The organism is Sporomusa malonica, assembly GCF_900176355.1.
Lineage (GTDB): Bacteria > Bacillota > Negativicutes > Sporomusales > Sporomusaceae > Sporomusa > Sporomusa malonica.
Genome location: NZ_FWXI01000002.1, coordinates 1 through 57,671, shown reverse-complemented (window position 1 = coordinate 57,671; position 57,671 = coordinate 1). Strand labels below are relative to the sequence as shown.

The following is a 57,671-nucleotide window of genomic DNA, read 5'->3' as shown; positions in this document are numbered from 1 at the left end:
ATATAAGTACAGCAGAGCATTCCTGCTCTGCTGCCTTCTTGTTGTTCAATTAGCCAAGCTGCAATTAACCTTGGGTATTGCTGCCATAACGCTTGTTGAATCTTTCTACACGGCCACCGGCTGCTATCTGGCGCTGTTGACCAGTATAGAACGGATGGCAGTTAGAGCACACATCTACACGCAGTTCTTTTTTAACTGAACCTGTCATAAATGTATTGCCACAGCCGCAGACAACTTTGGCTTCACTGAATTTAGGATGAATTTTTTCTTTCATGTCTTGCACCTCACTTTATAAAAACCACTTTATGCGTAGTAATTATAGCATATTACGCCAAGGCTACGCAAGCTATCTTACGGCAACTTTGCTAATATCGCAATAAATACTTGGGTAAGCTCGGGGTCAAACTGAATTCCCGCATTTTTCCTGATTTCAGCCATTGCTTCGTCTTTAGTCATCGGTGCTCTGTACGGACGCTGGTTGGTCATGGCGTCATAGGCGTCAGCCAATGCCAAGATACGACATTCGAGAGGAATCTCTTCGGCTTTAAGGCCAAGCGGATAGCCGCCGCCATTCCACCATTCATGATGTTTTAGCACCCAGTCAGCAATAAATACTAAATCAGGTGCCGCCCGGGCAATACGATACCCAATTTCCGAGTGGCTGTGCATGATAACCATTTCTTCGTCATTCAGCCGCCCGGGCTTAAATAAAATCCCATCCGGAATGCCGACCTTCCCGATATCATGAAATTGAGCAAACAGCTGCAGTTCACTCAGCTTGTTTGCTGATAGACCAATCTCTACCCCTAACAAACGGACTAAATCCTGCAGTCTGTCCGCATGTCCGTCAGTAATAAAGTCCCTTACCTCCAGGGCCTTTTTTAATGTCTGTACAATAGCGCTCCTTGTACTGCGATTATGAAACAGTTTATCACGGTACATGTAGTTGTCAGCTTCTTTTAATAACTCACCCGCATCATTAGACTGCAGCGTACCTGCCGAATAACCGATCGACATACTAAGGGTCAGCCCTGGATTCTTATGGTTAGCTTGGGCAACAGCTTCTTTAATTGCCCGGCATAACTCTTCCCCAGCCTCAAGCGGCTGATTCTTGAGCAGCACGGCAAATTCATCGCCCCCAAACCGGGCAATAATTGCATCCTGGGGACACACCTGTTTTAACACTTCAGCCGCCTGACGCAAGAGCTCATCGCCACTGGTATGGCCTAAGGTATCATTAATCAGTTTGAGACCGTCGACATCGGCAACAATAACCTGCATACTTTCTGATGTGTCTCTGGTCTTTGCCATATATTCTTCAAAAAAAGAACGGTTATAAAGCCCAGTCAAGGTATCATGCTGTCCAACATACCTGAGCCTGGTATTTGCTTCATCTAAGGATCCCAACATATTATTGATATTAGTAGCCAATTCTGTAAGCTCGTCCCGTCCAGCTACCGGCAGGCGAATGGATAAATCTTTGCTTTTGGCGATTTTTTCAACAATGCCGCTCAATTTAGCTAACCTGCTGAGCACATTCCGTTCTAACAGTACGAGCATGGCAACGCCAAAAACCAGACCGGCAATAAGAAGCATAACAACAAAGTAGTTTAGAATCTGCTGCCCCTGATGTGAGATATCCCGGTGTACCAATACTCGCAGCATTAAGGCAGGCTGTCCATAGACGTCAGACAACACCGTATATCCTGCCATGTAGTTTTCATCGACCGGGTTTACATATACCTCATCACGATAAGACAAATACGACTGAGCTGAAATAAAATCTGGCGTCAACTCGCTCCCATCCCAGCTGGCAAAATCTAGTGGCAGTTGAACCCGTTCAGATATTATCTCTTTTTCCACATAGGTCACATAGCGGCCAACCAACAGCACCCCCCGAGCCGAAGCCGTTCCCTTGCTATTGGAAATAGCACCGGCGGCAATTAGCAACTGCCCTTCTGGCAGATTCAGCACACCTTTATTAATACCTAAAACCGGCGTACGATTGGCAATTGGTTTAACAGCGGCAAGTTTAGCTGCCATCTCTTCTGTTAACTGAATCTCCTCGCGCCTGTCCCAGTCAAACGCACGGGCATATATAATGCGCCCTGCGAGGTCGGTATACATGATAAAATTAATTCGTTGAGATATAAACGTCAAGTCCACCAGATTGGCATCAATATATTCCTGACTTCTGCTTTCAATGAAGTCGTAACTTTCATCCCATTGCGCCCAGTCTTTTACAAAATTATCCAAGGAATCAATTTCGTTTTCTACCGCTTTGACAGCACGCTTTACATTTCGTTCAGTATCACTTTTCTCCAACTGATAATATCCGTTTACCAGAATTTTATCGGCGGTGAAAAATATACTAAATAGCAGTAAACATAAAGTTAATCCAATAATAATAATACTTTTTTCTCGGATTGGCACCTTTTTACCGCCTCTTTACTTATGCTATGCTAATATTTTTATGTTAAATACATTCTCTAAAATGTCTATTAATCCTGCACACAGTTTATAAAGAAAACACGGCTTGCGCCGAGCCTTAGCGAAAGCGGAAACCGATGTTGCCCTTATCCAGACGGAAAGTTATACTTTCTTACAGGACAAAAAAATAGTGACCGGATTCAAAGTCCGCCCACCATTCCATATCCTAAATATACTGCTGCGCCCCAGATGAACACCGCCGAAATCTTGCCCATAAGCCCCAGCACCCTCCCCGAGGCGTCTAGACTGCCGATAGTCCTTCCGGCAAATGCCAATGCGAAAAACCATAGCCATGAAACCACTATACATGCAGTTGTAAACACTACCTTGCTGCTGCCGGTATAGTTTAATGAGCTTGTACCAATAACCCCAATTGTATCGAGAATGGCATGCGGATTAAGCAGCGATACCGAGGCGGCAAACATAATCTGCTTGGCAGGAGGCATACCGCTCCCGCCCACCGCTTGAGTGCTATCCAGTTTACTCTGCCAGGATACCCAGCCCATATAGGCTAAGAAGACAAACCCCACTCCCAATAATGTCATCTTCATCCAGGCGAAACTTAAAATCACCAATGACACCCCCAGGACAGCCGCCATAATAAGCAGCGTATCGCACAGCCCAGCGGTCACAACAGCTGGCATGACCTGCCATAGGCTGCTTTGAAGAGCGCCCTGGGTAAAGACAAATAAATTTTGCACACCGAGTGGTAAAATAAGCCCAAAGGCTAAAATAATACCATGGATAAATGGTTCCATTTCCTCTACCTCCCAAGACTACTTAGAAATGCACATCTGGGCATATCTATTCAGTCTTCATATACCTCTGGCTTCCGGTGTTTGAGTATGGGTAACTCGTCTCGCACCTTTTCCAGTGTTCTAAAATCAACTTTTCCTGTTATCACGGTTTCCTCTTCACTGGCAACAGCCAGCACTCTGGCCCAAGGATCAACAATCATCGAATGCCCATATGCCTTATACTCAGCAGCCGCATTCAGCGCCGGCGCCGCAGCAATGATATATACCTGATTATCCACTGCCCGCGCCCGCATTAAGAGTTCCCAGTGCGCCGGACCGGTAACCGGGCCAAAGGCAGCTGGGTAAATAATTACTTGTGCTCCTTTTAGCGCCATAGCCCGAGCCAGCTCAGGAAAGCGAACATCATAACAGATAGCTACGCCCATAGTCCCCAGCGAGGTGTTTACTACTGTCATGCTGCTGCCGGCTGCCAGAGTCTTGGATTCTTGAAATACAGTTCCGCCCTTAATTGCAACATCAAACAAGTGTACCTTACGATGACGGCCAATCAGATCACCGTTTTCATTAAAGACAAAGCTTGTGTTAAAAACATTGCCTGCCTCATCCTTTTCTGGAATCGAGCCGCCCACCACAATTACCTTATTTTGGGCTGCACACTCAGCTAACATGGTAATTGTTGGCCCATCTGCAACACTTTCGGCATAATCCGGAAACAACTCAGACTGATAGGGACAGTTAAACATTTCAGGCAGTACTACCAACCGACTCCCCTTAATCGCCGCATCACCAATCATGGTACGTGCTTTTTCGATGTTAGCCAACTTATCTGGTATAACACCCATTTGACAAATACCTACTGTAAATACTGACACAAATACCCCTCCAAGAAAATTTGTTATATTATACGAAATACTGTTATTTATTTGCGGACACTCTGCGGAAACTGAAGGAATTATTAATATAACTTGTCGAATATTATTTAAAACATCTGGGGAGGCTCCTTCATTTATGCAAAAAATTGCCGCAGTTAGTCTACAGCCCGGAATGGTCATAGCCCGTAATGTCTTCAGCACCGAAGGCGTGCTGCTCTTAGGTACTGGCACAGTATTGGACGATGCGTATATTCAACGGTTACGGCTGTTTGGCCTGACAAGTATATATATAAAAAATCCATTTACCGATCAGATGGCTGATAGTGACATCATTGATACTATCCCTGAAGTCGTTCGTGAAGAGACACGCGTACAAGCTGTACAAATTGTACATACAGCATTCCAGAACCTATCTGATACAGGTCAAGTAGATTCTCAGCAGTTTAAAGAAACCGCTCTATTCCTTATTGATGAGGTCATTAAAAACAAGGGCGCAATGATCCATCTAACTGATATTCGCTCCCGCGACGGATATACCTTCGGTCACTCGGTCAATGTCTGCGTATTATCCACACTCACAGGTGTACAGCTCGGCTATAATACCCTTCAGCTCCGGGAATTAGCCCTAGGCGCCCTACTGCATGATACAGGAAAGATGCTTATTCCTAAAGAAATTTTAGTCAAACCAGGCCCCCTCACTACTGCTGAGAGAAATCACATGGAGCAGCATCCTGACCTTGGCTTTGATATTCTTCGCCGCCAAGGCGAAATCCCGCTCATTTCCTCTCACGTCGCCTATCAGCACCATGAAAAATTTGATGGCAGCGGTTACACTCGAAATTTAGGCGGTTCAGAAATTCATGAATATGCAAGAATTGTGGCCATTGCCGATGTTTATGACGCCATTACCTCAGACAGACCCTACAAGGACGGTACACTGCCACACGAGGCATATGAAATCATGATGTCGCTGGCAAATACGCATTTTGATCCAGTCATTTTAAGAACCTTTCTGAATCAAATAGCCGTCTATCCATTGGACAGCATCGTTAGAATTAATACCGGTGAAATTGCGTTGGTGATAAAAGTAATCCCGGGGTTACAAACTCGACCAACTCTAAAAATTATTGTTGATGCCGCCGGCCATAGACTGAACAACGGTCCAGAAATTGACTTAACCAAAAACTTGACAGCCTTTATTGATAAGATATTCACCCCTACCGAAATCTTAGATCTAGATGCTAATTTAGCTTGATAAACAAGCCTGAGGCATCATCCCAGCGGCGATTGGTTTTTATTAGCTGGTTAAACCACTTGGTTGTGCTGTCAAAATCCCGGAGATCCAGGCTGGCAGGCAGACTATTGACTTCGACCAGATCTAAAATGCCGTCTGTCACAAAGTAAAACGTGTCACCAGTTTTTACATGAAGCACAAGCTCGGTAATGTCAAGCTCCGGGATAATTCCTAAAAGAGACCCGCCTGTCTTCACCAACCCATTGTTTGCTTCAGAAGCTGTGAAAAATCCAGTGATGCCAGTTGGTACCAGTGTTAGTGTCGTGCTGGTAAAGTCGAATTCGAAACATATCATGGCGGCAAATGTCTCTTCGGTAAAATAACGCATCACCGTCTGGTTAATCCAACGCACTTTGTCGATTAGCGGACTGTCCATTAGATAGGTTTCCTGCATAAGCACATTCAAAGCAGCCGTCTGCAGGGCGGTACCCAAGCCGTGACCAGCTACATCAATCATATATCCGGCTAAAACCTGTCCTCCTTTGATGAATGTATAGTGAAAAAAGTCTCCACTTACCATGTGGTGAGGCTCAAATATTGTCCGAACACTCACTTGGCCGGTATCAAGGTCAGCCGGTAACAGACTGCGCTGAACCTGACCGGCTGTTTTCACGTCCTTTCTCAATGCCTCTTGCAGGCGGACTTGTTCAGTAATATCCCTAAAAGTAGCCACCACTGCCATTTTATTGCCATAGCTAATTCGAGTCGCTGAAAACTCAACAGTAACGCTCTGCCCATCTTTACGCAGGAAACGACGCTGAGCACGGTTTTCACCGGTTGCGAGGGCCTGCTCCAAATCGGTCATTATATCGGCTGAAATAGCCAAATCCTGAATATGAAGCCAAACTACTTCGGCTTCATGAAAGCCCATAATCTTCCTAAATCGCTCATTGGCCTCCTGAATCCGCCAGCTTTCGGCATCTAAAACAATAATCCCGTCAACAGACTGCCGTAAAAGCGCTCGGTAACGTTCATTCCGGGCGTTGAGCACTTCAGCCTGGCGGATGGTCTCTTGCGATTGTTGTGCTACCAGCTTGGCCAGTTGGAGATTTCGCCTATATAGCCAGCCAGCGGCCATCCCGCATAGTATGAGCAAAAATACCAGCATTGAAACTATTTGTCCCATTTATTACCTCCACACTGACTGACAACTATTATCTTATTATATAATATTTTCCTGCGTGAGCAAAGATAGGATGCTGGCTTACTAAAATAAAAGCGAGATTGCTTCACATACGTTCGCAATGACAGTGGATAGGACGCCTCCTTCCAAGTGTCAATACGGGCGTTAGTGTGGCAATCTCGCTTTTTTTACCGATGCGAAATAGTTAATTTATTTTTACTCAACACTTGGCCCTTATGGTCGACAAAGGTAATATCTACCCCGCCCCAAATGTCGAAGATTGCTTTATCAAGTACAATATAGTCGGACGGCTTAGTCATGGCCAGAGTTACAGGGGCACCTGGGCGCGGGCTCATTGTATGGACGGCAACTGTCATTTTGTTGCCGTTTATGGTTACTTTTTCAATGCCAATCCCGTATCCACCAGATGGAGCTGTGCCAAGATAAGCAAATAGCACTACCTTGTTAGCATAATTGATATCTTTTACTTTCCTCAGGACATCCTCGGGAATACGCTTATCCTGTGCAAGCTGACTATTATAGTCAACGACAGTAGCAAACGCCATATCCTTGAGATAAGTGCTCTTATTCCAGCTCCATCCGTCATACTTGTCTGTAGCAAACAGGGTTTTGCCGTCAGTTTGAATCGGTGGTACTGGTACGGGTTTGACCTGACCAAATACCCTGTAGGTTGTCCAAATGGCATCACCGCCACCAAAAGGTTTAACCAAAATCATGGTATAGTCTTTCCCGTTATGGGTTACTTTTACATGAATCTCACCATGACGAGCCAGTTCGCTTTTAGCTAGGCGCTTAACAATGGTAAAGGTATCTTTATCAGTGAACCCATAGTTTTTTCCTTCCATACGGGCAACCTGCATAGGGTCAAGGCGCCAGCGTTCATAACCTGCATCAACATTCTGCTGCCACTTAATAACTTTTACGTAATCGAGATTTACCACCCCAGGACCAACGTCAATTTTATTCTGAGTGAAAGCAGCATGCCCAGCAGATACCGGTATTTTAATGATCGTTTCAATAACCCCGCCTTGAATAGCAGTATCCTTAAGCATTACTACCGGTTTGTCGTCAGGTATCGCTTGTTTTACAGCGCCTTGAATTAATTTACCTTCAGCATCGCTTACCAAGCTCCTGCTTACTTCCGTCTGTGTCAAAACAGCGGCTGCCCGCTCGACTACAGCCTGCTGATTAAGCGCTTGGGGTTTAGGCTGAACTGTTTGAACCTCGGTTTCACTTACAGGCAAGCGTGTCCAATCCAGCCACTTAGCTGCCGCCTGGTCTGGCTGACTGGCAAAAGAAGTTGCCGCTGTTATCACCGCCAAACCGGTAATCGCCGAAATCATTTTTATTTGCTTCTTATTAATATTCATACTTTTGTCCCCTCTCAATTTTATTAATCTATCTTAACTGACTTCTTAGTCAACTCATCTAATTAAACGCCCCGAGGCACGCAAAAGTAACGGCCAAAATAGATGCAAAATTTGGTAGGGATAAGAGAGCCGTCCTCTTGAGACTATAAGATTTTCCTGCGTGAGCAACGCCAAGAGGTTGCAGATAAAATAAAAACAAGATTGCTTCACATACGTTCGCAATGACGGTGGATAGAATGCATCCTTCCAAATGTCATTGCGAGCGTTAGCGTGGCAATCTCGTTTTATCTGAAGCTAAGTCTACTTTATTTTGCGACACTTACCTTGGTCAGCGTCTTTGAAAGGTTCAACAGTTCTTGCTCTGTGGCTGCGCCTTCGAGGGTTACTTCGCTGTTATCGACAGTAATTGTCACTTTATTACGGTTCGGCGGTTTTATTTCTACTGATTCATTGGGAACAGGAGCGGCCATTTTAACTTGGGCTTCTGATGGTTTGGGGGCAATACGCAGAGTACTCTGACGTTTTGGAGCCTGAGTAATGATGATTTCGTCAGGCGCCCCTTGGTGATAAACCTGCCGGATGACTTTGCTGACAGCGTCAATGGTGACAACATCGGCTTTGCGCTCAGCCAAAGCCAGCATGGTATCACTGGATGCGGGGACTGATGAAGGGGACGGGGCAAGGCCAACACTAGGCAACTGCTCAGTGGCAGTCGGCTGTTTTATAGCCTCAGTTTCAGGTGTAATGGCTTTGGGGGTGGCCTCCTGTTTAGCAGGTGAAGCTGGTGGCGGTAATAAATCAGGTGATGGTTTAGCAATTGTCGCCGGTGGCGTCACTTCGGCAGGCGGGGGAGGTGCAAGCTGCTGCGATTTAGCCAGCTCCTGCTCCGGGCTGACCGGCGGCACAACATTCAGAAGTGCCACTAGTAAAACTGCGGCTACAGCACCAGACAGACCGGCAAAGCCCCAGGCCAGGCGTTTTTTACGTTTTTCCTGGGCAATGGTATTCGCAGCCTGATTAACAATGCTGTTAAGCACAGCCCGGGGCGGCTCAGCTGGCGCCTGAGCGGCGTTCTTAACCAGCTTTGCTGTAAGCAGAAGTTCTTCTAATTCGGCCTCTTGGCTAGCGTCCGGCGTCACACCTCGGTTGAGGGCATCGATGGCAGCTGACAATGCTTCTGCCTGTTTCTTTTCAATATTAGCATTATCCTGCACCAGCTTCACCTCCTGTAATGCCATTCTCGGCAAATAAATCTTTAAGTCTTTTAAGCGCCCGCTGCTGCAGCATTTTCACAGCGGCGCCGCTTTTCCCCATAATCCTGGCAGCATCGGCTACTGCCACGCCTTGAATAATTCTAAGTTCAATCACCTGCCGCTGCTCGTTAGGCAAGAGCGCGAGTAGTTTGGCTACTTCTTGGCGCCGCTCAGTACTTATAACCGCCTCGTCAGGCCGAGAGCCAGTATCAATAATTGGGGCATTGTATTCATCAATATCGACCACTTGGGGGGCACGGCCACGTTTGCGATAATAGTCGGTAATAAGGTTAAGGGCAATACGTGATAGATAGGTCTTAAAGGTGGCGCTCATCTCTTTATAACGCGGCAGTGCTGCCAAAGCCCTGAGGAAAGCGTCTTGTGCGATCTCCTGGGCATCGTCTGGATTGCCGGTTTTAGCTAAAGCCAGGCGGTAGACATAAGGCCAATGGCTGACAACCAACGCATTGAGCGCTGTGCGGTCGCCGTCTTTGGCTTTGGCAATCATGAGATTTTCATCATCTGGCAATCAACTATCACCACTCTTTAGTCTTACCTATAATTTAACGCAACCCCCGCCAATAAGTAACGCTATTCTTTATCGGTGTTTGTCAAGTATATATTTACCATTACACCCTTCCCGTATCCCGGGGACGAAGAAGTGAAACGTCTTTACCGTCAATAATCCGAGTAAACATTTGCAGCAGTTCGTCTTTACCTTCGGGCAACCTGCTTTCCAAGTAAATACAGTTGGATGGATGAATCGAAGTAATGCCGGAGTGTTCCAATTCCAGATCCTGAATCATCAGACGCATTTCCTCCAGTATTTCCATATCTGCAGGGGTCTCAAACTCCTTTCTCTGAACTTTCTCATAGAGCTCGGTTCCCGGCTGTGCGATAATTGTTAGCATGCCTATATAATCCGGTTGTATCTCACTACAAATTCGGGCTGTACTCTTTGCATGATCCCGAGCTTTAGGTGTTTTTCCCGCCAGCCCTAAAATCACGGTAACAAACAGATGTATACCTGCTTGCCTTACCTTTCTCCCGGCTTGAACCATTTCCTCATAGCTGACCCCTTTGCGTATATCACGGAGAATTTCTTCATCTCCACTTTCCACCCCCAGATGCGCCTCAACCAATCCATTGTTTTGAAGTTCTATCAATTCAGCAAGAGTTTTGCTCAGTATGCTAACTGCACTAGCATAAATCCCAACATATGTGAGGCCGGGAAAGGTATCATACAGGTACTTTAATATCTTTATTAGATCTTCGGCCGGCATGCTTAGAGCATCACCATCTGCAAGAAACACCTTTTCCACATCACCATAATATTCTTTTGCAAGATCAATGTCTTTAAGAATTTCATTTAGTTCACGGACGCGGTATTCCTTATCTTTATACATATTGCAAAATGTACATTGATTATGACTGCACCCAATTGTACACTGCAATATATAATCGTCCCCTGCTATATGGGGACTGTAAATATCTCCTTCATATCGCATAATAACTCTCTTTCCCAACTAATTGGCCACCCAAAATTCAAGACGTCCGTACTGCCTGTTTTACATATCTCCCTTTTCGATCAAGATGGTTTAAGTCCTCCGGTGTATTAAGGTTGTAAAACAGTTCCTCCAGGTTTCCTACCGTCTGTAATTCACTTTCCGGTATTTTAAGGACTCTTACCTGGGGATAAAATTGATATACCTGACTCACACCGGCCTGTAAACACTGCTCGATAGGAGTTATACAGTTGCGCGAGTATACGGCACACAGGGGTTCCCAGCATTGTTGAATTTCAGGAGCTATTACATCATATCCTGCTCTACGTTCAAGCAAGTACCTTGCCAGCTCTACTGTAAATAGCGGCATGTCGCAGGAAACTATAAACGAATACTGATTTTGGGCTGCACGCAGGCCAGCGTGCATGCCGGCAAGCGGCCCCATACCTGGATAAATATCAGGTACCTCCCTAAAATCACTGAAATTGTATTTTGCTGTATCATTACTCGCAATAATAATTTCATCCACAAAACTCGATAGTTTTTTTATCGTCCGCTCGATAAGTGTTTCATTATTAAATGATAGCAGCGTCTTGTCCCGCCCCATCCGCGAACTGCGCCCTCCTGCCAAAATTATACCGCTAACTGCCATGACATTGCCCCCTAACAGATGCATAATTTTTTTAATCCTACAATTTAAACCGGTTAACTGCACTTTGCAATTGTTCTGCAAGTTGAGCTAAGTGGTGGCTTGAGGAAGCAATTTCTTCCATTGATGCCGACTGTTCCTCTGAGGCAGCAGAAATAGTTTGCGTCTGGCTGGAAATTTCACGACTGATGTGTTCAACGCCTTGCATAGATTCAACGACTTGCTGACTGCTGCCTACTAGTTGTTTCATACCGCTGGCCGTTCCTTGTGCAATGGCTGCAACTTCTTTGATATGTCTGTCAATATCAAGAAAAGACTGGCCCGCTTGATCGACTACTTCGGAACCACGCCTTACTTCCTGTGTACCCTTAACCATGGCTACTACTGCCTTGTCCGTTTTGCCCTGGATATCGCCAATGAGGGTTGCAATCTGTTTGGCCGCCTCTTGCGATTGTTCGGCCAATTTGCGAACCTCCTCGGCTACTACGGCAAAACCCCGGCCTTGCTCGCCTGCCCGCGCCGCTTCTATGGCCGCGTTCAGGGCCAGAAGATTGGTTTGAGCGGCAATCCCTGAAATCGTTTCGACAATTTGTCCAATTTCCTTTGACTGTTCACCCAGCTCGGCAACAACCTGGGACGAAGTTTCAACTGTTTGCCGGATATGATTCATCTGACTAACGGCAATGTCCACGGCCTTATTTCCTGCCGTAGCTGCCTCGACTGCCTTATTGGCAATTACTATTGAATTCTCAGTCTTAACGGCTTCTTCCTGTGCGCCGGCTGCAATTTTTTCTACTAATTGCAGTGCTTTATCTACAGTAGTTACCTGACAGTCGACTCCCTGGGCCGTGTCTGTAATGGAGGCGGCGACCTGACCAGCGACTTGAGCTGACTGTTCAGCGTTGGCTGTTAGCTGTTGCGATGAAGCGGCTACCTGCTGTGAAGAATCGTTGATTTGTTGTACCAGGCTGCGCAAATTGCTTACCATGGTTTCAAAGATGCGGGACAGATGTTCCAATTCATCTCCGGAGTGTACATCAATGTTAGTCACTGTGAGGTCACCGTCAGCAATACCATTAGCGGCAGATTCAAGCGCTTTCAGCGGCTTACAAATCCAGGTCGCCGTAATAAATACAACAAAAATGGCCAAAATCAACACTACAATACTTATTGCAAGCGATGTCCATGTAAATGTATTTAACTTCGCAATAATTTCACTTACAGGCACATTTACGCCTAAAGACCAGTTGGTTCCCTTAATTGGCGCATAGGCCAGATATTTATTAACACCCAGATATTCATAACTTACAAGCCCTTGCTCCCCTTTGGTCATTTTTTCTGTAGCCGCTTTTAGCGCAGGGGTCGCATTCGGGTCAGTGAGACTACTGACTTTGAGGGCAATATCTTTGTTTGGATGGAAGATGATTACACCATCGCCTTGAATAACATAGGCATAACCGGTTTCGCCTGTTTTTACTCCCAAAACCAGTTTTTCTACTGCTTCAATATTAATTGCACCAGCCAAAACGCCGATTATGCGGTTCTCATTGCGAATAGGGAGCGAAATAATAACAATTGGATTATTAGTTTTTTTGGAAATTACCGGGTCGGAAATGACTGTCTCACCCTTTATTGACCGTTTAAAATACTCACGTTCTGCTAAAGTTCCGGTTTCTCCTTTGAAATCGAAATAATTCCCCGCATTATCGATCCATATCAGGCTTTCATAAATTTTTGCAGTGTTGAGTTCTGCAGCCAGATACGGAACAATCTCTTCCCTTTTGCCGGTGGTAATAACAGGCGAACGAGCAAGTCCTGCTATTTCCGATTTCGTTCGTTCAAGCCATTCTGCCGTTTCTTGGGAGCAGTTTTTAGACATATTGGTAAGCTCTGCTTCGACATCTTGTATTATTATGTTTTTAGCTTGCCAATAGTTTAAGCCGGCCAATAAACTCAGGGCAAATACAAATAAGGCAGCAACTGTTACCACCAGTTTGATTCTAATACTCTTCACAATTTTTCTCCTCATGTAACTTGCAGTCATCATAGATTTGTACGAACCTTGAACCACGCGTCTCGTTCCGGAAAAAGCTACATGAACGAGATTTTTACCAGTTTCTTTTACCCAGCTTGCTGTTGACCGGCGACAGGTACGGTACCGTCTTTTTTTATCTGTTCAATTTCATTTTCAACCCATACTGGATTGTGATGCTTGGCTTCGCTTAAAGGCTGGGTTCCGTCGCCAAACATGGCCAGAAACTCACCCCAATTGTAAATGCCAAGGAAAATGTGCATAAATACCCCCAGCCCTAAAAGTACCCCCAGTACCAGGTGGATCATATCAAACCAGTACATAGCTAGTTTCGGCGCGACCGGAATAAACGCATACAGTCCCCATCCGGTTACAATTAAAATAATGCCACCTATTAACATGCCAATTCCCATCATCTTCTGTCCGGAATTCATCTTGCCCATAGGTGGCACAGGGATGGTCTTGCCTAGCAGCATTTTTTGCGGATAGCCGCCGCCTACCATCATCCAGCCAATATCACGATCATCCCAACTAAAAATCCGCCGCACAAAAGCAACAATGCGGTCAAACCCAAAAATACAATAATAGATAACGGCAACGGTCAGTATAACCGCGCCACTAATGTGGATTTGCATTACAAGATTCTGAAAATCACCGCTAAACGGCTTGAGCCAGATAAAAAAACCAGTAATGGCTGCCGGTAAAAAACCTAAAATCAAACCCCAATGAAACAGGCGGGAAACAAAAGGATGTTTTAGCACCCGTGTCCCATGCGCCTCATGCTGACTCATAGCAAATCCTCCTCCTTACCCTAATTGAGTGCGATTAACATATTTAGTATGGAACAATTCTTCCGCCAAGTGACTCAGGGGGTTTTGGGCGAACTTGGCGTATACATCCTGTACCGCTTTGTTGTTGTGACTTTGCCGGATTTCAGCTTTGGCGTCGTCTTTATAGATGCCCTGGGCTCTCATTTTGATATATTTTGTCCGGTCCTGTACCAAATCTGTCGCTACATAGGCACCGGTCCACATAATTGCGCCAGCTACGCCCACAAGACCGAGAAATTCCCGCCGGGAAACTTTTACGGCTTTTTCCACATAATCATAACGTGCCATACTTTACCTCCTAGTGATGTTCATTAGGCCTTAGGCCCAAGGCAGCATAGCCTTTGCTTTACCAAGCCATGAGGTGCCCATGGGATTAACAGGCTGACCGCCGCCATTAACACAGCCGCCAGGACAGTTCATTATTTCAATAAAATGATACGGTGATTTTTTAGCTTTTACTTGTTCTAACAGTGGCTTAACGTTATCTTTGATACCATGCGCGACAGCTACTTTTAGAGTAACCTCTTTGCCGGTTTTAACGTCTTTCATGGTGACGCTGGCTTCCTTCACACCAGCAAGCCCCCGTACTGGCTTAAATTCAAGAACGTCCAGTTCTTGTCCGGTAATAACAAAATAAGCGGTGCGTAAAGCAGCCTCCATTACGCCACCAGTATTGCCGAATATCGTTCCCGCACCACTATATTGGGCTAAAGGATTATCTTTATCGGCAAATTCGGGAACATTGGTAAAGTCGATGTTCATTTTTTTGAATAAACGAGCCAAATCCCGGGTTGTAAGCACTACATCCACGTCAGGATAATGTCCCTCTTTCCCTTGCTTGCGCCAATAGTGCGCAGCACTGTCAAACTCTGGTCTTGATGCTTCGAACTTCTTGGCGGTGCAAGGCATAATACCCACCATAAAGATATCTTCAGGCTTTACCTTCCACACTTCTTTTGCGCCATAAGTCTTAGCCAAAGCACCAGCCATCATCATCGGCGACTTAGCAGAAGACAAATTGGGAATAAGCTCGGGGTAGTACAGTTCTACATATCTGATCCAGGCCGGACAGCAGGATGTAAATTGCGGCAGCGGTCCAAGCTGATGGGTAGCAGGCTCTCCCAGTGCATAGTGCCGGATTTTGGCGATTAGTTCCATGCCTTCTTCCATAATTGTTTGATCGGCAGTAAAGTTCGTGTCCAGAATTTTAAATCCGGCTTGTTTGAGAGTTCCATAAAGCTTTTTAGTGACTAAACTGCCTGGCTCCATCCCAAACTCTTCGCCAATGGCGACCCGTACAGCCGGTGCAATCGTACCGACAACAGTTAGTTGCTTGTTTTTCAATTGCGCAATCACTTTGTCAACAACATCAACCATATCCTTGGGTGCCCCAAAAGGACAGTTTACCAAACACTGACCGCACGAAATACACTTCTCCTTATTGACAGTATGCGCGGCTCCGTATTTACCGTCGATTGCTTCTGTCGGGCAAAATGCCTTACAGGAATCACAGCCTTTGCAGACTTCGCGGTTGATTTCAATAACTCGGATTAATTCCTGGGCTTGAAATCCTTTCATAATTAGACCTCCCCAATAAAGCTTCCATGATCATTACCTAAAACTACTGCTGAAACTTCTTGTCCGGCAATGAGTGGACCACTCCCTGCAGGTACATCAATTAATGCGTTGCAATCAATCATAGATTTTAAAACCCCATTACTTTGTTCACCTGTAAGCTTTACATAATTCACTTCATTGTTTCTCTGCACTTTTGCCCGGAGAAAGCGCCGTTGCTGACTAGGCTTATTAAAGTTTTCTGTTAGAATTGCAAAAATTTTAGCGGGGAATTGTTTCTCAAGCCCCATCATTTTTTTAATTAGGGGTACAACGATCAAGTCAAATGTAATCAATGCTGCTGCAGGATTTCCAGAGAGGCCAATAATCAGTTTATTATTTTGTTTTGCAGCGATTACCGGTGAACCGGGCTTCATATCAACCTTCCAGAAAATTTTATCGGCACCGATTTGCTTAAGAGCGTCTGGTACAACATCATAATCACCTACCGAAACGCCCCCGGTAGTGATGACCAGATCTGACTCCTTTAGCGCTTGCGTAATTCGCTCAACAATCGCATCTTTTTCATCTGGTACAATCCCCATGGATATAGGCTCTGCCCCTAGTTGTGAGCAAAATGCACCTAAACTGTGGAGATTGCTATTATATATTTTCCCCGGAAGCAATTCTTTGGACGGGTCTAACAGCTCATCTCCTGTGCTGAGGATGGCTATCTTAACTTTTTCGTAAACCGGCACTTCAGCCACGCCAATAGCTGCTAACAAACCAACGAGTGGCGGCGTCAACAAAGTACCCCTTTGAGCAATCGTCTCTCCTTGTAGTACATCTTCCCCTGCCTGGATAACATTTTTTCCAGGTGTAAGGGGATAAAACAGTTTAATGAAATTCCCCTCTCTCTTTACATCCTCATATTTAACAATCTCATTTGCACCTTCAGGTATAGGCGCTCCGGTCATGACCTTAATCGTACTTCCAGAAATCACTTTGTTTTCAGGCATAAAACCAGCCCGTACCTCCTCGATAACTTCGAGTATTACGGGATTGGATAATTCAGCTTGTTCTGTGTCTTTTGCCTGTAACGCATAGCCATCCAAAGGAGATTTATTAAAGGTCGGTAAGTTTACGCCTGACTGTATATCCCGGCATAAAACTCGGCCTACAGCATCAAACAAAGATACCTGACTTTGTTTCACAGGCTGAACTAATTCTAATAATGATGATTGGGCTTCTTCCAAGGAAATACTTGTTTTCACTTTTTTCCCTCCCTTACCATCTACGCACCAGTACCAAAGGAACAGGCCGGGTACTGGCAAACATCACATTCCAGACATAAGCCGCCCATCCCTAGCTTTACGATCATGGGTCTGGTAATATGTTGACCGGACAAAACCAACGGAAGAACCAAGTCAAAAACAGTCGTTTTATGATACATTACACAGCCTGGCAGTCCTAAAATAGGTACCTTTCCCAAGTAGGCCACCATGAGCATCGATCCTGGCAATACAGGCGCACCGTAGGTTACAATTTCCGCACCTGCATTTCTGATTCCACTTGGGGTGACATCATCCGGGTCAACCGACATACCTCCGGTTGTCAATATCAAATCAGCACCATTAGCGATCAAGGCACTCACAGCTTGCGATATTTTTTCCATATCATCCGGGACAAGGATGTGCTGCATTACTTTGCACCCAAATCCTTCAACTTTTGCTTTTACGACCGGCCCAAACTTGTCTTGAATGCGTCCATGATAAACCTCGCTGCCTGTCGTAATAATTCCCACTTTATAAGAGCGATACGGTGTAACGGCAGTGACATTGGTTTTTCGACCAATAGCTTCAACCATTTCTATTTTTGTTTCATTAATCAGTAAGGGAATAACCCGGACACCAGCAACTATTTCCCCTTTTTTTACAGGTCGGTTGTTGTTACGGGTCGCAACAACAACCTCCTCAATCATATTAATACTTGTTAGAAACTCTTCATTCACAGCGAACATTCCATCATACTCTGCTATAAGATTTACTTTACCTTCACTGGGTTCAGTCAGGACAAGGCCTGGTCCTTTTATTGCCCGGGCAATACGTACTCCAGCTTCATTCTCATGTGCAAATCCCTCTTTAATCTCCCATACATACAAATGTTCCTTCCCCAGCTTTAAAAGATTGGGGATATCTTGTTCTTTAATGATGTGACCTTTCTTAAACGCTTGCCCCTTAAATTCACCAGGTACTATTTTGGTAATGTCATGACACAACACGTTGCCAATGGCATCTTCAACTCGGACTATCTGCATATACTTCAGCCCTTTCCGTTTTTATCATAGGATGTAGCTTGTTTTAGTTGAGTCTCTCTATTTCATCCTCTGGTTTTATCCAGCCGGGGGTGATTACTTTGGCAAAAATCCCTTCCCGGGGCATAACACAATCGCCCGTTTTTTCCCGTATGGCACAGCCTAAATGGCATTCTTTTCCGATTTGAGTCACTTCCAGCAAAGTCTCTCCTACCTTGAGTTTGGTTCCGACAGGGAGTTCAAACAGCATAATGCCTTCTGTTGTAATATTCTCAGCAAAACTTCCTGTTTCAAGATTGTCAAATCCCATTCTTCTAATTTTATCAATACTCTCGGTTCCGAGGAGACTTACCTGTCTGTGCCAATCACCGGCGTGCGCATCTCCGTTAAGTCCACAGTTGACCTCAAAATAGCCTTTTCCAATTGCTTGCTTGGGCTGCCCTTTTTCCTTACTGATATTTATTGCCAATACCTTTGCCATTGCAAAACCTCCGTATATTAATAATTCAAGGGTACACACTGTTAAATCAATCTGCTTTACAAGACTCTCTTGACATGGCCGCTTTTTCCGCCTGATTTTTCCAGTAGCTTTATATCGCTAATTTCCATCCAGCGGTCAATGGCCTTACTCATATCATAAATTGTCATAGCAGCAATGCCGGCACCGCTGATGGCTTCCATTTCCACACCGGTCTTGCCGGTTGTTTTGACCTGGCACTGAATAGTTATGCTAGAATCTGGTTCGCTGATTTCAAATTCTATATCCACCGAACTAAGCATCAATGGATGGCACATGGGAATTAAACTGGCCGTATGTTTTGCAGCCATAACACCAGCGACCTGAGCTACTCCCAGAACATCACCTTTTTTAATTCCTCCGCTCTTTATGGCCTCCAGGGTAGCGGGCTGCATGCGAACAACCGCCTGCGCCGTAGCTATACGTACGGTATCTGTTTTTTCACTAACATCCACCATGCGGGCATATCCCTCAGCATTAAAATGAGTAAACTCCATCATTAGCCTCCTATTTGATACATCTTGCGTTTGTTATCCGCACCCCAGCCTTCGGTCATGTAATGACGGTTAGGCTTTTCTCTTATTGCTTTGCTAAACAGATGTGCAATTTTTTCATCACTAGCACCATTTTGCAGCGCCATTTTTAAATTGATTTCTTGTTTTCCGAATAAGCAGCCGCGAAGTTTGCCATCGGCAGTCATGCGAATACGATTGCACTCAGAGCAAAAATGATCACTCATAGCGCTTATAAAACCAACACTGCCAAGTCCGCCGTTTATTTGGTAACATTTGGCCGGGCCATTTCCTTGTACAGTCGAACCTTTATACAGATCATACTGCTGCTCGATAATTTCTTTGATTTCGCTGACACTTACCACCCGGTCTGTCTGATAAAATGGCAAATCTCCAATCGGCATGAACTCGATAAATCGCACGTGCAGCGGCATTTCTTTAGCTAGTTTAACAAAATCAAGTATTTCATGATCATTGATTCCTTTCATGACCACGGTGTTTATTTTTACTGGTGCCATACCCATTTCCAGCGCTTTAGCAATAGATCGCGTCACATCACTCAGTCTCCCGCGGCTGGTAATGTAGTTGAAGCTGTCTGGTTCAAGACTGTCCAGACTGAAATTAACCCTGGTTAACCCTGCGGCCTTGAGCTCTTCTGCCATGTCAGCAAACAATACCCCATTTGTCGTAATAGCAACATCGGTAATTTGGGGAATCTTTGCAATTTGCTCAACAAGATCGGTGATATTCTTACGGACGAGTGGCTCACCGCCGGTTAATCTTACCTTACGAATTCCAACCCGGGCAGCCACCCTGATGAGATGGACAATCTCTTCCAGTGCCAGTACATTCGTATGTCCAAGACTTTCTATTCCCTCTTCCGGCATGCAGTACTTGCAACGCAAATTGCACCTGTCCGTAACAGAAACACGCAAATAGTTGATCTCTCTAGCATAACTATCAAACATGGACACTCACTCCCTTCCTATTAAAATGAATATTGCGATGCTTATACTGATACTGAAATGCCAATACGTGCAGTGAACTTGCTGATTGATTATTAAAATCAAAAACTTCTGTGCGAAAAGCGCACAGAAGTTTTATGACAAAACTCATGAAGCGCCTCCTTTCCAAAAGTGGGAGGTAGTGGAATTTCTTTCACTACCCCGTGAACCCATAGGTTCAGACTGCCAGACCATGGATAACTTTAGGTCATACAGCTCGGAGTGCTGATTCTATTTACTTGGATGGGCTATGCGAATTCGTTTCATTCTTATTTTTATCTACAAGTTTCAAGCCTTGATAATAAGCTTGACCTAAACACTCACCGAATGCATAATATGCTCGGTCTGAAGCACTACTGATCATTGGCTTGACCATTCCAACAACTGGTACTCCATTTTGATCTAAAACTTCATCGTCTGCTTTGATTCCAAGAATTTGACCTATAAATTGAGTATGCAGCCCTATTTCAACAGCATGCAGAAGTTTGCACTCAAACGTTAGAGGAAACTCTTTGACGTATGGAGCGTTAACAATATCACTTCTTATAGGTGTAAGACCTGTCGTAGTAAATTTATCATCGTTTTTTCCAGAAGCAATCCCAGCATAGTCCGTTTCGACAATATAGTTCGTCGATGGTATGTTGACCGTAAATGCTTTCTGCTGAAAAATATTGGTGTATGTTAACCGTGTTTTTTGTAAAGAAATTGTCAAACAAGGGGGAGCTGAACAGCATATCCCGCCCCACGCAACAGTCATAATATTGGGGTGATCATTAGCATCATAGCTTCCAACAACCCATACTGGTGAAGGCATTGCAACCACTCTAGGTACAAGGGATTTCTTCATTACTCCACCTTCTAAATTGAATTAATCTACTTTCTAAAACTTAATACGCATTCCATCATAAGCGACAATAACATTCCCAAACCTTGCAACTTTTTCAGTTAGCTGGCTCTCAGTTACAGGCTGACTATAATGTATCGCTAGGTGAGTAAGAACAGTCTTTTGAGCCTGGGTGCTTCTTCCGAGATCAATGGCTTGCTCAATTGACATATGCGAATGTGGAAACCAATTCTCGCCATGGAAGGTCGCATCACATATCAGCCAGTCAACCTCGTATACATTTCGTCCAGTAGCTTCTGGAAGTCCGGCAGTATCAGGAAAATAAGCAATTCTAGTCAGCTCTGATTCCACTAAAAATCCCGCAGTTTCAATTCCATGATTAGCAGGCAATGGAGTTAAACGAAAGCCACCTAAATGGTATTGCCTCTCAAACTCCCATGGTTTTACTTCAAGTACATCGGCTAGATTTGGGAAAGCATCCTCAAACTCTTGTACAGCACTTGGCGGCAAATATGCCAGAATTGGTCTACGCCGCTTTAATTTGACGAAATATTCAATCTCCCCCAGACCACCGAAATGATCATAATGCCAGTGAGTCAGAAACATACAGTCAATCTCGGAGATTTTCTCACGTATAAGTTGGCTCCGTAAATCCGGCGATGCATCGATAAGTATTTTTTTGTTTTCATCCCCAACAAATGCCCCACTCCGTGTTCTGCTAAGTCTAGGATTGTTTCTAGCTTCCTGACATGCTACACAATCACAAAAGAATGAGGGTAAGCCCGGCCCGGCACCAGTACCAAGTAGAATAAAATTGCGTTCCATACAAAATTATCTCCTAATTGAAATTACTACAATAGGACATATGCGGGTGACTATAAAACACCATTGGAACGGGATTACACTCCTCTTTCTCCTCACAGGTATTACATTGCATGTTGTAAGGAGAAACTAACTTAGAGAAACTGCTGGGAACGAACCCATTCTTTTTATAAAAGTTTATTGCTGTACCTCTCGCTACGGTTGTTACTTGAAAGGTACCATGCACTAGTTCACCCGGATCGCAACAGTACTTTTGTGGGTGGCGAAGCAACTCTTGCATGAACTGGGTACCTAGTCCCTGGCTCCGCCCCTCATGTGACACAGCTAACACCGATAAATGAAATACACTATCACTTATTGAAGTTAGCAACGCTCCGGCCAGCAGATCGTTATCCCTTTTCAGCAAAATATGTTCTTCAATGTCGCCTGCAAGACCCATACCATATTCTAAAAATAATGACTGCAACTCATCTAGATCATTGTTAGTGGCAAACTCGATCTTATAATACATATAAATCACCTGTCGTTATCTCTTGGGATTCAGCCACTGAGCCTTTTCCTGCCAGCGTCTTTCAAGCGAAAGGGCAAGTTGAGCAATTTCTTTCTTACTCATCTCCGTCCGTTCTTCACCGGGAAGCGCTACTCTCACGGCTGCTCTCAAAAAGTCTAGTCTGAAACAAACTCCACCAGCAAGAACCAGTACTGCAGCAATAACCAGCCAATATACGGATGCAAAAAGCAAGTTAAGTAGCAAAGGTACTAACGTCCCCAGTATGACTACGCCAACCCAAAAGGAATGGGAGAATTCACCCGTCCATAGTTTTTCTGCGCCACGTCTTGCCTCTTCAGAAGCGGATAATTTCATTCCTAATACATAACCCGGTACAGTAATTAACTGTGCAATTAAGAGACCGGCAGCCAAACGTCTAATTATAGCTGTATAAGAATTATCAGCGTAACCCATGATCATCAAGATTAGTAATAGTGCTGAAGCACCAGTAGCCGCTCCGTTGATTAAGAAAACACTAACAAGTCCACTACCATTCCAAAAGCCTCTGCCTTTTGCTTCGCCAAGTTCAATCCCTGGGTACGAAACATATAGGAATGCTGTAATGATTGCCAAAATTGCTACAATTTCTTTGAGCCAGCCAAATCCGGCCCACGGAATAAAGCTGAAGAAAAACGTTGCATATACAAACACTAACGGAATATACAAGCTTTGTAATATTGAACCAAAGCTCATAACTGATGCAAACGGGCGTGAGTTAACCAAATGTCCTCTACTTTTATGAGTTAACTCAATGAGTAGTAACAGTGCACCAAATCCAGCTACTGCGAATGCTACGATACTCACCCAGCCATTTATTTGTCCGGATATTTCGTTGCCAACCAAATCTGTTATCGCGACGATAATAAACATCATCGCCCCCATTGCGGCTAAGAAAAAGTACCACGCCGGCAGACTTCCCCAGTATTCTTGCTGCTTTTCCATACTAACCCCTCCTATGGCATGATGTAATAAACTGATGGCTTTGTGCCCAAATGCGGATATAATGGTTGTGCATTATTTTTCCGTATCAGTTTTACTATCTCGCTATCAGGATCATCAAGATCACCGACATATCTTGCTTGTAACTGGCAAGTTTCTACGCAGCGTGTGACCATCCCCTCGTCTAAGCGATTGAAGCACATGGTACACTTTTCTACAATTCCGTTTTCCTCATTCATCTGACGTACACCGTATGGGCAAACCACCATACAGAATAGACAGCCTACGCATTTCTCCGGATCAATAGACACTATGCCGTCTTCGCGATGGTGACTAGCACCAGTAGGACAGCCGTCAACACAAGGGGCATCCTCGCAGTGCATACATCCGATGGTAATATTATAGGAAGTCAAATTAGGAAATTGCCCGATCGGTCCGACTTTAGAAACCTTACAATACTTCATGTCAAAAGGTAATTTATTTTCATTTTGGCAAGCGATAGTGCATGCATGACAGCCTACACATTTTCTCAAATCAATCAGCATTCCCCAATGCATTAGTCGTTCCCCTCCACTTTCGAAATCCGGCACATAATTCCCCTGGAGCAAAAACTACCGCAAAGCTCATCAAGGGTATCCGGATCGTCATCCACGCATACATTAATATTGGACTCAAATACACCCATTAAGCTGGGATCTTTTATCTCCTTTTCAGGGAACCACCAGCCACGTTCTGCCTGGATAACATCTGGTGCCACAGCCGAGGTAATAAATGCAGTCTGCTTAACCTTACCGGTTGGGGTCTCAATCCAGACCCATTCTCCCTCTTTTATGTTAAGTTTTTGAGCAAGTGTAGGGTTAATAGCAACCCGTGGATTGGGTCTTAATAATCTAATTCTTGTTATCTCCCGATGCTCGGAATGGAAAAAAGGCATGAAACCACCACCGGCAACAAGGCTTAACGGATACTCTTGAGCTAACTCTGGCTTAGCTTCTGCACTAAACGGCGGCGCTACGTAGTGCGGTAACGGATCATAGCCCAGCTGTTCGAAAATTGAAATTTTTAGTTCAACTTTACCTGACGGTGTTGCAACTCCACGAGTTTCGAATTTCCGGTACTCACGATCAGCAAAGTGCATCCGATAACACTGAACAAATTCTTCGTAGCTCTCAAGTTCTAGACCAAGGGGATCGAGACGGTATTTAAATATCTCTTCGTCGGTTTTCCAAGGCCAATATTCAGCCTGCCCCATTCTATGACCAAGTTCTGACCAGAATTCTATATCAGTCTTACGTTCAAACATAGGTTCAATTGCTCTTTCAGAGGCAATCAACCAATCTGAAACACCATAGGTTGTAGTCATAACCGGTCTTTCCAACCAGGAAGCAGCCGGTAAGACATAATCGGCCAACATAGCTGCCGGCGTCATCCAATACTCCATCACTACATACAAATCAAGGTTTTTTAATCCTTCATAAACTAGTTTGGAGTTTGCGTACGATACTAACGGATTATTGGCCAATGTGATACAGGCTTTTACCGGATAGGGTTTTTCTGTCACCATAGCTCTAAATACTGTCGAAGGATTAGCTTCACAAAACCATTCTGCTGGTATGCTTTTACCCCATACACGAAGCATATTTTCGGTTAAAAGCTGATAACCCGGCCAAGTATTAAGTTTGAACCTTTCTGATCCTAGTTGTTTTACCCGCTGCTCTTCTGGCAGCATTTCATTTAATTCCATTTCCCAGTCAGTGATAAAGAGCGGATGAGGCCCTGGCATAACATCGCCGCCCGGAACGTCTAAATTACCGCAAATAATCCGCAGAGCTACCCGTGCTTGAGCTGAAGCTGCACTTCCTTTACCTAATTGGTCAGTAGCAACGCCCCACACGATACAAGCAGGTTTGCTCATAGCATAAATTCTGGCTGTCTCAATAATCAATTCCGGAGATACACCGGTTTTTTCGGCTGCCCATTCGGGAGTGTACTCCTGGACTCTATCGCATAGTTCTTCAAAGCCAACTGTCCATTCTTCGATAAATTGATAATCACATAGGCCTTCATTAATGATGACATTTAACCAGGCAAGTGCAAGGGCGTTGTCTGAACCCGGTTTTAGCGGCAGCCAGATGTCAGCTTTGGAGGCTGTTTCACTGTAGTTCGGATCAATAACGATAATTTTCGTTCCATTTGCTTTAGCCTGTAACATGCCACGCATTTCCGGTAAATACGAGGCCCCTCCGTTATGACCCCAGATTACAGCACATTTTGCACCCGCAACTTCTGGATCGAAAGCAGCCCAACCGTAGGAAGCTGCCTCAGTTAAGAAGTTAGGTATCCAACACACAGGAGCAGTATGGACAACATTCGGACTGCCCACCAGATTGAAAAAACGCCGCCTGGCAAAATCGTCGGTTCTGTTGGTGCCCCCTGTAGTAGCAATAGTCTCGGCTCCGTACTTTTGTTTTAGAGCAGCTAAACGTGCCGCAATATCATCTAATGCTTCCTCCCAGGATACTCGCTCAAATTGACCTGATCCCCGTTCACCTACTCGTTTAAGAGGAAAGTTGATCCGGTTGGGGTGGTTTAGGTGGTCTAATGCCGAAACTCCCCTGGGACATTGCGCCCCTTGATTAAACGGATGTTCAGGGTCTCCCACCACTTTTGTGACCACTCCGTTTTCGACTGTTGCCAGCATACCGCAGTTCATATGGCAGAAATGGCATGCCGTCTTTCTTATTTCGCTCATCCTTTATCCCCCAATCTCATGCAATAGTAGTCTCAGACTTGTTACCGAATTGTCAGTTGTATGGCTTTTTGCGGACACTGACCTACGCAAGTGTAGCAAGCACAGCATTTTTCTGCGGTCGGTGCACTTGCCCTTTGTTGCCCCTCTATAGACACCATCTTAATCACAGCTTCAGGGCAGAATGCCTCGCATAAACCACATCCATTGCAGCGTTCTTCGTCAATTCGAAGCTCTATAGTGTTTGCAGCTACAGGTCCACCACCAGATACTTTATCAATAACCGGCGGCATATAGATCTTGCGCCGCGCTTCCGGAATACTTTTAACAGCTAGCTTTTCAAGTGATTCAACTAGAGTGTTCAATTGCTGGTAAGGCACTGAAACATAAGCTTCAAAGTCGCTAATGTCACTTATAGCCCTTGCTCCATAACATCCAAACGAAATGTTCATCTTCTGGTTTCTAATAACCTGGACCGTTAAATCGGCGCAGGTTGAATTGTAGCCTGATGTGTGAAAAGCATGCCGCTCTCCAGTACTGTAACTAGCTGCGCAACATAACCACATCATTTGTTCAGGATATAGCGTAAAAATGACTACATCTGGCTCAAATTCAGCATCCTCCAGTGGAGCCATTACTGTAGCAGTATAAGTGCCTGGATCAAATTCCTGCCTTGTAGCAATCATCTTTTGTGCGCATTCAAGGGTAGGCAGCTTCTTAAATAATAGATACAATTCACCTGACCGAAGTTTTGGGGACATAGGAATCAATCCCATAATGGCGGCCCCATCAGGACAAGCATGCTTACTGGGCGGCATGTACAGGCTATTTCCCCGTCTCGCAACTGTAATAGCCTGGCAATGCCTGAGCGGAACTGAGGGTTCATATACATTATCCGGAACTTTTTCGCCCGGTTTAAGCAGTTTTACAGCCACAGGCGACCACCTAAGTGTCAGCATATTGGTAAGTGCTGCGGAAAGTTCATTATATTTCATATTTTCTAGGTCTTCCTTTCTGTTGGTGTTAATCTGCCATAATTTTTTCCCAGATTTTCTCGCCTTTTGTACCGGCCAGCATTTGTTGTGCACGCTCTTTGGCACCGCTAAAATCTCCACGTTGATTTAACAATAAATTAAGAACATGTGTCACTGGGATTTCAGAAGCTCTGCTATCGAAATTTAACACGCAGCTTAGACAATACCCAACCAGAATATCTGCTCCCGAATGCCTTGCTTCGTCTAATCTAAAATTCACGAGTTTTTCTTTCAAATCCGGACGAAAATGTGATAATTGCCCGCCACTGCCACAACAAATTGTATGCTCCTTGCTATGTTCCATCTCTATGATGGAGAACCCGCATTGCTCTAATGCCTGGCGCACCTGCCTGGCAAACCGCCCCTCCAGTCTGTCTGGACACGCATCATGAATGGTGCACGCCCCTTTGCCAGTATACGGTTCAAAATTCATCACTTCATATACAGTTAAAACATTTATTCCAAGAGGTTGGAAGATGCTTTTCAACTCGTAATAACATCCTGGGCATGCCGTAATGATCTTATTTATATTTCGCTGCTCTGCAGACTCTATCAATCGTTTCTGCACAACTTCATATCTTTGCGGCAGCCCCATCTGATCGAGCGGCTTCCCGCAGCATTCCGTCCATATTTCCTGACACTCACCGCTATTTTTGAGACGATCATAGATTTCTCTGGTTAACCCTGGCGAGTAGGTCAACAAGGTGCAGCCTGGAAAAAACACGGTACTTGCCTGGCTGTCAGATTCTATGTCACTGTAGTCAATACCATAATAGTTACGGTATGTATTCATAACATTATTTTTTCTATCAGGGAACAAATATCTGAACTCATCGATATCAATTTCGTTATTTTGTACAGCTTCTTTTCTACGGGCAGCAAATAATTTCTTAGGACTCAAATTTAGTGGACAAACAGTTTCACAGGCACCACATAACGAACAACTAAATGCTTGGTCAACCGTGACTCCCTGTTTTCCCATCATAGCCGGTGTTTGGTCGATCTCCTTTAACAGTTCACAGGTATTAACACATGCGCCACACCCAATACAATCCTCAGCTATATTACTCATAGAATTTCTTATAGCTAGCGTTGGGGAGGAAGAGCCGAACTTTCCAACCCACTTTTCCCCAAAACTTCAAGAGTATTTACAGGTACTTTAATACTTTCATCATGCCGCGCTGCCAGTTGCAACGCCTTTATAACCGGAATCATACTTGCTAAATCTACTGGAATATCTACATCAGGCGCCGCCTCTACTACGCCGAAAGGAATGTTTTCTTGTATTGCCTTCGAAACTAACATATCTAGAGCCGTTATACCTTCAGTGTTATAAAATACCCGATCGAAACTAAACGGCGTTGTACAGGTGTAACCGACAAGAGAAAACCCGCCTTCCTGGCAAGCGCCTTCTACTAAAGCTGCCCCTATGTTCAAAGCTGTGTTTTCCCTTCTTTCAGCCGTTAACAGCCCCGAGTCAGTTGACGCCAAATATTCGAGTTTGCGTAAAGCATCCTTTATAATTGCCGGCTGCAAACTTGGAAGATCCCCGCCGACAATAATTACACTATCCGCCAGTCGATTAGCTGATCCGTTCTTTAAGATATAATCAGCGGCATACTGCATGCATTGGTCAAAGTTCCCCCCTTGGTCAGCAAATACTTCTCTGATTTGTGAGCGGTCAGCGGTCCGATTCAGTAAATTTTCTAGGCACTCGCGATCACCGTCATGGTTGTAACATACGAAAACGTCACCGCTGCCGGCAGCCAGGCAGACATTAATCACATCAAGTACACAGCCTTCATAAAGCGCCATTGCTTCTTCTGGGGTTAATACTCCTCCCCGATTCGTTGTAAGCCGGGTCTTAGTTTCTCCGGCCTTAGGAACTTTCGTAAAAACTACTATCGCATTTCGCATAACAATTACCCCCATATTTCCAAATCGATTTTCTTCAATATCTCAGCCCATCAAGCAGGTCAATGCAATATGCTCATTTATAGACTTTAACTCAATGCGCTTCATAGAATTTCTTTACGCTAATATTTAATTGCAATATTCATGCCAATCGATTTTCTATTCGTTTAATGCAAATATCTCTTATAAATACTGGGTTTAGTACGTTCCTAAAATTTATTTGGATAAATTCAGTTTTCCATTTTGAGAATTATCTCAGTTTTGGAGTCTCATTTTAGAAACCAAATTCATAGACCTCCATAGCCCATACCGGCAAAAAGAAGAAAGACGCCCCATATATGTGCTTGCATTGACAAACACAATGGACGTCCATAAAAAAATTATGTCATTTTTCTAACGAGTAGAATCCTATCAATTACTATATCTCTACTTCAATTAACTTATACGCTAGCGACCCCATACCAATTTGGGCCGCATGTTTGATCTGGATATCGGAATTTCTATGCGGAAATGCTAGCTTTCCTAAAGTATGACCATGAGCTGCTTCGGTCAAATCTTGAGTTGCTTGATCAATAGCCACAGGATCATTGGAAGCTAAAATGCCTATATCAGGTATTAGCTTTTCATCCGGGTTTTTAGTGAGACAATCACAATTCCTCGTCATGTTTGTCATCACATTGAAATAAAAACATTTTCCCGGCTTATCAATAACAGCTCCATAAGCATGTTCTGCCATACTCTTTTGCAGATAACCCTCGTCAGCAGTAAAATCATACTTTACTGCATCAAACCGACAAGCGGCAATACATTCCCCACAACCTATACATTTTTCGGGAACGATATACGCTTTACCATTTTGTTCAACAATAGCGTCAGCAGGACACCATCTCATACACTTCGTGCAATTCGTACACTGAGAACTTTCAACGGTAGGCAGTACAGCCGAATGTTGGCGTCTTTTCCCTTTACGGCTTGCTAGGCCCATTCCCAAATTTTTAATACACGCCCCTAAACCGGTGGAAGTGCAGCCAGTAGCGTGAGAAACCACTAAAAGGGCATCGGCCCCTTTAATTTCCCTGGCAATATTCACCGTCTTGTGAAGCTCACCCGGTATGGCTACTTCGTATTCTGTATTGCCTAATAGCCCATCTGCCATCAGAAAGGGGGCACCAACGTTTTCAATCCCGAAACCTTGGCGATGAGCTTGCATGAGATGCTTAACGGCGTTATGCCGTTCACCCTTATATAAAGTTGAAGTTTCTGTTAAAAAAGGAACCCCGCTACTTTCTTTTACCTTAGATACCAATTCGCTTATCAACTCTGGCTTAACCCTGGTATTATTTGACCCTTCCCCGACATGAAACTTGATTCCCACAAAATCATTATTGGAAAAGATTGATGACACCTCAGCTACGTCGAAAAGTTTACCTATGGCCTGTACCTGTTCCGTCGTATTTGCGCCATCTGCCAATTTAATAAAATACACTTGGGATTGCAAAGTAGCCCCATCCTCCAATAAATATTTTACAGACCAGTTTAAACGTGTAGAAAGATTATTTACACCTTCCTGAACCAGAGAGTTATCATAGCTAATGCGCCAATAAGGCAAAAAGTAACTAAACACATCAGCCCCCCAACATAACTGCCGGTCGCATTAATGAAATAGCCAACAATTAGTGGAGTAATTGCTCCGCCAAGACTCCCCAGCGCACTTTCAAAGCCACTGCCAGCTCCCAGAGCCTTAGCAGGTACAACCTTCTGTATGATTGACCAATGTCCAGGTTGTCCAATTAACAGCGATGCTACTGCAAGAACAAGCCAAAGCGCAGCTTCCACCTGCCCTGTTGCATGGGCGGAAAAGTATATGCCGGTCGCCGCTCCAAGCATATGCAGAATACCAAAAGTAGATTTCCGCTCAATCTTATCTGTTAGATAACCCGCAATAATAAGGGCCACAACTCCCGCAGCGTAAGGTGCATTTGCCCAGAACCCCATACTTTTCCAAGTAAACCCCATGGCTTGTTTGAGGAACGATGGAATCCATGTCGCCAGCCCCCACCAAGCTGAGGTACTAAAGACATAGAAAATAACACAAAGCCAATAATCAAAGTTTAGTAAGAATCCCTTCCAGTTTTCCCAAGATGAAGTAGAAACAGTTGCCATTTTGCCGGCAGCCGCTTCGGCTTCAGCCTTTAAACCACTCTCGATATATTCCAGTTCACGTTGATTAACGGCTCTACTCTCACGGGGATGATCATTAGTAAAGAACCATATCAATAGCAGCGGAATTATACCGATTGCCGCTAATGTGAAGAAACTAGTCCTCCACCCCCATTCGCCAACAACCCAAACCATGAAGGGCATTGCCAGCGCCGGGCCTGCTGACAGACCTATAAGCCAAGTGGAGTTCGCCCTCGCTCGCTCTTGCGGAGGAAACCAGTTTTTCACAAATTTCATCTGCATCGGCCAGTGCATTCCTTCTCCAAGACCTAAGATACAGCGGGCTACGATCATCCCGGTAAAAGTAGACACTAATCCTCCATAAAAACAAGAGACTATCCAGAATACGATTGCCAACGCCATGACCTTACGCGGTCCCCACAAATCTCCGAGCGGGCTTAACACGGCGTTAGTTATTGCATAAGTAAACAAAAACATTGACATCAGCGAACCCATCGCCACGGCATCGCCTTTTATCCCCATCTCCTGGAGGAATGTTTCATCTGCAACCAATACAGATACGTTGACTCTGTCAAGGTATGCAACTAACAGTGTTACCAGCAAAACAAGGATTACTACCATTCTTTGTCTTGTTGGCTTTGCTACTGCTGTCGCCTGATAAGCCAACACGCTATTGTCATTGTTTAACGGGCTTTGCTTATCCATTTCGGTCTCCCCCTCGATTCTTTATTACTGCTTACATATACGACCAACTCCCAGGGACTTAGACGCTCTTAACTCCCGCTTACAAAAGCGGGAGTCTTAGAGCGACTTAGTCCATCGGATAAGTTTTCAGCAATAGTTTGGGAGTTTATGGCATTGGTAATTGAGCACTTCACTTTTGATTTCATGTCACGGAAAGGGATTACGTAAAAAACTGCGTAGACCCGAACGAGGTACGCAATTAACAATGTCATTACAAGACTAAGTATAGCTACCCCTCCTTGCGTTCAAAGTTTTTCTGATAAAGCCGGATCTACGCTATGTACTACAATACTTTATTTTGAAATAGTTACCTGGCTTACCACTTTACTCCGCTTATCCAATGATCTAAAAATCAATGCGAAAACCAGTCCTACTATATTTAACCCTAAGGCGATCCAGAAAGCCTGTTCATAATTTCCGGTAGTTTGTCTGACCGTCGCCGCCGTCATAGGCCCGAATATAGCTGCTAAACTAAAACCAACAAAAGTAATACCATAGTTAACACCGAAGTTTTTCAGTCCGTATCTCTCACTGATAATTGACGGCATTGTACTCATGAAACCGCCAAAAACTGCTCCAACCACAATTCCAGAGGCAGCAAACCCGGGCACAGAACCAGTAAGGGCCAGATTTAACATGCCCAACGCAGAGAAGACATACATAATCATTATTGTACTAGAACGTCCGATTTTGTCAGATACCGCACCAAAGACGATACGTCCCAATGAATTGGATACAGCAACCAGACTAACAAAAAACGCGGCATCCATAGGAGTCAATTTGAACATTTGTTGGCCGATCGGTGAAGCAAAGGCAGTGATCATAAGTCCTGACATCGCTCCGCAAGTAAGCATAACCAAAACCACCCACCATGTACTATCTCGCAGCATTTGACTCCAAACTACATCGACAGCAGCAGGCTTAGGAACGTTAGCTTCAACCGGGGGATTCCAGCCCTCTGGCTTAAAACCTGCCGGAGCCCGCTTTATTACTAACGAACATAGCATAATAACGACAAAGAATACTGCACCAAGTATTTTAAATGTAGTCAGAACCCCTAAGCTGGTAATCATGGAGCTTGCAATAGGAGCAACAATTGTAGCTCCGGAACCATACCCCGCTGCTACCAGACCTGCCGCCAACCCTCTCTTATCAGGGAAAAACTTTACGGTATTACCTAGTGTCCCGGCATATGTAACACCGCCGCCGATCCCAGCGAGAACACTATACGTAATGTAGAGCATTTCCACACTAGATACAAACCCGGTAATAAATAAACCTACACTAAACATACAGCCACCAATGATGACATTGGCTTTTGAACCTAACCGGTCTTGAATGTACCCACCGCCAATCATGGCAACCGGACTTAGAGCATGATTAATTGTAAAAGCTAAAGCGATAGAAGTCGCAGCCCAGCCAAAAGTTTTACCTAAGGGTAGGGCAAATACACTCCACGCGTATAAGGTACCAATACAAACGTTGGTGATAACCGCGGCAACAAGAATTAGCCAGCGGTTATATTTTTGTTCAGACATTTTCATACCCCTTTCATTGCTATAATTACCAGTTAGGTTCCTCATAAGGGCATTTTGTAACATGACTTTTAAAAATCATAATATTATTAAAAATCAATACCTTTTAAAGGCAGGCCTGTTTTTTAACTTGGCCTGCCTTTACTAAACAATGGATCCAGTCCTAAACAATTCTTGCAAAGTCAATTACCTTATTTTTTTTCAGTGTCGGTTGGCAGTTCAGTTTGACAAAAAGGACATTTTTTTTGCTTAATCCCCGCCATAGCAGCGACCTTTTTTCCACAATTAGGGCACTCAACCGGCTTGGACAATGATGCTGGTCTAAAACACATTTTATAGTACCTCCTTTGTTATGTAATAGCGAAAACTTATTTCTCAGATAATTTTTATAATGCCATAACGGCCCCTGCTGATGAGGGTCTCCGTTATGGCACTTTTGCTTAACTACAATAAATAGAATTTAGGTGAAACAGCTTAGGGAACGAACAATGCCATTTTAGAGCCCTTGTCAGCCATCTTTTTAGCCAGCTCTTCAACAGGTCCTACTTCCATACATTGACCCAGGCAGTGAAGGGCACAAGCTGGTTTTTGACCTTTAGCCACGCGGTCTTCACACAGATCACACATCTGGGTAGGAACCGGAACAAAATTCCATTCCCATTTATCACCTTCTACGTTAAAGGGGCCAACTTCAGTCATTTTGATTCCCCATTTATCTTTAGAAAGGTTCTTTTCATTTTTACAAGAAACCTCACAGCTATGGCAGCCTGTGCAATATTCATAATCAATTAACAAACCGTTACGAGACATCCTTATCCCTCCATTTCGAATTTTTAGTATTAGTCTTCTGCCTTAGTAACTTTGCAGATAATTGCCTTGAACGGCGCACCGAAGCCAAGTTTACCAATGTGCTTATGAGGGATCAGGGTGTTGATATTTGATTTCCATACACCAAACAGGCTTGGTTCTTCGGCTTCTTCTTCTGGATACCACCAACCGTGAGTACAATGAACGACATCAGGCTTAATAGCAGGCATTAAATGAGCCTTTGCCTTACACTTGCCAAATTGGTTTTCAAGTACTGCCCAGTCGCCTTCTTTAATACCCAGGTTTGCAGCAGTTTCCGGATTGATTTCCACAATCGGATCTGGATCAATAGCGCGCAAGGATTTAATTTGTCTATGCTCTGAATGGAAGGAGGTAACTTTTCTCGCACCAGTAGTAAGTACCAATGGATATTCCTTCGCAAGTTCAGGAGTACTTACCGGGCTGTATGGCGGCTCTTTATAATAAGGAAGCGGGTCTTCGCCCCATTCTTCAAAGAGTGTCGAGTAAAGTTCAACCTTACCTGTTACTGTATTGAAGCCAGGCTCGCCGTCAAATCTCAGTTTGCCGGTCTCGTGTTTTCTATACTCGTAGCCAGGCTGGAATACGCCAGCTTCTCTTAAGCCGTTAAAGTCAATACCAAGCTCTGGTTTGAGCTGGTCAGTGAAGAAATCAGGAATATTTTCCCACGGCCAATTCTCAGGATTGAGACGTTTGCCCAGTTCCAGACAAACTTCAATATCAGACCTTGTATCACCAACCCGGAATGCTTCGTTCATTGCACCTGCAAAGATAGCATTTCGTCCGAAATGAGTCAGGACGACGCCATCATGCTCAGCAAATGTCGGCAACGGTAGGAATATATCGCCGAAAGCCATTGCGGTTGGTGTCATGAAGCAATCTTGCACCACGTTAAATTCCAAGGTTTTAAGAGCCTCATACCATCTTTGCGGAGCAGCAGAGTTGGTAGGAGCGATAAAGTTACTGCTGTTGAACCAACCCATTCTGAGTCTATAAGGTTTGCCTGTTTCCAGGGTATCAAGCGTCTCATCCGGGTGGGTTGTAGCCAATGCAGTGCTAAGCGCAGGCCATTCTTTTGCCCCGATGCGTTTATCCCACAGCTCTTCGGAAATCTGGGAACGGGTTTCAACACGCCATTTGCCGAGAAGCGCAGCGGGTGGTCCTAATGTGATGCCGCCGGGCACGTCGAGATTGCCGGTCATGGCTGAGAGTGAAAGGATAGCATGACCAAGTTGAACTCCGTTCGGATTTTCGTCAACTGCCAGACCCCATTGAATAGCTACAGGGCTGGCGTTAGCCATAACTCTCGCACACTCAATGATTTTTTCAGCCGGGATGCCAGTAATTTCTGCAACTTTTGCAGGTGGATACTCTTGAACGCGTTCTTTAAGTTGGTCGAAGCCGTAACACCAGTCTTCAACAAACTTTTTATCATAGATTTCTTCGTTAATGATAACATTTAGGAATGCAAGAGCCAGTGCAGTATCTGTGCCAGGTCTTAACTGCATCCAGTAGGCTGCTCTGGAAGAAAGCCAATTCAAGCGTGGATCAATAGAGATGATCTTGGTTCCCCGCTTCATCATATCAACAATGGAGTGACCATAGAAGCCATCAGGGTTAGACCATAACGGCATTTTGCCCCAGAGTACCAGATATTCAGGAACTTTATATCCAGGATGGTCATAACGGTCTGGATAGTGGCCGGCAAAGTCAATTTCCGGATAGCCTGCGCCAAGGATATAGTCAGTGATAGCGCAACGCGGACCGTAGCAGGACCAGCCGCTGAGCGGATAGCACACATTCGGGGTTTGGAGTGTAGAGAAACCAAGGGGATAGTAGTACAAGCATGCTTCTCTACCAGTACCGCCGAATACGATGATGGACTCAGCACCGTGATTCTTTTTAAAGCCGTTTACTTTTTCAACTATGATATCATAGGCTTCATCCCAGGTAATTTGCTCCCATTTATCTTTACCGCGATCTTCAGGAGCGCGCTTCATCGGATAAATAATACGGTCGGGGTGATGTACAAATTCTGGTAAAGTTAAGCATCTTACGCACAGACGACCTTGGCTAATTGGATGTTCAGGATCACCCTCAACCTTCACAAGCTTGCCATCTTTTACATGTAACTTCATGCCACAGCCTACCGGATGATCTCCGGGGGGCGACCAACCACAAGTACGAACTGTATAACTACCGTCTTCGTGTTTTTCCATCCATTCTTTTTTCATTATCTCACCAACCCTTTCAGAAACTTCTTATACTTTGAACAACCCCAATGTCCGCTTTACTTTAACACCTCCATCCGACGTTTGGCATCCCAGGTTCACTTCCATGGCCGAAGTTTATTTTAACTTGCTATACTTGCGTACAGCGTTAGCCCGGATTATAAAATTGGTTTGCTTGTACCGTCCATCTAGTGTTATTGCATTAAGCGTGCCAACTTGTAAAAAAGATGTGCAAGTGGCTAACTACCTGGATTGTTCCATTCTTTTCTTTGACAAAATGAAATGTGTCTAATCCTTTTTTGAGAACTATAAATCCTTGCTAATAACTCATAATACATGCAAAAAACCAGAGAATTTGAATAATCCGCTTTTGCGACACAGTTTCAATATAGGATGGGTATAAAAGCAAGGAAACGGTGACGCCCGGGGCAAATTGCGATCAGAAAGACGGCTATCTCTTTGGCACTAGCAACAACCATCTTTCTATACTTTCGGCTTCGTCCGATCGCAATTTAACCCCTACGCACTACGGGACTGTCATCTACGCTTTACAACCTAGACGATAGACATTACGTGCGACTATTTCGGAAATTTTGCTGATGAATAGTTCTGGCCTGGTTTACGAGCTGATGCTGGGATTTTTGGTTTTTCGGCTGGCTCTTTTGGAGCTTCGGCCTGTTGGGATTTTTCTTCAGCGTTTTTGTTTTCTTCTGACATAACATCACCCCCTTTACACGAAGGTTATATGCAACAACTATGCCAACAGGCTCTAACACCTTGCAAAGCCGCAATTTTGCTGGAATCTTGACGTTTTTTTCTAATCTCTATCTAAAATAAATTTTCTAATTTTGGGATCCTTAACATGGTGTCTTTAGGCCCGCAATATTGGAAATAGTACAGAAATTCGACGATCTTCTTTTGAGAGCAAAGTATCATTTTAGGATTTATAAAAGCCCATGAACATCCGGAATTGAAAGATTAGGGCCTGAGGGAACTCAATTTCTTAAAAATAAAGAAAGCCCCCTGCTTTAGGGGACTTCTCATCTAGTATTCAATATTATAATCCTTCAGTTTTCTATACAAGGTCGAACGGCTAATTCCCAGCATCTCGGCTGCAACAGGGACACAGTTGTTCGAATGTGATAGCGCCGTTTCTATAGCGGCTTTTTCGAGATTCTCCAGGCATAACATCTCGCCTACATTGCCATTAATAGTAGTGGTTTTATCAACTTTTACAGGACAGGTTTCTAGAATAATATAGTTTGGCAGGTTTTCCGGCTTAATTAGGCCATCTTGGGCAGTATTGACAGCATAGATCATAGCATTTTGCAATTGCCGTACATTGCCGGGCCATCCGTATTCACTAATTTTTTTCTGAGCTGCCGGGCTTATCTGCGGAGTTTTCCAGCCATACTTCCGGCAATAGCTTTCAACAAAATATTGACTAAGTACTACAATATCGTTACCTCTATCCCGTAAGGGGGGAATATTAATGGTCAATACCGACAGTCGGAAATAAAGATCCTCGCGGAATAGGTTCTCCTTGACCATCTTATAGAGATTCTTATTAGTAGCAGCAACTAACCTAAAATCAACCTTCTTATAGCGGCTGCCGCCTACGCGCATTATTTGCTTGTCTTCCAAAGATCGAAGTAACACAGATTGGAGTTCAAGCGGCATATCACCAATTTCATCAAGAAAAAGCGTGCCACCATGGGCCAGCTCAATTTTACCGGGCCTGCCGCTTCTTTCTGCACCAGTAAAGCTACCACCTTCATAGCCAAATAATTCACTTTCGATTAATTCCCGGGGCATAGCTGCGCAATTCACTGCCATAAACGGGCCTTGAGGACGATATACGTTGTGAATTGCCTGCGCATAGAGCTCTTTACCGGTACCGCTTTCCCCTATAATTAAACTGTTTTCCGGTGAACTGGCAAACCGACGAGCCAAAGCCATACTTTTTTTAAATTCTTTGTTTTCGCTAATAATATCCTCGAAAGTATATGTAGCCAAACTCCCTATTTTTTTACTCTGTGCAGGAGTTAGCTTTTCGGAAGAACTAATTTTTAACACAGCGGCATCTAATTCTTGAGTGTCTGGGTTTATAATTGGCCGAACGGTTACTAGATAAGAGTACCTATCAGTACCTACTGATAACCATTCTTCAATAGTAACATTCTCGCCTTTTTTTGCTAAGCCTATTAAGCAGGAATTACCCTCTAGAAATTCATTAATATTTCGATTATTAGTTTCTTCAGGTCTTAGCTTCAACATATGCATACCTGCAGGATTGATATGCAAAATTTGCCCGCTTTGGTCTATTATTACAATACCTTCATCAATAAAGGCCGAAGTAGCGTTCAATGTGCTATGGACAGAAATAAGCTTATCTCGAGTAATCTGAAGTTGCCTATTGAAGCTTTCTACCTTTTCGTTAGCCTCATTCAAAGTATCAGTGGTCTTATTTAGCGCAAGCTGAGTCTCTATACTCGTCGCCAAAGAAGTTACCAATCCCAAGCTATACATTCCCATCCTTCTAAGGGTATCTTCGTCGGGTGTATTAAGCAAGGGCTGGCTTACCAGCACCAAAGCAGCCTTAATCTCATCATTTTCATTTTTTATTGGAGCAGCCGAAGCAATACTATTTTGGAATGCTACACAGTAATGCTCAGGGCCAAGTAATTGCACAGGACGTTTAAGTCGAAGACATAATTCATGAGCAGTAGTACCTTCCGAGTCCTCATTTGCGATAATACCTGTCCGGGAACAGTATTCAGGAAGTGATGTAAAGCTTTCCAAGCTGCCTTCATGAAATAATATAACTCCATTATTATCAAGCAGATAAAAAATATAGCCACATGCTAAAATCATCTCTTTAAAGGACAGTGAGAGCGATTTGGTGACTTCAATGAGTGTGTGATTTGCCTGTAAAATTTCTGATAGTTGCTCTAAACTCACCTTGGTTGCAGTCGTTGCCGGATAATAAGGATTAACTCCCCTATTGCGGGACCTAATCCATGAAGCAGCAACTTCCTGATCCATATATGGATGTTTAAGTGGATCTTCAGCAGCATTTTGTAGAAACTCCTGCTTATATCGAAGTATGGCTTGCCAACGCTCTTGAGATAGTAGTTCCTTATTAATAGTAGGAATTCCCCCTTGTATAGTTGAGGTACCACTAGTATTAGTATCAGTCACCGACAGTCCCTCCGCTCTTCAAAATATGCTATAGCCCTCATATGCATACTATTCTGAAAACTGGAAAAAGAAAGCCTACAAATAACTAGACTTCCTTCGCATACAGCAGGCACAAAAATTGCTTTTCGTACCCTATCGGTCAGTACTTCCGCGTAGAAATACTGACTCGGAACTTATTGATAATGAATATTTCTGGGAATAAAAACTATATCCTTCACAAAAGGTAGTTCCTCAATGCAAAATTCATTGATAAAATTATGACATTTTTCGACATATACCATTCTATCCCAGGCTAAATTCGATAAAAAAATTCACAAAAACAATCCAATTTTTCACTAAGGTCATAGCTACCCAAATACAATGAAGCATAATCACCTCAATTATGAAAAAGGCAATTACGCTTTAGCTTAGTGTTGATAATTCTTATTTTATCCTGGTATTTGATATGCTAAATGCTCTTTCTTGATTTCTTTAAGCTTTTGCCTTGCATCCTCTGCCATCTTTCCAAGACTACGACTACTTTTATCTACCATATTAAGCAGCACATATTCCCCCTTCGAAAATATAATTGTTTCTTCACCAAATCCTGAATTTGTAAAAGAAGGATAATCCATTGTAACACTCCCTCAGTTATTATATATTTCAATTGTGAGTACCATTAATGTGATTCAGTAGTACTTAACTCATTTTTAGGCGGGGTATGCCATTTGCAAGTTTTCGTTATCCCATCTTGAGAAGGCTTCTTATGCTTATTACAGGGATTAGCACACCACTTTTCAATATATAGACACATAACGGTAGGACGTTCCTTCGGTGGTGGCAGGGCTGTTCCACATTTTTTGCAACTCTTTAGTTCAGGAAAGTTATAATGGCCGCACGCAAGACATTGAATTGGTTTTTCCTTGGGCGGCTTACATCCTCCGCAATATGGATTGCAGGACCAACACATAGTAGTTCCCCCTTTGCCCCTATAACAGCTCATAAAGAAAACACGGCTTGCGCCGAGCCTTTGGCGAAAGTGGAAGCCGATGTTGCCCTTATCCAGACGGAAAGTTATACTTTCTAACAGGATAAAAAAACTAACAGCATGCCGATGCCATTAGTTTTCTTAAACAAAGAGGCCGTTAACAGCTGCTACAGCCTTGTTCTCGGCCAGCTTGTGCCTCCATTCTACTAAGGGCTGACAAAAGGGTCGTCCTTAAATGTATAACATGAGATGTTTCGGGATAGGAAACATCCGCTAATTTAAAAATTTCTCGCAGTTTACCTTGCAGTTCTTCGTGAGTTTGGTAGGTTTCCAAATCCATTGCCAATTTGCTAACTGATCGGGTCTGTCCACCTTGTTTCAAATTATCCCATAATACCGCTGCATCAATAAGTGTAAAAGCCATTATATACCACGCTCCCTTACTAATATGAGTATCACATTAATGCAATACAGCGTCAAGAATCAAAAAAGGACTACCACCATACTGAAGTTTTATTTTGAGACAAATATTATATATAATAGAAACTTCCGACCGTGTTACATTCTTGGATAATCCTAATACTTTTGTTTCCAATTAGCATAGAATTGGTGTATATGTTTGTCTCAAATTAAGATTTTTTAGCCTCATCTTAAAAAAACGCTTAACTTATCTTTACTCGTGGGTGAAATAAATTATCTTTTAAACATTGAAGTGGTTACACACAGTCCTTATGAAACTCACGATAAATGGCTTGTCTTAGCAATTGAAATTCTGTATTAGATCGATTCCTAGGTCGTGGAAGATCTATTATAAACTCTTTTTTGATAGTTCCAGGTCGCTCTGACATTACAATAACCCGATCTCCCATGTATACAGCCTCTTCAATATCGTGGGTAACCATAATCATAGTAGTTTTCTCTTTTTTCCAAATATCCAGAACCTGCTGCTGAAGTTTTAGACGAGTTAGTGCATCTAGTGCACCAAATGGTTCATCTAGAAGCAGTATCTCAGGCCGATTAACTAAGGCTCGTGCTATCGCAACTCTTTGAGCCATACCTCCGGACAACTGGCCGGGATATGCTTTCTCAAAACCTGCAAGACCAACCAGCTTAAGGTGGTTAGCAATAAGTTCAGCATGTTCCTCAGCGGTTCCCTTTTGCAGGGCAAATTCCACGTTTTCCCATACCGTCAACCAAGGCAGCAAGCGATGTTCTTGGAAAACTATCCCGCGGCCCAGGCCGGCCCCAGCGATTCTTTTTCCTGCAATGGTAACAGCCCCCTTAAAATCGGTATCGAGCCCGCTAATAATACGAAGAAGGGTACTCTTACCACAGCCGCTGGCACCTACGATACTTACGTATTCATGACGATCTACTTTAAGAGATATTCCAGTCAAAGATAGGATGGTACCACTGCGGCCTTTGTATGCCTTGGACAGGTTTGTAATGACTACGTGGCTGTTATCGCTCATACCCCTGTAAAGGACTCCTTCCAGCTAACAATTTTCTTTTCCGCAGCTTTCAATATACTATCCATGATCTTGCCAACAACGCCAATGGTCAGCATCCCTACCAATACCCTGTCTGTTTGGGCAAGGGCCCTAGCGTCAGTCAGCATATAACCAATGCCCTTCATCCCGGCCGACAGTTCTGCAGCTACAACGCACATCCAGGCATAGCCAAGTCCAACCCGAAGACCGGAGATTATAAACGGAAGTGCACCAGGGATAATAACTTTCGTAATGAACTTCTGCCTTGGAACCTCTAGCACCTTAGCTAACTCTACATACTTGTGGTCTGTCTGGCGAATGCCATCCAATACGTTAATGAATATAGGGAAAAATGAACCAATAGTAATAATGAAAATTTTTGAACCTTCTTCAATACCGAACCAGAGGATGGAGAGCGGCAGCCAGGCAATTGGAGGAATAGGCCGAAACAGCCCAATTACGCCCTCCATTAACTCCGCCATAAACGGGAAGATTCCTAGCCCAATGCCTAAACCTACACCTAAAATAGCAGCCAGCGCAAATCCTTCCAATACTCGAACAATACTTGTTCCTAGATGACTTGCTAGCTCTCCGCTATAAGCCATAGCAATAAATGAATCTATCACCTGAGCTGGAGCTGGAAGCAATATTGGTTTGACCATACCGCTGGCAGTAATGCATTGCCATACGATTATCAAGACACAGGGCAGCAATACCGCTTTCCAGTTCTGACAGCCAATAACTAGACCGAATCTATACTCCCGGGCAATCTTTAGAACCATTTCCATCGTCCATATCCCCTTTACCAAAACCAACAATTACTAATCGCGCTAGCTTATCTCTTGCGAATAAAAGCATCCACCTCTACCTTACTCTTAAGCAAGCCGTTTTTTTGCATGAACTGCTCAGTATCTTTCATGTCAGATACAAATCTTTCTGTAATCGTGCCATCATAATTGAATTTGCTTATGATCTTCGCTAATTGCGGCTCTGGCAGCTTCATATCTTCTTGCAATAACTTAACGCATTCTTCAGGGTTTTGTTTTAAGTACTCATTTCCCCGCTGGTAGGCCTTTAACAATGCATCTACAGCTTCCGGATTCTGATCGATTACATCCCCGCTTGCCATAAGTACAGCATAAGCCTCATATACGCCTGTTCCATCAGCAATATTCCTAATTTCTCCAGCCTCTTCCATACGGGTAATTAGTGGCTCCCACATAACACCCGCGTCCACATCACCACGTAACAGTGCAGTAGCAAGATCGTCCATTGTCATATGAATAAATTGAATGTCATTCATTTGCAAACCATTCTGCTCCAATAGAAGCGTCAATAATTTCTGCCCATAAGCGCCTTTGGTTGTGGCCACTTTTTTACCTTTTAAATCTGTTACCTTAGCAACATTCGAATCTTTTTTTACTACCAGAGCCAAGGCCTTGGGTGCAGCTGAGGCAATCGAGACAATACGGTAGTTAGTGCCAGCCGAGCGGCCAATAAAGGCGGGGAAATCCCCCATGACGCCCATATCCAAATGGCCGGCAGCAAAAGCCTCGCTAACCATCGGTCCTAATCCAAAAGGCTGCCACTTCAGGTTAAAACCAACTTTTTGCAGCTCTTCATCAATAAAGCCTTTCTTTTTAGCCACCCACATATGAGCATAATGCGGCAGCGGAACAATACCAATTCGAATCTCCTTGGACGCTGGTACATTGTTTTTGGATTGAGTTGCAGGCTGGCTTGAGCAACCAATTGACAGTAAAGTAGCCAATAAAAGACCACAAACTGCCGTAATTAATGTCCATTTACGCATTACAAGTAGCACCTCGTTTGTATAAAACTAAACTGCCTTATTCTTTAAACTTCCCTGACAACTACTGCCCGCGCCCGCAACACAAGTTAAACAGTGACTTCCGACTTTAATGGGCCTTCCTACTAAATCTCCGGGCTTAATACTACCGATGTAGTTATCTTTAATATCAATTGCTAACTTTAAAACATGATTAAAGTCGCAATCGTATACACGCCCTTGCCAATCTACGTTAATCAGATTACGACACATAACTTTTCCTAAGTTCTCCGAATTAAAGTTTTCGGTAAGCAAATTCAAATAGCCATCTAACAATCCTTGTTTTTCTAAAGAGCTGCGGAAACGCCCAATTGGCATGTTGGTAATAGTATACAAGGAATTGAATTCTATGCCGAAGCGTTGTCTAAGGTTCTCCTTATATGCACTCTCTAGTTCTTGCTGTGGACCTGGCAGAAAATTTCCGCCAGGGTTATAGACAAGATTTAGTTTCAGGCCCGCCTTCCCATAACCTAGACGGTTAAGTTTCTGTAATATCCTGATGTTTTTGCTATAGACACCTTTGCCGCGTTGATAGGTTACGTTTTCTTCTAAATAGCAGGGTAGAGAAGCAACAATGTCTACTTTGTTCTCTGCAAAAAACTGAGGTAGATCTTCATATTTATCCTCATCTAAAATAGCTAGATTACTACGCACTAAAATACTCTCAACAAACGGGAGTTTGCGCAACTCATGTATTAGATAGCGCAAATTCGGGTTCATTTCAGGCGCTCCCCCAGTAATATCAACGGTCTTAACTCTAGCATTTTTCACAAAGCGTAGACAATCTTCAATTACCGCTAAGTCCATCTGTTCATGACGATGGGGTCCGGCCTCAACATGACAGTGATTACAGTTTAGGTTGCATTTATAACCTAGGTTCATTTGCAAGCAGCTTATTTTTCCCTTCTCCAGAAACTGCCCTGACATTAATAAGACGTCCTCGAAATCTCTCATTTTATAAACACCTCTTAGGCTTTATAGTCCTTGGCAAATAAATCACACAATTGCCGCAACTCTTTATTCCATTATATAGCAAAGAAAACATCGATTGCAAGTGTTTTTTCGTTTGCAATCGATGTTTTCTTATTCTATCTATCTTCCTGAGCGGAAAACTTAAATTCTGGATGCTGCTTTCTTAATGTCTTTGCTTCCTCTCCTGTTTTCACTTCAAACCAGACACCTTCAACCCGACGTCCGGAAAAAGTTGGTCCAAACCTCACAAAAACTGCGTCATCCCATGCATATATTTCTTCGATAGATGGTTCTATGACCCGCAGTCTTAACTGCCCGTAAGAGTATCTAGTTTGCTCTAGAGATAGTTGCCGCATAATATCTGAAATAGAGTACTCAACTACCCCCTGATTTCTCCACTTCCAAATAATCTCAAAGACTGACAATGTATGCTTGCCCTTATATCGCAGACCCTTTACTAATTGCAACTCGGCATCCATTGGCGCGAATTCAAGAATTATGGGAATTATTTTTTCTGTAAAATGAAAAGCAACTTCTCGATCTGTAAATTCTATCGACTGGAACCACAATGTTCGGGTAAGCTTTTTTGCTACCTTATCGTATAGCCAAACACCCTTTTTCTCCAGCTTTTCGATCTCATTTATTAAATAACTGCCCATATCCTCTTGTTTACTGTCGCAGAGCTTCAATAATTCACTAAATTCCATTACATAAGTTGTAACATTGGCATTGCTTCCTACATTTTTATAGAAAAAGGAAATTGCTCCAATTATTGCTTTTTGTTGAAACTCTGTAAGCGGGTCCCGACGTCCAATAATACTGCCCACTTTGATAAGTTGATTAGCCTTTGCTTCCTGACCACCAGGATAAAGTGCCTCAGCTAATAGTTTAGATAAATCCAAAATTATATTATTTTTCGCTAAATCCACTTCCATAATTTCACACCTCTATCAATCAACAATCGCGGTTACTGGGGCCGAAGTCTGAAGGCCTAACTCTTCCAAATAGTGTATCGTCCTTTTAGGTAACTTAATATTAGAATCGTAATGCTGTACAATTTTCAGAGTGTTTAACACCGGCAGCAAGCTTGCTAGGTCTACAGGCAAATCAATATCGGGAATCATTTCAACTAAGTTCATGGGAATATTACGTTCCGCTGCTTTAATTGCAATCATATCCAAAGCAGTCACACCATCAGAATTGTAGAAAACACCCTCAAATGAAAAGGGCGTAGAATAAGTATATCCAATTAAATTAAAACCACCTTCCTGATCGATCGACTCTATGATTCCAGCGCCAATAATTGGCTTTACTATTTTGGTCTGTCTTGCACACGTGAATGCTTTACTACTAGACGCTATTACCTCAAGTTTCTTTACTGCTTCTTGAATAGTAGAAGGTTGGAGTGAAGGACTATCGCCCCCCACAATAAAGACACTATCCGCTAATCTTTGGTCAGATCCATCCTTAAATATATAATCGGTCGCATATTGCATGCCTTGATCAAAAGATTGGCCTTTATCAGTAAAAATCTCTTTTACCGCTGCTTTGCCAAACTCCGCTTCAATAAGATTATGGAAATAATCTTTATCTCCATTTAAGTTTTGACAAATATAAACATCACAGCAAGTTGCTGCGATACAGCTTTCAATCACATCTAAAAGTGAAGCCTTATAAAAATCTGCTGCTTCTTCAACTGTTAAGATGCCACCACGTTCTGTTGATAGCCGGGTTTTGTTTTCGCCAGCCTTTGGTACCTTAGTAAATATAACAATTGCATGTTTCAAATCTTCGACCTCCTAGCTTAAAATCCACTATATCCATACCATATATTTCCTAGGACTAATTATACACACACCCGCAATCGATTGCAATATTAAAACGATTTGCAATCTTCAACCTTTGCATATCAGACATAATGTGGTGGACTTTCACCACCAAGGTCTCTCCCATTTAGGGCAAACATGCAGAAAGCCTCCTGTCATCTTTCGCCTATGACAGGAGGCTTTCTTGAAACTGATAAAATACTGGATTATTTGTTTTGGGCATTCAATTTCTCTAGCATTTGAAAGGCTCTTTCATCCAGAAATCTTCTGACCAGTTTACTATTGATACCACCTACGATGCAAGGCTCGCCATTGATGACAGTGAAGGGAAAAGGCTTGCCAGCTTCAACTAACTGGCGGCATTTGTCATTCTGTATCCCTTTAACATCAGTATCGATATATCTTATGGCAACACTGTTACCGAAGCTCTTCTTTAATTCTTTAACTAAGTCTTCATACGAAGCGATCTCCCAAGCAGCTTGCTTGCCTGATTGATCAAGTTCAGAATTCGGATTGGTTCCGCCATACACTTCAATTAGTACACAGTCCTTATTCTTCATGTTCTTATTTCTCCATTTATTATTTATTTGAATCTTAAATTCTGTTCCAATTTAATAAATTGGCAGATAGTCTTCGCAGTTGTGACAGATTCGCTGCCTCAAGCTGCAGTCGCAATACTACTCTTTATATAACCGAGCCTTAAATGCATGCTCGGCATCAGAAGAAATAAATCCCATGGGACAGATATTACGACAGGCGCAGCAGTTTCCGCAGGAGGCTTTGTTACCCTCTCCAGGAACTAAACCAATACGCAGATTTTTGCCTCGCCCTAAAAAAGTCAGGCGATTTTTGCCTACTTTCCTGCACATTCTTATGCATAGTCCGCATAGTATACACCCTTCCGTTGTAGAACCGGACAAATTTTTTATACTTTCCGCCCAGTTTTCCTTTTCCTGGCCGTCAGCCACCTCATCTTGTACGAGTTTCAACAGTAAATCTTCTACTTCACTGTTATGGAAGGGCCTGCCGTGTAGAAGGATTTGAGCTGCCCAGGAGCGTAGACGCTGGAGACGTGGTGTAGCAGTCTTTATTTGCAGACCATCTTCGACTTCCAATAAACAGGCATGCCGGGGGTTCCAAATATCCGTGCTCCAGATTTCTACCATACACAGGCCGCAACTGCCATAAGCTTCTAAAGATGGATAATAGCATAAAGCGGGTATGTCTATTCCATGATCTCGCAAAGCTTGCAGCACTATGGTACTCTTTGAGACAGCCAGACTCCTCCCGTCGACTTCTATCTCTACTAATTCTTCCATGTAAATTCCTCCGAAGTTATCCTGATGCTGTTAAAGGGGCAGGTCTCATAACAGGCCCAGCATTTAATACAGCGCTCAGAGTCAACAACGAAGCGTTCCGTCTTTACCCCTCGCATTTTTACTGCTTCAGTTGGACAAACCTGATAACACGCCTTACATTCTTTGCAGGGCAGAATAATTTCAAAATCTATTAAAGGTTTGCAGGATACTGCTGGACATTTACCTTTTACATGAGCCTCATATTCGTCTCTAAAATAAGTTATCGTTGTACTAACCGGATTCGTTGCTGTCTGACCTAAGCCGCACAGCGACACTTGAGAAATAGTCTTACTTAGTTCTTCTATTTCTTCCAATATGCCTTTGTAACCCTTCCCCATCGTTAATGTCAAAAGCCGAGCTTCCAATTCCAGCAAACCACCCCGGCAGATGCTGCATTTGCCGCAGGATTCACTGCCCATAAAGTTTGTCATATGCCTGGCCATATCTACCATGCAGCGATTTTTATTCAAGGGCACTAATCCCCCTGAGCCCATGATGGCTCCTGCAGAAGCCACTGTTTCATAATCCAGGAAAAAATCACGATAAGGAACAATCCCACCTGAGGGTCCCCCAATCTGCAAAGCTTTAATAGACTCCTTATCTGCAGCCCCGATTTTTTCTACCAATACCTGAGTGCTGGTACCCAATGGGACTTCAATAAATCCCGTACGTTTGATATCCCCGGCCAGACAAAATATTTTTGTTCCCGGACTTTTTTCCGTACCTACTTCCCGGAAGGCTTCAGCTCCGTTGAGTATTATCCAGGGGATATTGGCGAGCGTTTCTACATTATTGATGACAGTGGGATGATCGTGAAAGCCGCGATTGGCTGGATATGGTGGACGAAGTTGGGATTCCCCGCGCTTACCCAGCATTACCTGAAGCATTGATGTTTCTTCACCGCACACAAAGGCTCCACCGCTCTCCACCAGGGTAATGTTGAGGCTAAAATTGGAACCCATGATATTGTTTCCTAAAAAACCTACCTTACGTGCACTTATCATTGCTTTCCTTAATACCTGAACTGCCAGCGGATATTCGTGTCGCACAAATATATAGGCCTGAAATGCGCCAACCGCCAGAGCAGCAATCATCAAACCTTCCAGTACACTATGCGGATCACTTTCTAAAAGGGCTCGATCCATATATGCCCCAGGATCCCCCTCATCTGCATTGGCAATTACATAACGGACAGGATCAGGGCTCTGATAGGCTATATCCCATTTTTCTCCGGTAGGAAATCCGGCTCCCCCCCGACCACGCAGGCCAGATGCCCCGATCATATCGATGATCGTTCTTCTTTTTAACTTAAAAAGTGCTTTCTCCAGTGCCAGATAGCCGCCCATGGCGACATATTCTGCTATACTTTCCGGATCTATCAAACCACAGCGGCCACTGATACGCCGCACCTGGGGCTGAAAAAATTCACTGAAACCTGAGTTCGCTATTTTTATTAATTCCAAATCTTGAATACCACCAAGAATTCCAGGTTTACGTTCTTGGGCTACAGCCCACAAATAAGGAGACATTTTGCTTCCTGGGGGTTCTTCTGCAGTCTTAACGATGCGCCAAAAGGAATTTGTGTCTATATTTCCAAAAAAGTAATACTTTCCGTCTGGTGTTCTGATATTCACCAGCGGCTCCGCATAACAGGATCCCAGACAGCCTACTTTGTATACTCCGGCTTTTTCGTTCCAATCCCGTTTTTCTAAATTATTATAGAACTCCAGAGCCCCAGCAGCTCTTCCACAGGTAGCCGTTCCTACGTTGATCCGGGATTTATTGTCGCAGAGCGTTATCTTCCCTTCTTCGGCCAGACTCTTGAGGGGTACATGCACACGACCCGTCATCCCTTTTTTCTCAAATCTTCAAGCATCAGAGGTACCTTGTATGATTTGATTTTACCGTTTATTTGCCCATCTACCATTACCAGCGGAGCACGGCTGCAAGCGCCAACACAATAGATGTGGTCTACCGTCACAAAACCATCAGCTGAAGTATCTTCGCCGTCCTCTAGTTTTAGCTCGTCAACCAGACGATCATTTATTAAGGAAGCCCCTCGGGCATAGCAGGCAGTTCCGTAGCATATCGATAGTTTGTGCTTACCGGCGGGACGACTGCGAAAACAATTAAAAAAGCTTACCAGTCCATGCAGTTGTGACTCCGGCACTCCTGCCTGCCGGGCCAGTTTAGTTAACCGGTCGTGCGGAATATACCCCAGCTTCTCCTGAACCTGATTAAGGATATTAATTAGCTGTTTATCTCTTTCCGGTAACTGCTCCCATTCTTCCAGATTTGCAGGCACCCTTTTCCCTCCTCTGTTAACAGCCGGAACTATAAGTCGCTGCCCGTATAACGCCGATTAGGGCTCCCTCTGCTTTGAGGGAGCCCTAATCAGCTCACTAACTCGCCGCTAGAGCCGGAGCAAGCATGAGCGTCTGTTCTTACTCCGGAACAAACAGTACTTGTCTGCCTTTGTTATTTAATTTAGCAGCCAGTTCTTCTACCGGGCCATATTCAATAACGGAAGCCTGACAATGGTGTACACAGGAAGGTTTTTTACCAGCGGCCACCCTGTCACCGCATAAATCACAAAGTTGGGTAGGAATGGGAACATAGGTTAATTCCCATTTGTCCTCAGTATCTTTTAGTTTAAAAGGACCATTTTTAGCTAATTTAATACCAAACTTGCCATTGGGAAGATTTAATTCTTTTTTGCAGGCAACCTCGCAGCTATGGCAGCCTGTGCAATATTCATAATCTATTAATAAACCATTACGTGACATCTTTCTACACCTCCATTTATTCTGCTTTATAAATCTTACAAATAGTGTTCTTTAGTGGGGCACCATATCCGGTAGGGCCAGTTGTACACTGTGTTGTAAGGATGTTGATGTTGGATTCGAATGCACCAAATAAGGTAGGTTCTGCACCTTCTCTTTCCGGGAACCACCAGCCATGCTCACCATGAATAACTCTGGTATCCCAACCCGGATCAAGTACAGCCTGCTGTTTGCATTTCCCTATATTATTTTCGACCCATACCCAGTCTCCCTCTTTAATGCCGTATTTTGCAGCAGTTTCGGGGTGCATGGTCACTCTTGGATTTGGATGGAATTCCCGCAAGGTAGCACTCTGACGATGTTCGGAATGGAAGAATTCCCATGACCTTGATCCAGCAGTCAGAATTAACGGATATTCCTTCATCATTTGTGGAGTAGAAATTGGACTATAGGGTGGTTCCATATGGAATGGCAGCGGATCCAATCCCCACTCAACAAAGATGTCCTGGTAAAGGTTGACCATTCCGGTATCAGTGTTGAATCCAGGCTCTCCGTCTTCACGCAGTCTACCAGTTTCATATTTCTTGTAATGAACTTCCGGCCAAATCACAGTTTTTGCTTCAAGCTCTTTGAAGGTAACACCGGCTGGTATTAGGGCCCAGTCAATCATGTCTTCCACTGTATCCCATGGAAATGCTTCCGGATTCAGGCGTTTGCCGAGGTCTAAGACGATCTCTTCATCAGTCTTAGCCTCTTCATATTGAGTAACCTTGGAAATAGAACGTAAAGGTGTCCACCAGTTTCTTAAACTGTCACGTTCTACGCTCATAGAAGCTGGCAGAACCAGGTCAGCATGAGCTACTGCAGAAGGTGTTAAGACAGGATCTACAACTACAACGAAGGGTACTTTCTTCAAGGCTGCGTAAACACGTTTTGCTTCACTTGCAGTGTTCACAAAGGTGTTGGTAGATTGCATCCAGTACATCTGAACAGGATACGGCCTGCCAGTTTCAATAGCCTCTAAGACCGAGTCGCCACGAGACGTTGCGGCCAGTCCATATTTAAACAGCGGATAATCATCAACACCAAGGCGCTTCGCCCGCATTTCTTCAGGCAATTCGGCAAAGCCCCAGTCAGACGCTACGTGAGCGACACGGTCTACACCGAATGCCGACCGAATAAGATGGTTTCCACCTGGAACATCAAGATTACCGGTTATAGCAACCAAGGCACAAATTGAGTTAGCAACGGAAACCCCAGCTCTCTGAGTGTCTATCGCCAGTCCCCATTGAACCGAAGCTGGTTTCGCTTTAGCAAAGAACCGTGCTGCCTCTCTAATTTTTTCGGCAGGAACCCAGCTGATTTCTTCTGCTTTTTCCGGAGAATATTCTTTAACCCGTTCAGCCAGTTGATCAAATCCATAGGTCCAGTTTTTTACAAATTCTTTGTCATAGAGTTCTTCGCCCATGATTACGTTAAGCATAGCCAGCCCAACTGCAGCATCAGTACCGGGGCGCAGCTGCAGCCAATAATCAGCTCTAGAAGCAAACCAGGTCAGGTAGGGGTCTACCACGATCAGTTTGGTTCCCCGCTTCTGCATGTCAACGATCCAGTGACCCAGGAATCCGTCACCATTACTGATGATTGGGTTATTACCCCAGATCATAACACATTCCGGAAGCTTCCATTCGGGATTATCATAACGGCGTTGGTCTAACTGAGACGCATCCACAATAAAGAAGTCCCCAATCATGGTTCCCATGGCAGCTGCACGAGGCAGGTAGCAGGAGTCACCAGCCAGGAATCCCATGGAGAAGTTAGGACTCTTGAAAGCAGAATACGTCAATTTAGGTACGATTGACCAGGTATTACGTCCGGTTCCTATGGCGGTTACGATAGACTCCGGTCCATAATCTTTCCAGATGGAACGTACTTTTTCTTCGATAATATCATAGGCTTGATCCCAGGTAATCCGTTCCCATTTGTTCTCTCCGCGTTCGCCAACTCGCTTCATAGGCCATTTAACACGTTTAGGATCGTTAACCAGTTCCGGAGCACTCAAGCACCGCATACACAGTCTACCAAAATTATATTGACTTTCCGGGTCTCCTTCTACCTTAACCAGCTCATTTCCTTTAGTATAATAAAGGACTGAGCAGCCATCATGGCAACCTGGCGCTGTCCATGAACATGTACGGGTTACAGTCAAATCGCCTTCTTGCCACTGTACTTTTCTACTATCACTACCCATAATTGCTTACCTCCTTATAAATTGGATCTCCGCTATCAATAACATGCTATTTGAGTTTTGCTATTTTTCCTTTTTGGGAACGTCCGCCCCGCATCTGCGGCATTTTTCAAGGGTCGGTGGATTAAACATACCGCATGAAGAGCACTTTACATTTTTAGTTGCATAGTCACTTAAACTGTAATTCGGATTAGTCAACATACCCGGGGTTCCCTCTTTTTTCTTATCCATACCCGAAAAACCTCCTTCTAACTGTCAAATCTCCGCCACACGGCCCCAACCCGACGCTATCCGGTTAGATAATCTGGACCGCATGTGCAAATTCCACTTTGCTATAATTCCCCCTTTTACATTTTGTTGTCCAATATGTTTATCCCAATATCAGGGCACATCTTGGCTACATTCAGACTGAAATAGTTTTTTAATGAGTTTCACTAAAAAACTATTTCTCTTTAGTCTCGTCTTTCGCTTTGGGCATGTCTACTCCGCATTTTTTGCATTTTTCAAGGGTCGGTGGATTGAGCATTCCGCATGAAGTACACTTTACTGCTTTGGCTGCGGACGGTGGTCTAAAACACATGATATCTTCTCCTTCCTAGTTTAAATTTACAATTTTTGTTTGTAAGCTGCATAACCCTATATAACGCAATAAGTGTGCCAACTAGTCTTCAAACCCCATACATGGCAATACGTCAGGTTTTTTTAAAAAAGCGCATGATAATTTGCCATGCTAAAATACGATTATGACAAAATGTTATTTCCATTTTAAAAAACTTTTTCGCTGTTTTGCAAAAAGTTATAAATACGCAGTCACTAGCAAACTATGCCTGCAGATACTGAAAATGCGCACATACAACAGGGGTATGGTTGAAATAAAAATGCCCTCCTAATGTAGAATTGAAGAATCTACATTAGGAGGGCATTTTTATTTGTGTCGCCAGCGGTAGCGGTGAAATGGAGGTTATAATGCAATATTATACTCTTTAATTTTTCTATACAGTGTAGATTTACTTATCTGCAGGATGCTTGCAGCGTGAGCAATGGAATTATTGCTTTTTAATAAAGTACTCTTTATTGCTGCTTCTTCCCAGACTCGAAGAGGGAGTATTTCCTCAGTTTCTGTGATATTATTTTTATCATTGGAAAATTCCCTATCGTCTTCTAACATTTCATAAGGTAAGTGCTCTACATTAATGACGTCACTCTGGGTAATATTAATGGCATAAATAATTGCATTCTCCAATTGCCTCACATTTCCCGGCCAGTTATATTCCAGAATTTTTTTTACAGCAGCAGGGCTCATTTGTGGTTTGGACCTGCCAGTTTTATCACAATAAGTGTGGATAAAGTACTGACACAGCAGTAATACATCATGTTCTCGCTGACGTAAGGGAGGGATAGAAATTCTCAGGACTGATAAGCGATAATATAAATCTTCTCGAAACTGATTTTCTTTGACCATTTTAAGCAGATTGCGGTTCGTTGCGGCTACAACTCGGAAATCGACTTCTTGATAACGCTTCCCGCCTACTCTCATGACTTGTTTATCCTCCAACACCCGCAGCAGTACTGCCTGAACTTCATAAGGCATATCGCCTATTTCATCCAGGAAGAGGGTGCCACCGTTGGCCAACTCTATTTTACCAGGTCTACCCTGGCTATCGGCGCCGGTAAATGAACCGCCTTCATATCCAAACAGTTCGCTTTCAATCAAGCTTCTAGGCATGGACGCACAATTAATGGCAACAAACGGACCTTGAGGACAATAATTGTTATGGATTGCTTGCGCAAAGAGTTCTTTCCCCGTGCCGCTCTCGCCAATAAGTAAAATGTTTTCCGAGGACAAGGAAAAACGCTGAGCTATACCCTTTACCTTCTTTATTTCGTTACAATCGCCAATAATATCATTAAATCCAAACTTGGCCTGAGAACCTGCTCGCAGGCTTGCCAGAGCATTAATTTTATCTGGGTGAACAATTCGGATTACTGCTCCCCGGATAATTTTTGGGTCTTGACTATGCGTACTTCGAATAGTCAAAAGGTAGGTTTCCTCACTTTTACCAATTTTGAATATTGTCTCCCGATAGCTAACAGGCTCACCACAATTAAGGGCTTTTGTTATAAACGACTTATCCGTAAGAAAGTCTGAAATATTTCTACTTATAGCTTCAGAGTGTGTCAGCCTTAATATTCGACTAGCTTTTTGATTCATATGAGTAATATCGCCGAATCTATCCACTGTAATTAGTCCTTCATCCGTGAATGCCAGGGTAGCTTCCAGCATATTATAGGAAGTTTCTAGACTCTCATTAACTTGTTTTAAATTACTATTGGCAATGATAAGATTGTCATTGCTCTTTTCAAGTTTTATTTGAGTTTCAATAGCCACACCCATAGCAGTAATAAGGCCAAGGGTGTGCAGACTTAGCCTTGGCAAGCTGTCTTCCCAGGTGGGATTTACTAAAGCTTTACTTAACAATACCAGGGAGGCAATTACTTCCCCGTGCTCATCAAATAGGGGAGTAGCTGAGGCAATATTATTCTGAAAAGCAGCCGAGTAATGCTCCGGTCCCAGCAACTGCACCGGTTCCTTTAGATACATACACAACATGTGGGAACTGTTGCCCATACTATTATCATTCACAATTAATCCAGTTAATGATTTTTGTTCGGAGAATGGAGCCAAGCTCTCCCAATCACCCTCCTGGAGAAGTATTATCCCATTTTTATCAATCAAGTATATAATATAACCAGAATAAAACATTACATATTTAAAGTTTTTGATAATTGAATTGGTAACTTCAATGAGAAGACTATTTTTTTCTATCGTTTTCTCCAGTGCTTTGGCATTTAACCACTCTTTAGTTACCAGGGCATTAGGGCTTATACCCCTATCACGCAAGTTTATCCAGGATCTAGCTACTTCTTTGTCAATATATTGACTATTTCGAGGGTCTTCTGCATATTCGAAAAAGTTCATTCTACATTGCTGTATATTTTTCCAGCTCTCCTTGGAAAAGAACTTATCTCTATTATTTGAACTGAAACTATCGTTGGTATCCGGTTTCTGACAAACTATGCACATTAAAATCCCTCCATTTCGTCAACAAATCCATACCAACTCAACAAAGCCATATATGCAACTAAAATAGTCAAGTATCTTGCAAATATAAATAACAATAACAGTGATTGCTGAGTCAAAAACATGGCATCACCCAAAGTTTTGATTATTGTCATGTGATAAAATCCACATGACTCTGTCGGACAATTAATCTTTTTCGCAATAATCTCCGTCATTCTGTTCCCCCCCCTTATTTTAAAATAATTAAGATAAAAAAAGGAAGCCTGATTAAACAGACTTCCTTCGCACAATTCGGGCAGGCATGAAAATTACTCTTCATACCCTTCGGTCATCACTTCCACATGGGCAATGATGACTTGGAACTCATCTTATGATTATAGTCATTCTTGATATGACTATAAAATCCTGCCAAAGATCAATTGTTTAATTAAAAATATTTCGACAATTAACGGCTTTTTGGGGATAGGCATTCAAGTTATTATTACATTTACAAACTTCATCTTACAGCCCTCTCTAGGCTAATCGCGATCTTTACTTTATTCGATGACCAAGCCGCTAAGACTCCCTCTTAAGTAGGAGTTTAGGAGGCTTCCCCTGGAAGTTGGTCGACTAAACTTCAGATGGGGTCAAAACCCCATCTGGCGCTAAGTCTTACTTTATTATTTTACCGAAAAATCCCCCAGTGTAAGCGGCAGTTGTCCTAGCTGATCTTTAACCGCATCAACGCTATCAGAAAAATCCTCAGCTGTCACTTTATCGGCAAACCGGACTTTTACATCCAGGGTTTGCCCATCATATAGGCGGAACGCGGTTTCTACCAGGCCAATGTTTTCAGTCTCCAAGCAAATCCTGAGCCATGTCTCGGTCACTGCCTGTCCAGGATTTTTTTTATCCTCTTGCTCTTGATGAAATACATGGACATGAGCCGGATAGGCTGTCTGACCATCACCAAAATAAAGAGGTACAGTAAAGGTCAGCACACTCTGACTCTCCTGCCGTTCAGCCAGCACGCCGCCCGGTTTAGGCATAGTCTCGGACAATCCCCGGATTATATTGGCAGCCGCTTTGAGTTCTTCGGGATTTTTCCCTTTCCAAACGTTAACAGCCTCCGCTAAGGCCTGCTGTCCGCCATGATCGGCTGCAGTTTTTAGTGCCAACCTGTAACTGGCCGGTTCAGCCGCTTGTTCCAACGCGGACGCAAGTGTAATTAATTGCTCGGCTGTTGACTGCAGCGACTTAACAAGTGAGGCCAAGTGCTCAGGTTGCACAGTTTGGCCGGGTTGGGCGCTTTGGCCGGGTTGCGCGGCTTGGCCGGGTTGCGCAGCTTGGCTGGGTTGCGCAGCTTGGCTGGGTTGCGCAGCTTGGCTGGGTTGCGCAGCTTGGCTGGGTTGCGCAGCTTGGCTGGGTT

Annotated in this window: 56 protein-coding genes and 3 riboswitches; of the genes, 1 reads left to right on the top strand and 55 read right to left on the bottom strand. The window is 43.7% G+C overall.

The genetic code is table 11. From position 1 onward, the window contains the following. Positions 1-64: 64 nt before the first annotated feature. The 4 genes from rpmE to B9A22_RS02195 all read right to left on the bottom strand — a co-directional run bounded on the left by rpmE (position 65) and on the right by B9A22_RS02195 (position 4,120). Entirely contained in the window at positions 65-274 is a 210-nt protein-coding gene (rpmE, locus tag B9A22_RS02210; RefSeq protein ID WP_084573976.1) for a 50S ribosomal protein L31, read from the bottom strand. Between the two features lie 77 nt (positions 275-351). Then, the gene (locus B9A22_RS02205) at positions 352-2,433 is read right to left on the bottom strand and encodes an HD domain-containing phosphohydrolase (protein ID WP_084573975.1); all 2,082 of its coding nucleotides are present in this window, start codon (positions 2,431-2,433) and stop codon (positions 352-354) included. A gap of 197 nt (positions 2,434-2,630) precedes the next feature. Then, positions 2,631-3,248 (bottom strand): LysE/ArgO family amino acid transporter, encoded by a 618-nt coding sequence (locus B9A22_RS02200; protein WP_084573974.1) that lies wholly within the window; start codon positions 3,246-3,248, stop codon positions 2,631-2,633. A 50-nt stretch (positions 3,249-3,298) separates the two neighbouring features. Beyond that, the gene (locus B9A22_RS02195; RefSeq protein ID WP_245823757.1) at positions 3,299-4,120 is read right to left on the bottom strand and encodes a carbon-nitrogen hydrolase family protein; all 822 of its coding nucleotides are present in this window, start codon (positions 4,118-4,120) and stop codon (positions 3,299-3,301) included. A 136-nt stretch (positions 4,121-4,256) separates the two neighbouring features. On the opposite strand from B9A22_RS02195, the gene B9A22_RS02190 reads away from it, so the two are divergent. Beyond that, the gene (locus B9A22_RS02190; protein ID WP_084573972.1) at positions 4,257-5,375 is read left to right on the top strand and encodes an HD-GYP domain-containing protein; all 1,119 of its coding nucleotides are present in this window, start codon (positions 4,257-4,259) and stop codon (positions 5,373-5,375) included. On the opposite strand, the gene B9A22_RS02185 is transcribed toward B9A22_RS02190, so the two are convergent. From B9A22_RS02185 to B9A22_RS01950, 51 genes are all read right to left on the bottom strand, one after another. Continuing rightward, entirely contained in the window at positions 5,362-6,540 is a 1,179-nt protein-coding gene (locus tag B9A22_RS02185; RefSeq protein ID WP_084573971.1) for a PP2C family protein-serine/threonine phosphatase, read from the bottom strand. The two genes, B9A22_RS02190 and B9A22_RS02185, sit on opposite strands and share 14 nt — an antisense overlap. A gap of 185 nt (positions 6,541-6,725) precedes the next feature. Beyond that, the gene (locus tag B9A22_RS02180; RefSeq protein WP_084573970.1) at positions 6,726-7,928 is read right to left on the bottom strand and encodes a protease complex subunit PrcB family protein; all 1,203 of its coding nucleotides are present in this window, start codon (positions 7,926-7,928) and stop codon (positions 6,726-6,728) included. A 305-nt stretch (positions 7,929-8,233) separates the two neighbouring features. Continuing rightward, on the bottom strand, positions 8,234-9,142 hold the full coding sequence (locus tag B9A22_RS02175) for a hypothetical protein (RefSeq protein WP_084573969.1): 909 nt from the start codon (positions 9,140-9,142) through the stop codon (positions 8,234-8,236). Beyond that, on the bottom strand, positions 9,132-9,710 hold the full coding sequence (locus B9A22_RS02170; RefSeq protein ID WP_084573968.1) for an RNA polymerase sigma factor: 579 nt from the start codon (positions 9,708-9,710) through the stop codon (positions 9,132-9,134). Before B9A22_RS02170 ends, B9A22_RS02175 begins: the two co-directional genes overlap by 11 nt. A 100-nt stretch (positions 9,711-9,810) precedes the next feature. Continuing rightward, entirely contained in the window at positions 9,811-10,689 is an 879-nt protein-coding gene (locus B9A22_RS02165; RefSeq protein WP_084574345.1) for a radical SAM protein, read from the bottom strand. Positions 10,690-10,726: 37 nt separating this feature from the next. Then, positions 10,727-11,338, bottom strand: a complete 612-nt coding sequence (gene mobA, locus B9A22_RS02160; RefSeq protein ID WP_084573967.1) for a molybdenum cofactor guanylyltransferase — start codon at positions 11,336-11,338, stop codon at positions 10,727-10,729. Between the two features lie 37 nt (positions 11,339-11,375). After that, on the bottom strand, positions 11,376-13,349 hold the full coding sequence (locus B9A22_RS02155; RefSeq protein ID WP_176215359.1) for a methyl-accepting chemotaxis protein: 1,974 nt from the start codon (positions 13,347-13,349) through the stop codon (positions 11,376-11,378). A 107-nt stretch (positions 13,350-13,456) separates the two neighbouring features. Continuing rightward, positions 13,457-14,158, bottom strand: coding sequence for a cytochrome b/b6 domain-containing protein (locus tag B9A22_RS02150; protein WP_084573965.1), 702 nt, complete (start codon positions 14,156-14,158; stop codon positions 13,457-13,459). A 15-nt stretch (positions 14,159-14,173) separates the two neighbouring features. Continuing rightward, the gene (locus tag B9A22_RS02145; RefSeq protein ID WP_084573964.1) at positions 14,174-14,485 is read right to left on the bottom strand and encodes an iron hydrogenase small subunit; all 312 of its coding nucleotides are present in this window, start codon (positions 14,483-14,485) and stop codon (positions 14,174-14,176) included. Positions 14,486-14,515: 30 nt separating this feature from the next. Continuing rightward, on the bottom strand, positions 14,516-15,775 hold the full coding sequence (locus B9A22_RS02140) for a [FeFe] hydrogenase, group A (protein WP_084573963.1): 1,260 nt from the start codon (positions 15,773-15,775) through the stop codon (positions 14,516-14,518). Between the two features lie 2 nt (positions 15,776-15,777). Continuing rightward, a complete protein-coding gene (locus B9A22_RS02135) occupies positions 15,778-17,025 on the bottom strand; it encodes a molybdopterin molybdotransferase MoeA (RefSeq protein WP_084573962.1) in 1,248 nt (415 codons plus the stop codon). Between the two features lie 20 nt (positions 17,026-17,045). Next, complete coding sequence (locus tag B9A22_RS02130) at positions 17,046-18,068, bottom strand: molybdopterin-binding protein (protein ID WP_084573961.1); 1,023 nt, start codon at positions 18,066-18,068, stop codon at positions 17,046-17,048. A gap of 43 nt (positions 18,069-18,111) precedes the next feature. Further along, on the bottom strand, positions 18,112-18,546 hold the full coding sequence (locus tag B9A22_RS02125) for an MOSC domain-containing protein (protein ID WP_084573960.1): 435 nt from the start codon (positions 18,544-18,546) through the stop codon (positions 18,112-18,114). Between the two features lie 56 nt (positions 18,547-18,602). Then, the gene (gene moaC, locus B9A22_RS02120) at positions 18,603-19,082 is read right to left on the bottom strand and encodes a cyclic pyranopterin monophosphate synthase MoaC (RefSeq protein ID WP_084573959.1); all 480 of its coding nucleotides are present in this window, start codon (positions 19,080-19,082) and stop codon (positions 18,603-18,605) included. Continuing rightward, complete coding sequence (gene moaA / locus B9A22_RS02115; protein WP_084573958.1) at positions 19,082-20,062, bottom strand: GTP 3',8-cyclase MoaA; 981 nt, start codon at positions 20,060-20,062, stop codon at positions 19,082-19,084. Before moaA ends, moaC begins: the two co-directional genes overlap by 1 nt. A gap of 140 nt (positions 20,063-20,202) precedes the next feature. Continuing rightward, positions 20,203-20,333, bottom strand: a riboswitch (molybdenum cofactor riboswitch). Next, on the bottom strand, positions 20,334-20,945 hold the full coding sequence (locus B9A22_RS02110) for a flavin reductase family protein (RefSeq protein ID WP_084573957.1): 612 nt from the start codon (positions 20,943-20,945) through the stop codon (positions 20,334-20,336). Between the two features lie 33 nt (positions 20,946-20,978). Next, a complete protein-coding gene (locus tag B9A22_RS02105; protein WP_084573956.1) occupies positions 20,979-21,767 on the bottom strand; it encodes an MBL fold metallo-hydrolase in 789 nt (262 codons plus the stop codon). Positions 21,768-21,780: 13 nt separating this feature from the next. After that, complete coding sequence (locus B9A22_RS02100; protein WP_084573955.1) at positions 21,781-22,275, bottom strand: GNAT family N-acetyltransferase; 495 nt, start codon at positions 22,273-22,275, stop codon at positions 21,781-21,783. Positions 22,276-22,290: 15 nt separating this feature from the next. Next, the gene (gene nrfD, locus B9A22_RS02095; protein ID WP_084573954.1) at positions 22,291-23,256 is read right to left on the bottom strand and encodes an NrfD/PsrC family molybdoenzyme membrane anchor subunit; all 966 of its coding nucleotides are present in this window, start codon (positions 23,254-23,256) and stop codon (positions 22,291-22,293) included. Between the two features lie 11 nt (positions 23,257-23,267). After that, positions 23,268-23,810, bottom strand: coding sequence for a 4Fe-4S dicluster domain-containing protein (locus tag B9A22_RS02090; protein WP_084573953.1), 543 nt, complete (start codon positions 23,808-23,810; stop codon positions 23,268-23,270). Next, positions 23,810-26,005, bottom strand: coding sequence for a molybdopterin-containing oxidoreductase family protein (locus tag B9A22_RS02085; protein ID WP_084573952.1), 2,196 nt, complete (start codon positions 26,003-26,005; stop codon positions 23,810-23,812). The genes B9A22_RS02090 and B9A22_RS02085 overlap by 1 nt, the downstream gene beginning before the upstream one ends. Before the next feature lie 41 nt (positions 26,006-26,046). Continuing rightward, a complete protein-coding gene (locus B9A22_RS02080) occupies positions 26,047-26,997 on the bottom strand; it encodes a DUF169 domain-containing protein (protein WP_084573951.1) in 951 nt (316 codons plus the stop codon). 28 nt (positions 26,998-27,025) lie between these two features. Continuing rightward, on the bottom strand, positions 27,026-28,108 hold the full coding sequence (locus B9A22_RS02075) for a (Fe-S)-binding protein (protein ID WP_084573950.1): 1,083 nt from the start codon (positions 28,106-28,108) through the stop codon (positions 27,026-27,028). A 14-nt stretch (positions 28,109-28,122) separates the two neighbouring features. Further along, positions 28,123-28,953 carry a TIGR04282 family arsenosugar biosynthesis glycosyltransferase gene (locus B9A22_RS02070; RefSeq protein ID WP_084573949.1) on the bottom strand — a complete coding sequence of 277 codons (831 nt, stop codon included), beginning with the start codon at positions 28,951-28,953 and terminating at the stop codon, positions 28,123-28,125. A gap of 415 nt (positions 28,954-29,368) precedes the next feature. Beyond that, positions 29,369-30,436 (bottom strand): DUF362 domain-containing protein, encoded by a 1,068-nt coding sequence (locus B9A22_RS02065; RefSeq protein ID WP_176215358.1) that lies wholly within the window; start codon positions 30,434-30,436, stop codon positions 29,369-29,371. A 71-nt stretch (positions 30,437-30,507) separates the two neighbouring features. Then, complete coding sequence (locus tag B9A22_RS02060) at positions 30,508-31,836, bottom strand: MFS transporter (protein WP_139796136.1); 1,329 nt, start codon at positions 31,834-31,836, stop codon at positions 30,508-30,510. 332 nt (positions 31,837-32,168) lie between these two features. Next, entirely contained in the window at positions 32,169-33,413 is a 1,245-nt protein-coding gene (locus tag B9A22_RS02055) for an L-lactate MFS transporter (RefSeq protein WP_084573947.1), read from the bottom strand. Between the two features lie 188 nt (positions 33,414-33,601). Next, positions 33,602-33,742 (bottom strand): hypothetical protein, encoded by a 141-nt coding sequence (locus B9A22_RS24910; protein ID WP_139796135.1) that lies wholly within the window; start codon positions 33,740-33,742, stop codon positions 33,602-33,604. A gap of 142 nt (positions 33,743-33,884) precedes the next feature. After that, positions 33,885-34,220 carry a 4Fe-4S dicluster domain-containing protein gene (locus B9A22_RS02050; protein WP_084573946.1) on the bottom strand — a complete coding sequence of 112 codons (336 nt, stop codon included), beginning with the start codon at positions 34,218-34,220 and terminating at the stop codon, positions 33,885-33,887. A 29-nt stretch (positions 34,221-34,249) separates the two neighbouring features. Continuing rightward, complete coding sequence (locus B9A22_RS02045; RefSeq protein ID WP_084573945.1) at positions 34,250-36,490, bottom strand: molybdopterin-dependent oxidoreductase; 2,241 nt, start codon at positions 36,488-36,490, stop codon at positions 34,250-34,252. Between the two features lie 576 nt (positions 36,491-37,066). After that, positions 37,067-37,204, bottom strand: a complete 138-nt coding sequence (locus tag B9A22_RS25200) for a hypothetical protein (protein WP_176215357.1) — start codon at positions 37,202-37,204, stop codon at positions 37,067-37,069. Positions 37,205-37,531: 327 nt separating this feature from the next. Continuing rightward, the gene (locus tag B9A22_RS02040; RefSeq protein ID WP_217805859.1) at positions 37,532-39,688 is read right to left on the bottom strand and encodes a sigma-54 interaction domain-containing protein; all 2,157 of its coding nucleotides are present in this window, start codon (positions 39,686-39,688) and stop codon (positions 37,532-37,534) included. A 76-nt stretch (positions 39,689-39,764) separates the two neighbouring features. Beyond that, positions 39,765-39,872, bottom strand: a riboswitch (molybdenum cofactor riboswitch). A gap of 244 nt (positions 39,873-40,116) precedes the next feature. Further along, positions 40,117-40,302: a hypothetical protein gene (locus tag B9A22_RS02035; protein ID WP_084573944.1), complete on the bottom strand. Its 186-nt coding sequence runs from the start codon at positions 40,300-40,302 to the stop codon at positions 40,117-40,119. Positions 40,303-40,812: 510 nt separating this feature from the next. Further along, positions 40,813-41,079: a hypothetical protein gene (locus B9A22_RS02025; RefSeq protein ID WP_084573942.1), complete on the bottom strand. Its 267-nt coding sequence runs from the start codon at positions 41,077-41,079 to the stop codon at positions 40,813-40,815. A gap of 292 nt (positions 41,080-41,371) precedes the next feature. Further along, positions 41,372-42,127 (bottom strand): ABC transporter ATP-binding protein, encoded by a 756-nt coding sequence (locus B9A22_RS02020; protein WP_084573941.1) that lies wholly within the window; start codon positions 42,125-42,127, stop codon positions 41,372-41,374. Continuing rightward, the gene (locus B9A22_RS02015; protein WP_217805858.1) at positions 42,124-42,933 is read right to left on the bottom strand and encodes an ABC transporter permease; all 810 of its coding nucleotides are present in this window, start codon (positions 42,931-42,933) and stop codon (positions 42,124-42,126) included. The genes B9A22_RS02020 and B9A22_RS02015 overlap by 4 nt, the downstream gene beginning before the upstream one ends. Before the next feature lie 47 nt (positions 42,934-42,980). Then, on the bottom strand, positions 42,981-43,958 hold the full coding sequence (locus B9A22_RS02010) for an aliphatic sulfonate ABC transporter substrate-binding protein (RefSeq protein ID WP_084573940.1): 978 nt from the start codon (positions 43,956-43,958) through the stop codon (positions 42,981-42,983). A 27-nt stretch (positions 43,959-43,985) separates the two neighbouring features. Further along, a complete protein-coding gene (gene arsS, locus B9A22_RS02005; RefSeq protein ID WP_217805857.1) occupies positions 43,986-44,921 on the bottom strand; it encodes an arsenosugar biosynthesis radical SAM (seleno)protein ArsS in 936 nt (311 codons plus the stop codon). Positions 44,922-45,082: 161 nt separating this feature from the next. Beyond that, on the bottom strand, positions 45,083-45,901 hold the full coding sequence (locus B9A22_RS02000; RefSeq protein WP_084573938.1) for a replication initiation protein: 819 nt from the start codon (positions 45,899-45,901) through the stop codon (positions 45,083-45,085). Between the two features lie 15 nt (positions 45,902-45,916). Beyond that, on the bottom strand, positions 45,917-46,753 hold the full coding sequence (locus B9A22_RS01995; RefSeq protein ID WP_084573937.1) for a TIGR04282 family arsenosugar biosynthesis glycosyltransferase: 837 nt from the start codon (positions 46,751-46,753) through the stop codon (positions 45,917-45,919). 245 nt (positions 46,754-46,998) lie between these two features. After that, positions 46,999-47,352, bottom strand: coding sequence for a hypothetical protein (locus B9A22_RS01990; protein WP_084573936.1), 354 nt, complete (start codon positions 47,350-47,352; stop codon positions 46,999-47,001). Positions 47,353-47,469: 117 nt separating this feature from the next. Continuing rightward, complete coding sequence (locus B9A22_RS01985; RefSeq protein WP_084573935.1) at positions 47,470-48,111, bottom strand: 2Fe-2S iron-sulfur cluster-binding protein; 642 nt, start codon at positions 48,109-48,111, stop codon at positions 47,470-47,472. Further along, positions 48,099-50,000 carry an NADH-ubiquinone oxidoreductase-F iron-sulfur binding region domain-containing protein gene (locus B9A22_RS01980; protein ID WP_084573934.1) on the bottom strand — a complete coding sequence of 634 codons (1,902 nt, stop codon included), beginning with the start codon at positions 49,998-50,000 and terminating at the stop codon, positions 48,099-48,101. Before B9A22_RS01980 ends, B9A22_RS01985 begins: the two co-directional genes overlap by 13 nt. Continuing rightward, a complete protein-coding gene (locus B9A22_RS01975; RefSeq protein WP_176215356.1) occupies positions 49,997-50,455 on the bottom strand; it encodes an NADH-quinone oxidoreductase subunit NuoE family protein in 459 nt (152 codons plus the stop codon). Before B9A22_RS01975 ends, B9A22_RS01980 begins: the two co-directional genes overlap by 4 nt. Positions 50,456-50,594: 139 nt before the next feature. Next, positions 50,595-50,936, bottom strand: a complete 342-nt coding sequence (locus B9A22_RS01970; protein WP_084573932.1) for a 4Fe-4S dicluster domain-containing protein — start codon at positions 50,934-50,936, stop codon at positions 50,595-50,597. A 16-nt stretch (positions 50,937-50,952) separates the two neighbouring features. Then, positions 50,953-53,184, bottom strand: coding sequence for a molybdopterin-dependent oxidoreductase (locus B9A22_RS01965; protein WP_084573931.1), 2,232 nt, complete (start codon positions 53,182-53,184; stop codon positions 50,953-50,955). A gap of 60 nt (positions 53,185-53,244) precedes the next feature. Beyond that, complete coding sequence (locus tag B9A22_RS25195) at positions 53,245-53,412, bottom strand: hypothetical protein (RefSeq protein WP_176215351.1); 168 nt, start codon at positions 53,410-53,412, stop codon at positions 53,245-53,247. Between the two features lie 211 nt (positions 53,413-53,623). After that, positions 53,624-53,761, bottom strand: coding sequence for a hypothetical protein (locus B9A22_RS25190; RefSeq protein WP_176215355.1), 138 nt, complete (start codon positions 53,759-53,761; stop codon positions 53,624-53,626). A gap of 381 nt (positions 53,762-54,142) precedes the next feature. Further along, positions 54,143-55,576, bottom strand: coding sequence for a sigma-54 interaction domain-containing protein (locus B9A22_RS01960; protein WP_176215354.1), 1,434 nt, complete (start codon positions 55,574-55,576; stop codon positions 54,143-54,145). Positions 55,577-56,265: 689 nt separating this feature from the next. Then, positions 56,266-56,478 (bottom strand): hypothetical protein, encoded by a 213-nt coding sequence (locus tag B9A22_RS01955; RefSeq protein WP_084573929.1) that lies wholly within the window; start codon positions 56,476-56,478, stop codon positions 56,266-56,268. A 46-nt stretch (positions 56,479-56,524) separates the two neighbouring features. Next, positions 56,525-56,637, bottom strand: a riboswitch (molybdenum cofactor riboswitch). 285 nt (positions 56,638-56,922) lie between these two features. After that, on the bottom strand, positions 56,923-57,531 hold the full coding sequence (locus tag B9A22_RS01950; protein WP_176215353.1) for a hypothetical protein: 609 nt from the start codon (positions 57,529-57,531) through the stop codon (positions 56,923-56,925). Positions 57,532-57,671 lie beyond the last annotated feature (140 nt).

Coding starts and splice junctions, on each gene's coding strand:
- B9A22_RS02165 (WP_084574345.1), bottom strand. CDS start 10,689: ATGCGATATGAAGGAGATATTTACAGTCCCCATATAGCAGGGGACGAT.
- B9A22_RS02100 (WP_084573955.1), bottom strand. CDS start 22,275: ATGTATTATAAGATCGAGTTTGCCACTAACAATGATCTAGATGAGTTG.
- B9A22_RS02025 (WP_084573942.1), bottom strand. CDS start 41,079: ATGGCTTTTACACTTATTGATGCAGCGGTATTATGGGATAATTTGAAA.
- arsS (WP_217805857.1), bottom strand. CDS start 44,921: ATGTCAGGGCAGTTTCTGGAGAAGGGAAAAATAAGCTGCTTGCAAATG.
- B9A22_RS25190 (WP_176215355.1), bottom strand. CDS start 53,761: ATGTGTTTTAGACCACCGTCCGCAGCCAAAGCAGTAAAGTGTACTTCA.
- B9A22_RS02015 (WP_217805858.1), bottom strand. CDS start 42,933: ATGGAAATGGTTCTAAAGATTGCCCGGGAGTATAGATTCGGTCTAGTT.
- B9A22_RS02140 (WP_084573963.1), bottom strand. CDS start 15,775: ATGAAAGGATTTCAAGCCCAGGAATTAATCCGAGTTATTGAAATCAAC.
- B9A22_RS25195 (WP_176215351.1), bottom strand. CDS start 53,412: ATGGATAAGAAAAAAGAGGGAACCCCGGGTATGTTGACTAATCCGAAT.
- B9A22_RS02075 (WP_084573950.1), bottom strand. CDS start 28,108: ATGAGTAATATAGCTGAGGATTGTATTGGGTGTGGCGCATGTGTTAAT.
- B9A22_RS02020 (WP_084573941.1), bottom strand. CDS start 42,127: ATGAGCGATAACAGCCACGTAGTCATTACAAACCTGTCCAAGGCATAC.
- B9A22_RS02185 (WP_084573971.1), bottom strand. CDS start 6,540: ATGGGACAAATAGTTTCAATGCTGGTATTTTTGCTCATACTATGCGGG.
- B9A22_RS02010 (WP_084573940.1), bottom strand. CDS start 43,958: ATGCGTAAATGGACATTAATTACGGCAGTTTGTGGTCTTTTATTGGCT.
- B9A22_RS24910 (WP_139796135.1), bottom strand. CDS start 33,742: ATGTGTTTTAGACCAGCATCATTGTCCAAGCCGGTTGAGTGCCCTAAT.
- B9A22_RS02035 (WP_084573944.1), bottom strand. CDS start 40,302: ATGGATTATCCTTCTTTTACAAATTCAGGATTTGGTGAAGAAACAATT.
- B9A22_RS02150 (WP_084573965.1), bottom strand. CDS start 14,158: ATGAGTCAGCATGAGGCGCATGGGACACGGGTGCTAAAACATCCTTTT.
- B9A22_RS02050 (WP_084573946.1), bottom strand. CDS start 34,220: ATGTCTCGTAACGGTTTGTTAATTGATTATGAATATTGCACAGGCTGC.
- nrfD (WP_084573954.1), bottom strand. CDS start 23,256: ATGGAAAAGCAGCAAGAATACTGGGGAAGTCTGCCGGCGTGGTACTTT.
- B9A22_RS01990 (WP_084573936.1), bottom strand. CDS start 47,352: ATGAAGAATAAGGACTGTGTACTAATTGAAGTGTATGGCGGAACCAAT.
- B9A22_RS01985 (WP_084573935.1), bottom strand. CDS start 48,111: ATGGAAGAATTAGTAGAGATAGAAGTCGACGGGAGGAGTCTGGCTGTC.
- B9A22_RS25200 (WP_176215357.1), bottom strand. CDS start 37,204: ATGTCAGAAGAAAACAAAAACGCTGAAGAAAAATCCCAACAGGCCGAA.
- B9A22_RS02130 (WP_084573961.1), bottom strand. CDS start 18,068: ATGCAGATAGTCCGAGTTGAAGATGCCATTGGCAACGTGTTGTGTCAT.
- B9A22_RS02070 (WP_084573949.1), bottom strand. CDS start 28,953: ATGCGAAATGCGATAGTAGTTTTTACGAAAGTTCCTAAGGCCGGAGAA.
- B9A22_RS02055 (WP_084573947.1), bottom strand. CDS start 33,413: ATGTCTGAACAAAAATATAACCGCTGGCTAATTCTTGTTGCCGCGGTT.
- B9A22_RS02105 (WP_084573956.1), bottom strand. CDS start 21,767: ATGGAACGCAATTTTATTCTACTTGGTACTGGTGCCGGGCCGGGCTTA.
- B9A22_RS02045 (WP_084573945.1), bottom strand. CDS start 36,490: ATGAAAAAAGAATGGATGGAAAAACACGAAGACGGTAGTTATACAGTT.
- B9A22_RS02125 (WP_084573960.1), bottom strand. CDS start 18,546: ATGGCAAAGGTATTGGCAATAAATATCAGTAAGGAAAAAGGGCAGCCC.
- B9A22_RS02090 (WP_084573953.1), bottom strand. CDS start 23,810: ATGCATTGGGGAATGCTGATTGATTTGAGAAAATGTGTAGGCTGTCAT.
- B9A22_RS02145 (WP_084573964.1), bottom strand. CDS start 14,485: ATGGCACGTTATGATTATGTGGAAAAAGCCGTAAAAGTTTCCCGGCGG.
- mobA (WP_084573967.1), bottom strand. CDS start 11,338: ATGGCAGTTAGCGGTATAATTTTGGCAGGAGGGCGCAGTTCGCGGATG.
- moaC (WP_084573959.1), bottom strand. CDS start 19,082: ATGATGGAGTTTACTCATTTTAATGCTGAGGGATATGCCCGCATGGTG.
- B9A22_RS02000 (WP_084573938.1), bottom strand. CDS start 45,901: ATGGAAGTGGATTTAGCGAAAAATAATATAATTTTGGATTTATCTAAA.
- B9A22_RS01970 (WP_084573932.1), bottom strand. CDS start 50,936: ATGTCACGTAATGGTTTATTAATAGATTATGAATATTGCACAGGCTGC.
- B9A22_RS02085 (WP_084573952.1), bottom strand. CDS start 26,005: ATGAGCGAAATAAGAAAGACGGCATGCCATTTCTGCCATATGAACTGC.
- B9A22_RS01960 (WP_176215354.1), bottom strand. CDS start 55,576: ATGGGTGTGGCTATTGAAACTCAAATAAAACTTGAAAAGAGCAATGAC.
- moaA (WP_084573958.1), bottom strand. CDS start 20,062: ATGTTTGATAGTTATGCTAGAGAGATCAACTATTTGCGTGTTTCTGTT.
- B9A22_RS02080 (WP_084573951.1), bottom strand. CDS start 26,997: ATGAAATATAATGAACTTTCCGCAGCACTTACCAATATGCTGACACTT.
- B9A22_RS01965 (WP_084573931.1), bottom strand. CDS start 53,184: ATGGGTAGTGATAGTAGAAAAGTACAGTGGCAAGAAGGCGATTTGACT.
- B9A22_RS02180 (WP_084573970.1), bottom strand. CDS start 7,928: ATGAATATTAATAAGAAGCAAATAAAAATGATTTCGGCGATTACCGGT.
- B9A22_RS02190 (WP_084573972.1), top strand. CDS start 4,257: ATGCAAAAAATTGCCGCAGTTAGTCTACAGCCCGGAATGGTCATAGCC.
- B9A22_RS02200 (WP_084573974.1), bottom strand. CDS start 3,248: ATGGAACCATTTATCCATGGTATTATTTTAGCCTTTGGGCTTATTTTA.
- B9A22_RS02060 (WP_139796136.1), bottom strand. CDS start 31,836: ATGGATAAGCAAAGCCCGTTAAACAATGACAATAGCGTGTTGGCTTAT.
- B9A22_RS01955 (WP_084573929.1), bottom strand. CDS start 56,478: ATGACGGAGATTATTGCGAAAAAGATTAATTGTCCGACAGAGTCATGT.
- B9A22_RS02110 (WP_084573957.1), bottom strand. CDS start 20,945: ATGAAGAAATCCCTTGTACCTAGAGTGGTTGCAATGCCTTCACCAGTA.
- B9A22_RS01980 (WP_084573934.1), bottom strand. CDS start 50,000: ATGACGGGTCGTGTGCATGTACCCCTCAAGAGTCTGGCCGAAGAAGGG.
- rpmE (WP_084573976.1), bottom strand. CDS start 274: ATGAAAGAAAAAATTCATCCTAAATTCAGTGAAGCCAAAGTTGTCTGC.